General features: G+C 70.3%; 45 protein-coding genes, 1 tRNA gene and 1 pseudogene (1 of these 47 only partly in view). 28 read left to right on the plus strand and 19 right to left on the minus strand.

The genetic code is table 11. The features are described 5' to 3' along the window. Positions 1-513: 513 nt before the first annotated feature. Genes ABZ833_RS16595 through ABZ833_RS16605 form a run of 3 tightly spaced genes read right to left on the minus strand, consistent with a single transcriptional unit; the run spans position 514 to position 3,670 of the window. Entirely contained in the window at positions 514-1,350 is an 837-nt protein-coding gene (locus ABZ833_RS16595) for a sugar phosphate isomerase/epimerase family protein (RefSeq protein ID WP_361046835.1), read from the minus strand. After that, positions 1,347-2,507 (minus strand): dihydrodipicolinate synthase family protein, encoded by a 1,161-nt coding sequence (locus ABZ833_RS16600; RefSeq protein WP_361046837.1) that lies wholly within the window; start codon positions 2,505-2,507, stop codon positions 1,347-1,349. Before ABZ833_RS16600 ends, ABZ833_RS16595 begins: the two co-directional genes overlap by 4 nt. After that, on the minus strand, positions 2,504-3,670 hold the full coding sequence (locus ABZ833_RS16605; protein ID WP_361046840.1) for a Gfo/Idh/MocA family oxidoreductase: 1,167 nt from the start codon (positions 3,668-3,670) through the stop codon (positions 2,504-2,506). The genes ABZ833_RS16600 and ABZ833_RS16605 overlap by 4 nt, the downstream gene beginning before the upstream one ends. A gap of 121 nt (positions 3,671-3,791) precedes the next feature. Between ABZ833_RS16605 and ABZ833_RS16610 the strand changes: the two genes are divergently transcribed. The 3 genes and pseudogenes from ABZ833_RS16610 to ABZ833_RS16620 all read left to right on the plus strand — a co-directional run. Beyond that, entirely contained in the window at positions 3,792-4,877 is a 1,086-nt protein-coding gene (locus tag ABZ833_RS16610; RefSeq protein ID WP_361046842.1) for a LacI family DNA-binding transcriptional regulator, read from the plus strand. 174 nt (positions 4,878-5,051) lie between these two features. Next, a complete protein-coding gene (locus tag ABZ833_RS16615; protein WP_361046844.1) occupies positions 5,052-6,002 on the plus strand; it encodes a bifunctional helix-turn-helix transcriptional regulator/GNAT family N-acetyltransferase in 951 nt (316 codons plus the stop codon). Next, positions 5,999-6,715 (plus strand): annotated as a pseudogene (locus ABZ833_RS16620) (sugar phosphate isomerase/epimerase family protein); the annotation flags it as partial. The gene ABZ833_RS16615 and the pseudogene ABZ833_RS16620, both read left to right, overlap by 4 nt. On the opposite strand, the gene ABZ833_RS16625 reads toward ABZ833_RS16620, so the two are convergent. Continuing rightward, on the minus strand, positions 6,669-7,652 hold the full coding sequence (locus ABZ833_RS16625; RefSeq protein WP_361046847.1) for an EamA family transporter: 984 nt from the start codon (positions 7,650-7,652) through the stop codon (positions 6,669-6,671). The pseudogene ABZ833_RS16620 and the gene ABZ833_RS16625 sit on opposite strands and share 47 nt — an antisense overlap. A gap of 124 nt (positions 7,653-7,776) precedes the next feature. On the opposite strand from ABZ833_RS16625, the gene ABZ833_RS16630 reads away from it, so the two are divergent. The 3 genes from ABZ833_RS16630 (at position 7,777) to ABZ833_RS16640 (ending at position 11,644) form a co-directional block, all read left to right on the plus strand. Next, positions 7,777-8,694, plus strand: a complete 918-nt coding sequence (locus tag ABZ833_RS16630) for a LysR family transcriptional regulator (RefSeq protein WP_361046850.1) — start codon at positions 7,777-7,779, stop codon at positions 8,692-8,694. A 377-nt stretch (positions 8,695-9,071) separates the two neighbouring features. Continuing rightward, entirely contained in the window at positions 9,072-10,910 is a 1,839-nt protein-coding gene (locus ABZ833_RS16635) for a glycoside hydrolase family 3 protein (protein ID WP_361046852.1), read from the plus strand. A gap of 113 nt (positions 10,911-11,023) precedes the next feature. Further along, positions 11,024-11,644: a hypothetical protein gene (locus ABZ833_RS16640; protein WP_361046854.1), complete on the plus strand. Its 621-nt coding sequence runs from the start codon at positions 11,024-11,026 to the stop codon at positions 11,642-11,644. Positions 11,645-11,733: 89 nt separating this feature from the next. Here ABZ833_RS16640 and ABZ833_RS16645 read toward each other — a convergent pair whose 3' ends face one another. From ABZ833_RS16645 to ABZ833_RS16675, 7 genes are all read right to left on the minus strand, one after another. Then, positions 11,734-13,161 carry a S28 family serine protease gene (locus tag ABZ833_RS16645; protein ID WP_361046857.1) on the minus strand — a complete coding sequence of 476 codons (1,428 nt, stop codon included), beginning with the start codon at positions 13,159-13,161 and terminating at the stop codon, positions 11,734-11,736. A gap of 162 nt (positions 13,162-13,323) precedes the next feature. Beyond that, on the minus strand, positions 13,324-13,719 hold the full coding sequence (locus tag ABZ833_RS16650) for a hypothetical protein (protein ID WP_249589810.1): 396 nt from the start codon (positions 13,717-13,719) through the stop codon (positions 13,324-13,326). Between the two features lie 96 nt (positions 13,720-13,815). After that, positions 13,816-17,553 carry an ABC transporter ATP-binding protein gene (locus ABZ833_RS16655; RefSeq protein ID WP_361046860.1) on the minus strand — a complete coding sequence of 1,246 codons (3,738 nt, stop codon included), beginning with the start codon at positions 17,551-17,553 and terminating at the stop codon, positions 13,816-13,818. Between the two features lie 111 nt (positions 17,554-17,664). Beyond that, positions 17,665-18,603 carry a serine hydrolase gene (locus tag ABZ833_RS16660; RefSeq protein WP_361046863.1) on the minus strand — a complete coding sequence of 313 codons (939 nt, stop codon included), beginning with the start codon at positions 18,601-18,603 and terminating at the stop codon, positions 17,665-17,667. A gap of 258 nt (positions 18,604-18,861) precedes the next feature. Beyond that, positions 18,862-20,547 carry a thiamine pyrophosphate-binding protein gene (locus ABZ833_RS16665; protein WP_361046866.1) on the minus strand — a complete coding sequence of 562 codons (1,686 nt, stop codon included), beginning with the start codon at positions 20,545-20,547 and terminating at the stop codon, positions 18,862-18,864. Beyond that, a complete protein-coding gene (gene speB, locus ABZ833_RS16670) occupies positions 20,544-21,524 on the minus strand; it encodes an agmatinase (RefSeq protein ID WP_344528986.1) in 981 nt (326 codons plus the stop codon). Before speB ends, ABZ833_RS16665 begins: the two co-directional genes overlap by 4 nt. An 87-nt stretch (positions 21,525-21,611) precedes the next feature. Continuing rightward, a complete protein-coding gene (locus ABZ833_RS16675; protein ID WP_361046870.1) occupies positions 21,612-23,078 on the minus strand; it encodes a sodium:solute symporter in 1,467 nt (488 codons plus the stop codon). Positions 23,079-23,330: 252 nt separating this feature from the next. Here ABZ833_RS16675 and ABZ833_RS16680 point away from each other — a divergent pair, with 252 nt between their 5' ends. Together ABZ833_RS16680 and ABZ833_RS16685 are read left to right on the plus strand one after the other, a co-directional pair. Continuing rightward, the gene (locus tag ABZ833_RS16680; RefSeq protein ID WP_361047494.1) at positions 23,331-24,809 is read left to right on the plus strand and encodes a PucR family transcriptional regulator; all 1,479 of its coding nucleotides are present in this window, start codon (positions 23,331-23,333) and stop codon (positions 24,807-24,809) included. Positions 24,810-24,948: 139 nt separating this feature from the next. Then, positions 24,949-25,746, plus strand: a complete 798-nt coding sequence (locus tag ABZ833_RS16685; RefSeq protein WP_249589803.1) for a phosphatase — start codon at positions 24,949-24,951, stop codon at positions 25,744-25,746. A 1-nt stretch (position 25,747) separates the two neighbouring features. Here the strand turns inward: ABZ833_RS16685 and ABZ833_RS16690 are convergent, their stop codons facing one another. The 4 genes from ABZ833_RS16690 to ABZ833_RS16705 form a co-directional block, all read right to left on the minus strand. Continuing rightward, positions 25,748-26,716, minus strand: a complete 969-nt coding sequence (locus tag ABZ833_RS16690) for a cation diffusion facilitator family transporter (RefSeq protein WP_361046873.1) — start codon at positions 26,714-26,716, stop codon at positions 25,748-25,750. Positions 26,717-26,736: 20 nt separating this feature from the next. After that, positions 26,737-27,606 (minus strand): acyl-CoA thioesterase II, encoded by an 870-nt coding sequence (locus ABZ833_RS16695; protein WP_361046876.1) that lies wholly within the window; start codon positions 27,604-27,606, stop codon positions 26,737-26,739. Between the two features lie 55 nt (positions 27,607-27,661). After that, positions 27,662-28,819: an acyl-CoA dehydrogenase family protein gene (locus ABZ833_RS16700; protein ID WP_249589800.1), complete on the minus strand. Its 1,158-nt coding sequence runs from the start codon at positions 28,817-28,819 to the stop codon at positions 27,662-27,664. A 117-nt stretch (positions 28,820-28,936) separates the two neighbouring features. Beyond that, positions 28,937-29,527: a TetR/AcrR family transcriptional regulator gene (locus tag ABZ833_RS16705; protein WP_361046879.1), complete on the minus strand. Its 591-nt coding sequence runs from the start codon at positions 29,525-29,527 to the stop codon at positions 28,937-28,939. 87 nt (positions 29,528-29,614) lie between these two features. Between ABZ833_RS16705 and ABZ833_RS16710 the strand changes: the two genes are divergently transcribed. The 9 genes from ABZ833_RS16710 (at position 29,615) to ABZ833_RS16750 (ending at position 41,757) form a co-directional block, all read left to right on the plus strand. Further along, positions 29,615-31,231 (plus strand): carboxyl transferase domain-containing protein, encoded by a 1,617-nt coding sequence (locus tag ABZ833_RS16710; RefSeq protein ID WP_361046882.1) that lies wholly within the window; start codon positions 29,615-29,617, stop codon positions 31,229-31,231. Between the two features lie 67 nt (positions 31,232-31,298). Next, positions 31,299-33,251, plus strand: a complete 1,953-nt coding sequence (locus tag ABZ833_RS16715) for an acetyl/propionyl/methylcrotonyl-CoA carboxylase subunit alpha (protein WP_361046884.1) — start codon at positions 31,299-31,301, stop codon at positions 33,249-33,251. A gap of 41 nt (positions 33,252-33,292) precedes the next feature. Further along, positions 33,293-34,234 (plus strand): hydroxymethylglutaryl-CoA lyase, encoded by a 942-nt coding sequence (locus ABZ833_RS16720; RefSeq protein ID WP_361047498.1) that lies wholly within the window; start codon positions 33,293-33,295, stop codon positions 34,232-34,234. Positions 34,235-34,240: 6 nt separating this feature from the next. Beyond that, complete coding sequence (locus ABZ833_RS16725; RefSeq protein WP_361046887.1) at positions 34,241-35,395, plus strand: acyl-CoA dehydrogenase family protein; 1,155 nt, start codon at positions 34,241-34,243, stop codon at positions 35,393-35,395. Positions 35,396-35,518: 123 nt separating this feature from the next. Beyond that, a complete protein-coding gene (locus tag ABZ833_RS16730) occupies positions 35,519-36,556 on the plus strand; it encodes an ABC transporter substrate-binding protein (protein WP_361046890.1) in 1,038 nt (345 codons plus the stop codon). Between the two features lie 165 nt (positions 36,557-36,721). After that, positions 36,722-38,170 carry an aspartate aminotransferase family protein gene (locus tag ABZ833_RS16735; RefSeq protein WP_361046892.1) on the plus strand — a complete coding sequence of 483 codons (1,449 nt, stop codon included), beginning with the start codon at positions 36,722-36,724 and terminating at the stop codon, positions 38,168-38,170. Positions 38,171-38,210: 40 nt separating this feature from the next. Further along, the gene (locus ABZ833_RS16740) at positions 38,211-39,446 is read left to right on the plus strand and encodes a SidA/IucD/PvdA family monooxygenase (RefSeq protein WP_361047501.1); all 1,236 of its coding nucleotides are present in this window, start codon (positions 38,211-38,213) and stop codon (positions 39,444-39,446) included. Then, a complete protein-coding gene (locus tag ABZ833_RS16745; RefSeq protein WP_361046895.1) occupies positions 39,443-39,994 on the plus strand; it encodes a GNAT family N-acetyltransferase in 552 nt (183 codons plus the stop codon). Before ABZ833_RS16740 ends, ABZ833_RS16745 begins: the two co-directional genes overlap by 4 nt. After that, the gene (locus tag ABZ833_RS16750) at positions 39,991-41,757 is read left to right on the plus strand and encodes an IucA/IucC family siderophore biosynthesis protein (protein WP_361046898.1); all 1,767 of its coding nucleotides are present in this window, start codon (positions 39,991-39,993) and stop codon (positions 41,755-41,757) included. Before ABZ833_RS16745 ends, ABZ833_RS16750 begins: the two co-directional genes overlap by 4 nt. 73 nt (positions 41,758-41,830) lie before the next feature. Here ABZ833_RS16750 and ABZ833_RS16755 read toward each other — a convergent pair whose 3' ends face one another. Further along, complete coding sequence (locus tag ABZ833_RS16755) at positions 41,831-43,453, minus strand: beta-N-acetylhexosaminidase (protein ID WP_361046901.1); 1,623 nt, start codon at positions 43,451-43,453, stop codon at positions 41,831-41,833. Positions 43,454-43,583: 130 nt separating this feature from the next. Here ABZ833_RS16755 and ABZ833_RS16760 point away from each other — a divergent pair, with 130 nt between their 5' ends. The 3 genes from ABZ833_RS16760 to glmS all read left to right on the plus strand — a co-directional run bounded on the left by ABZ833_RS16760 (position 43,584) and on the right by glmS (position 46,647). Then, the gene (locus ABZ833_RS16760) at positions 43,584-44,474 is read left to right on the plus strand and encodes a DUF4429 domain-containing protein (protein WP_361046904.1); all 891 of its coding nucleotides are present in this window, start codon (positions 43,584-43,586) and stop codon (positions 44,472-44,474) included. 87 nt (positions 44,475-44,561) lie between these two features. Further along, entirely contained in the window at positions 44,562-44,819 is a 258-nt protein-coding gene (locus tag ABZ833_RS16765; RefSeq protein ID WP_249589789.1) for a hypothetical protein, read from the plus strand. 10 nt (positions 44,820-44,829) lie between these two features. Beyond that, the gene (gene glmS / locus ABZ833_RS16770) at positions 44,830-46,647 is read left to right on the plus strand and encodes a glutamine--fructose-6-phosphate transaminase (isomerizing) (RefSeq protein WP_361046907.1); all 1,818 of its coding nucleotides are present in this window, start codon (positions 44,830-44,832) and stop codon (positions 46,645-46,647) included. 121 nt (positions 46,648-46,768) lie between these two features. Here glmS and ABZ833_RS16775 read toward each other — a convergent pair whose 3' ends face one another. Continuing rightward, on the minus strand, positions 46,769-47,338 hold the full coding sequence (locus tag ABZ833_RS16775) for a GPR1/FUN34/YaaH family transporter (protein WP_361046909.1): 570 nt from the start codon (positions 47,336-47,338) through the stop codon (positions 46,769-46,771). A gap of 153 nt (positions 47,339-47,491) precedes the next feature. After that, positions 47,492-48,016, minus strand: coding sequence for a universal stress protein (locus tag ABZ833_RS16780; RefSeq protein ID WP_135333169.1), 525 nt, complete (start codon positions 48,014-48,016; stop codon positions 47,492-47,494). A 408-nt stretch (positions 48,017-48,424) separates the two neighbouring features. Between ABZ833_RS16780 and ABZ833_RS16785 the strand changes: the two genes are divergently transcribed. The 4 genes from ABZ833_RS16785 to ABZ833_RS16800 all read left to right on the plus strand — a co-directional run bounded on the left by ABZ833_RS16785 (position 48,425) and on the right by ABZ833_RS16800 (position 51,321). After that, positions 48,425-48,838, plus strand: a complete 414-nt coding sequence (locus ABZ833_RS16785; protein WP_361046912.1) for a hypothetical protein — start codon at positions 48,425-48,427, stop codon at positions 48,836-48,838. Between the two features lie 450 nt (positions 48,839-49,288). Beyond that, positions 49,289-50,524: a helix-turn-helix domain-containing protein gene (locus tag ABZ833_RS16790; protein ID WP_361046915.1), complete on the plus strand. Its 1,236-nt coding sequence runs from the start codon at positions 49,289-49,291 to the stop codon at positions 50,522-50,524. 10 nt (positions 50,525-50,534) lie between these two features. After that, entirely contained in the window at positions 50,535-51,137 is a 603-nt protein-coding gene (orn, locus tag ABZ833_RS16795) for an oligoribonuclease (protein WP_249589784.1), read from the plus strand. A gap of 111 nt (positions 51,138-51,248) precedes the next feature. Next, a tRNA-His gene (locus tag ABZ833_RS16800) sits at positions 51,249-51,321 on the plus strand. 242 nt (positions 51,322-51,563) lie between these two features. On the opposite strand, the gene ABZ833_RS16805 is transcribed toward ABZ833_RS16800, so the two are convergent. Continuing rightward, positions 51,564-52,619 (minus strand): LacI family DNA-binding transcriptional regulator, encoded by a 1,056-nt coding sequence (locus ABZ833_RS16805; RefSeq protein WP_361046918.1) that lies wholly within the window; start codon positions 52,617-52,619, stop codon positions 51,564-51,566. Positions 52,620-52,956: 337 nt separating this feature from the next. On the opposite strand from ABZ833_RS16805, the gene ABZ833_RS16810 reads away from it, so the two are divergent. The 4 genes from ABZ833_RS16810 to ABZ833_RS16825 form a co-directional block, all read left to right on the plus strand. Further along, complete coding sequence (locus ABZ833_RS16810) at positions 52,957-54,270, plus strand: extracellular solute-binding protein (protein ID WP_361046921.1); 1,314 nt, start codon at positions 52,957-52,959, stop codon at positions 54,268-54,270. 5 nt (positions 54,271-54,275) lie between these two features. After that, the gene (locus ABZ833_RS16815; RefSeq protein ID WP_249589781.1) at positions 54,276-55,280 is read left to right on the plus strand and encodes a sugar ABC transporter permease; all 1,005 of its coding nucleotides are present in this window, start codon (positions 54,276-54,278) and stop codon (positions 55,278-55,280) included. A gap of 11 nt (positions 55,281-55,291) precedes the next feature. After that, positions 55,292-56,176 carry a carbohydrate ABC transporter permease gene (locus ABZ833_RS16820; protein ID WP_361047503.1) on the plus strand — a complete coding sequence of 295 codons (885 nt, stop codon included), beginning with the start codon at positions 55,292-55,294 and terminating at the stop codon, positions 56,174-56,176. A 123-nt stretch (positions 56,177-56,299) separates the two neighbouring features. Continuing rightward, on the plus strand, positions 56,300-57,671 hold the 5' portion of the coding sequence (locus tag ABZ833_RS16825) for a GH1 family beta-glucosidase (RefSeq protein WP_361046925.1). The gene runs 50 nt beyond the window's last position; only the first 1,372 of its 1,422 coding nucleotides appear in the window; its start codon is at positions 56,300-56,302; the stop codon falls past the right edge of the window.

The raw sequence follows: 57,671 nt of genomic DNA on the forward strand, positions 1-57,671 counted from the left end.
CGTGCTGCGGCGCCACTTGGCCTTGGGGGCGGGGCCGCGCCGGTATGTCCGTCCTCGCTATCGTCCGGTGGCCGCGATTGCTGCTTCGCTGCCGGAGCGCCGCGAACCGTGCTCCGGGCGGACATACCGGCACGTCCCCTCACGAGCGCTGCCGACTGCGGGTGCGTGAGGGCCGACCTGTCCGGCCGGGGCCCGGCCCGTCCTTGACGACGCTCCCCCGCCCCCACCTGTGCGAACCACCCACGCCAGTAACCCGGGTTGCAATACATCCACACCCAGCCCCACAGCACAGATCCCCCCCCCCGCCCGCAATCCACTGCACCGCCCACCCGCGCAGATCACCCACCCACCCCTGCTACTTCAACGCGCCCCCCTTGCCACCCCGGGGCAATCGGGCGGGTGGGCGGGAAAGGCCTGTTCGGCGCGGGGGCGATGCGGGGTTATGGGCGGGTGCGTGGGGAAGGCCTGCAAGAGAGGGGCCGGCAGCCTCCCCTGCCGAGGGGAGGCGTTAAGTCACGCGTGCCGTACGTAGCTTTGGGCCGTGGTTGACAGGAGGGCCCTGCCGTCCCCCGACCACAGGGCCTCGTTGAAGAGTTCCACCTCTATCGGGCCCCCGTAGCCCGCCTCCTCCACCAAGGCGCGCCACGACCGCAGGTCGATCGAGCCCTCCCCCAGCTGGCCCCTCCCGTTCAGGACGCCCTCCGGCAACGGAGTGATCCAGTCCGCCAGTTGGAAGGCGTGCAGGCGTCCGCCCCGGCCCGCGCGGGCGATCTGCGCGGGCGCCTGGTCGTCCCACCACACGTGGTACGTGTCCACGCAGACCCCGACCTCAGAGGAGGGAAAGCGCTCCGCCAGGTCCAGGGCCTGGGTCAGCGTGGAGACCACGCAGCGGTCCGAGGCGAACATGGGGTGGAGGGGTTCGATGGCCAGGCGGATGCCCCGGGACGCCGCGTAAGGAGCGAGCTCCGCGAGCCCCTCGGCGATCCGGGAGCGTGCGCCCTGCAAGTCCTTGCTGCCGGGAGGCAGGCCGCCGGACACCAGGACCAGCGTGTCCGTGCCCAGCGCCGCCGCCTCGTCGATCGCCGCCTTGTTGTCGTCGATGGCCCGCACGCGCGCGTGCGGGTCGATCGCCGTGAGGAAGCCGCCCCGGCAGAGCGTGGTGACCGTCAGGCCCGCGTCGCGCATCAGCTTGGCGGTCCGCTCCAGGCCGTAGGACTGGACCGGCTCCCGCCACAGGCCGACCCCCGTGATGCCCAACTTCACGCACTCCGAAGCCAGTTCGGGCAGCGACAGCTGCTTCACCGTCATCTGGTTGATGGAGAAGCGCGCCAGGGCCTCGCTCTCGCTCATTGGTCCACTCCGTACGTGGCGAGAAGGGATTTCATGCGGGTCTCCGCCAGGATCGGGTCCGGGAACAGGCCGAGGCCGTCCGCCAGTTCGTAGGCGCGGGCCAAGTGCGGCAGCGAACGCGCCGACTGGAGACCCCCCACCATGGTGAAGTGCGTTTGGTGGCCTGCCAGCCAGGCCAGGAAGACCACACCCGTCTTGTAGAAGCGGGTGGGGGGCTGGAACAGGTGGCGGGAGAGTTCGACCGTCGGGTCGAGGCAGGCGCGGAACGCCTTGGTGTCGCCGGTGTCCAGCGCGCGCACCGCCTCGGCCGCCAGCGGAGCCAGCGGGTCGAAGATGCCCAGGAGTGCGTGGCTGAAGCCCTGGTCGTCGCCCGCGATCAGCTCGGGGTAGTTGAAGTCGTCGCCCGTGTAGCAGCGGACGCCGTCCGGGAGGCGGCGGCGCAGCGCGATCTCGCGCCCCGGGTCGAGGAGGGAGATCTTGATGCCGTCGACCTTGTCCGGGTGCGCGGTGATGACCTCCAGGAAGGTCTCGGTCGCCGCGTCCAGGTCCTCGCTCCCCCAGTAGCCGGTGAGCGCCGGGTCGAACATCGGGCCGAGCCAGTGCAGGATCACCGGCTCGCTCGCCTGGCGCAGGAGGTGTCCGTACGTCTCCAGGTAGTCGTCCGGCGACTTCGCCGCCGAGGCGAGCGCCCTGGACGCCATCAGGATCACCTGTGCGCCGCTCGACTCGACCAGGGTCAGCTGCTCCTCGTACGCGGAGCGGACCATCGCCAGGTCGGCGGGTTCCGTCAGCTGGTCCGTGCCCGCGCCGCAGGCGATCGTGCCGCCCACCGACCTCGCCTCCGCGGCGGAACGCGTGATCAGCTCCGCCGCGCCCTTCCAGTCCAGGCCCATTCCGCGCTGCGCCGTGTCCATCGCCTCGGCCACGCCAAGGCCCTGCGCCCACAGGTGGCGGCGGAAGGCGAGGGTGGCGTCCCAGTCGACGGCCGCCGGGTAGTCCGGGGAGACGTCGGCGTACGGGTCGGCCACCACATGTGCCGCCGAGAAGACCGTGCGGGAGGTGAGGGGGGAGCTGCCCCCGGGTGCCACTCGCGAGGGCGCCCGGTGGGGCTCGTATGCGCGCGTGGTGCCGTCCGCGCGCGGCAGCAGGAGCGTCACTGGGCGATCTCCGGCACCTCGATGCGGCGGCCCTCGGCCGATGACTTCAGGCCCAGTTCCGCGAGCTGCACGCCGCGTGCGCCCGCGTGCAGGTCCCAGTGGTAGGGCGCGTCCGCGTACACGTGCCGCAGGAACAGCTCCCACTGGGCCTTGAAGCCGTTGTCGAAGTCCTGGTTGTCGGGGATCTCCTGCCACTGGTCACGGAAGGAGTGGGTGACGGGCAGGTCAGGGTTCCAGACCGGCTTGGGCGTGGAACTGCGGTGCTGGACACGGCAGTTGCGCAGCCCCGCGACCGCGGAGCCTTCCGTGCCGTCCACCTGGAACTCGACCAGCTCGTCGCGGTTCACGCGGACCGTCCAGGAGGAGTTGATCTGCGCGATCGCGCCGCCCTCGAGCTCGAAGATGCCGTACGCGGCGTCGTCCGCCGTCGCGTCGTAGGGCTTGCTCTGCTCGTCCCAGCGCTGCGGTACGTGCGTCGCGGCCAGCGCCTGGACGCTGCGTACGCGGCCGAACAGCTCGTGCAGGACGTACTCCCAGTGCGGGAACATGTCGACCACGATGCCGCCGCCGTCCTCCGCGCGGTAGTTCCAGGAGGGGCGCTGGGCGTCCTGCCAGTCGCCCTCGAAGACCCAGTAGCCGAACTCGCCCCTGATGGAGAGGATCTTGCCGAAGAAGCCGCCTTCGATCAGGCGCTTCAGCTTCAGGAGCCCCGGCAGAAAGAGCTTGTCCTGGACCACGCCGTGCTTGATGCCGGCCGCCTTGGCCAGGCTCGCCAGTTCCAGGGCTCCCGCGAGGCCTGTCGCGGACGGCTTCTCCGTGTAGATGTGCTTGCCCGCCGCGATGGCCCGCTTGAGGGCCTCCTCGCGCGCGGACGTGACCTGGGCGTCGAAGTAGATGTCGATCGTGGGGTCCGCGAGGACCGCGTCCAGGTCGGTCGAGACGTTCTTCTCGGCGTCGAGTCCGTGGCGCTCCGCGATCTCACGCAGGGCGTTCTCTCTGCGGCCCACCAGGACCGGCTCGGGCCACAGCACCGTGCCTTCGGCGTCGCCCAGGGCCAGTCCGCCCTGCTCGCGCAGGGCCAGCAGTGAGCGGACGAGGTGCTGTCGGTAGCCCATCCGTCCCGTCACACCGTTCATGGCGATGCGAACCGTCTTGCGAGTCACAGGGGTCCCTCCGTACGCAGGTAAGCGTATAGCAAGCGCTTTCTATCCAAGAAGAAGCTAGCCTGCCGCACAAGGTTCGGACAAGAGCTTCGGACCAGAGCCGTGACCGGAGGACGACGAGATGACCGTGACCCTGGCGGACGTGGCGGCACGCGCCCAGGTCTCCCCCGCTACCGTCTCCCGCGTACTGAACGGCAACTACCCCGTCGCCGCCGCCACCCGGGAGCGCGTCCTGCGGGCCGTGGACGACCTCGACTACGTGCTCAACGGGCCCGCGAGCTCGCTCGCCGCGGCCACGTCCGATCTGGTCGGCATCCTCGTGAACGACATCGCCGACCCCTTCTTCGGGATCATGGCGGGCGCCGTCCAGTCCGAGATCGGCGGCCCCGGCGGGCGTGCCGGCGGCGAGCGGATGGCCGTGGTCTGCAACACGGGCGGCTCCCCGGAGCGCGAGCTCACCTATCTGACCCTGCTCCAGCGGCAGCGCGCCGCCGCGGTCGTCCTGACCGGCGGCGCCCTGGAGGACCCCGCCCACGCCGCCGCGATGTCCGCGAAGCTGGCACGCCTGGCGGACGCGGGCACCCGGATCGTGCTCTGCGGTCGGCCGCCCCTGGAGGACTCGGACGCGGCGGTGGCCACGCTCACCTTCGACAACCGCAACGGCGGGCGGCGGCTCACGGAGCATCTCCTGACGCTGGGGCACCGCAGGATCGGGTACGTGGCGGGCCCGCTGGAGCGGACCACCACCCGGCACCGCCTTGAAGGACACCGGGACGCGCTCGCCGCCTCCGGCGCCGGGAACCCCGGGAACGGCGGGAACGCCGGGAACGGCGACCAGGACGAACTGACCGTCCACGGCCCCTACACCCGCCGCTCCGGCTACGAGGCCACGCTCGAACTCCTGCGCCGCGCACCGGACTTGACGGCCATCGTGGCCGCCAACGACACGGTGGCCCTGGGCGCGTCCGCCGCCCTGCGCGAGCGCGGTCTGCGCATCCCCGAGGACATCTCGGTGGCGGGCTTCGACGACCTGCCGTTCTCGGTGGACGCCGTCCCCGCCCTGACGACCGTACGACTGCCGCTGTACGAGGCGGGCGCCCGCGCGGGCCGCCTGGCCACGGGCGCGGAGGAGGCACCGCCCGGGGGCGTGGCGACGATCGGGGCGGAGCTGATGGTGCGGGGGTCGACGGCGCCGCCGCGCGGCTGAGCGCCGGATACCGCCGCCGTCACGGCTGACGGCATTCCGAAGGCCGGGGATCCGGGCTGAGCCTGACGGATCCCACGCGGCGGGGATGGCGGTGGGAGGCGACCCGGGCTTACCCTTGACTCAGTCAACGGTAATCGGACCCGGCCCGATGACCGCCGAAGTGAGTGATCCGCGATGCCGCACTCTCCCGATACGCCCGTCCAAGAGATCCGCGCCTTCAACCGCTTCTACACGAACCTCATCGGCGCCCTCGACTACAGCCGCCAGCTCTACGTCCCGTACACCCTCACCGAGGCCCGCGTCCTGTACGAGCTCGCGCATGCCTCGCATCTCGACGCCGCCGATCTGCGCTCCGAACTCTCCCTCGACGCCGGGTACTTGAGCCGTCTGCTCGGCAAGTTCGAGAAGGGCGGGATCGTCGAGCGCGCGCCGTCCGAGCGCGATCCACGGCGTCAGCGCATCACGCTCACCGCGCGGGGGCGCGAGACCGCCGGGCTGCTGGACGAGCGGTCAAGCGAGGCCGTCGGCTCGCTGCTCTCGGCCGTCCCTGCCACCGAGCGGCCACGCCTCGCGACCGCGATGCGCACCGTGCGGGAGATCCTGAGCGACGGCAGGGAAGGGGCTGCCGCCTCGCGGCCCGTCCTCCGTGAGCCCGGTCCGGGTGATCTCGGGTGGATCGTGCAGCGCAACGCCGCCCTGTACGCGGCCGAGTTCGGGTTCAACGCCGACTACGAAGGCCTGGTCGCCCGCATCGTCGCCGACTTCGCGGAGGATCACGATCCGCACTTGGAGCGGGTGTGGATCGCCGAGCTCGACGGGCGGCCCGTGGGGTGCGTGATGTGCGTGCGCGACGAGGCACCCGGGACCGCACGGCTGCGGCTCCTGCTCGTCGAGCCGGACGCCCGGGGGCACGGCATCGGCGATCAACTGGTCGGCGCCTGCGTCGAGTTCGCGCGCGGCGTCGGCTACCGCGAGATGGTTCTGTGGACCAACGACATCCTCGGCGCCGCCCGCGCCATCTACCTCCGGCACGGATTCGTCCTGGTCGACGAGAAGCCGCACCGTTCGTTCGGCGTCGACCTGCTGGGGCAGGACTGGCAACTGCACCTAGGGTCTGCGTCATGAAACTCGCCTTCTCCACCCTCGGCGTCCCCGGACTCCCCATCGCCGACGTGCTGAACCTGGCCACCACCCACGGCTTTCACGGCATCGAACTGCGCGCGCACCCCGAGGAGCCGGTCCACCCGGGGATCGACCTCACCGAACGGGCCGATGTGGCGGCCCAGTTCAAGACCGCGGGCATCGAGATCCTCGGCATCTCCGGGTACGCGCGCGTGGCCGCACCCGGCGACGACGAGCCCGTGCTCGACGACATACGGTCCCTGCTCACGCTCGCCCGCGACCTGGGCGCCCCCTTCATCCGCGTCTTCCCCGGCGGCGGCACCGAACAGAGCGCGGAGGAGGCCGACGCGACGGCCGCACGACGGCTCGGCACCGCGGCCGAGTACGCCGCGGACTTCGGCGTACGCATCCTCCTGGAGACCCACGACTCGCACCGCACGGGCGCCGCGGCGACCCGCGTGCTCGGCGCGGTCGGCCACCGTCACGCGGGCGCCCTGTGGGACGTGATGCACACCTGGCTCGGCGGCGAGTCCCCCGCCGAGAGCCTCGCGGCGCTCTCCCCGTACCTCGGCTACGTCCAGGTGAAGGACATCGCGTCGACCGAGGACACGACACCTCTCGGCCTCGGCGAGGGCGTCCTGCCGCTGGCCGAGACCGTGGACGCGCTGCTCAGCGGGGAGCACCGGGACGGCTGGCTGTGCTGGGAGTACGAGAAGCGGTGGTACGAGGGAGCGGCGCCGCTACCTGAACTCCTTGGCCCGGGGCGGGACTTCCTGTCCCGGCTCCTGAACCGCCACGCCTGACCCCGGCCAGGGAGGTCAGGGCCACCCCGCCGACCAGGAGCGCCGCCGCGCACCAGCCCAGGGCGCTCACCGACTCGTCGAGGACGAGCCCGGCCGCGGACATCCCGAACACCGGGACCAGGAGCGAGAAGGGCGCCACGGTCGACGCGGGGTGGCGGCGCAGGAGATAGCCCCAGGCGCCGAAGCCGAAGACCGTCGTGATCCACGCGACGTAGACGATGATGCCCGCGCCCTGCCAGTCCAGTGAGGCCAGGGCGGCTCGGCCCGCCGAAGGGCCCTCGAAGAGGAGCGAGAGCGCCAGGAGCGGCAGGACCGGGACCGTGCTCACCCACACCATGAAGTTCAGCGCGTCGGGCGGGGACGCCTTGCGGGTCAGGACGTTCGACGCGCCCCAGCAGGCCGCGGCGCCGATCAGCAGCGCGAAGGCCGTGAGCGGACCCGCCTCTCCCTCGTCGACTGCCGCGACGCCGATGCCCGCGAGGGCGATCAGCATGCCCAGAAGGCGTACGCGGCCGGGGCGTTCACCGAGGGCCACGAAGGCGAACAGGGCCGTGAACACGGCCTGGATCTGGAGGACGAGAGAGGACATCCCGGCCGGCATCCCCGCGTCCATGCCGATGAAGAGCAGGCCGAACTTGGCGACCCCCAGGACGAGTCCGACCCCCACGATCCACTTCCAGGCGACCTTCGGCGGCCCCACGAAGAAGACCGCGGGCAGCGCCGCGACCAGGAAGCGCAGGGCGGAGAAGAGCAGCGGCGGGAAGTGGTCGAGGCCCACCTCGATGACGACGAAATTGACGCCCCATACGGCGGCGACGAGGACGGCCAGAAGGACATGTGCGGGTCGCATGCGTCGAGGATCACCCGCCGCGACCATGTAGGACCAGCGCGGATCTCTGCATGATGGAATGAAGCAACGCTTACGGATCGGGCGACGCCGACCGGTGTCGCCGACCACAAGGGGAGGGCTCTTCGTGCTCGATCTCGCTCGGCTCCGCGCCCTGCACGCCGTCTCCGTGCACGGCACCGTCGGCGCAGCCGCCACCGCGCTCGGCTACACCCCGTCCGCCGTGTCCCAGCAGATAGCCAAGCTGGAGCGCGAGACCCGCACCACCCTCCTCGAACGGCAGGGCAGGGGCGTCGCGCTCACCGAGGAGGCCCGCCATCTCGCCTCCACGGCACAGGAGTTGATGGCGATCGTGGAGCGCGCGGAGACCGAGCTTGAGGAGCGGCGCGGGCTGCCCGCCGGGCGCCTGACCATCGCCGCGTTCGCCTCGGCGGCGCGCGGCCTGCTGCCCGGCGCCCTCGCGGACCTCGCCGTGCGGCACCCCGCGCTCGACGCCCGGATGTCGGAGATCGACCCGCATCTGTCCGTGGGCCTGGTGGCCAAGGGCGCGGTGGACATGGCGGTCGTGCACGACTGGGACATCGCGCCGCTGCCGACACCGCCCGGCGTCGAGCAGGCCGTCATCGGCGACGACTACTGCGACCTCGTGGTGCCCGCGGGCCACCGGCTCGCGGGGCGCGGCTCCGTGCGCCGCGAGGACCTGAAGGGCGAGCGGTGGATCACCCAGCCGCCGGGGCTCGTCTGCCACGAGTGGCTGGTGCGCACCCTGCGCGAGGCGGGCTGCGAGCCGGACATCGCGCACACGGCGGAGGAGAACCCCACCCTGGTCGCGCTGGTCGCGGCGGGGCTCGGCATCGCCCTGATCCCTCGCCTGGGCCGCGGCCCCGTCCCGGACGGCGCGGTCACGGTGCGGCTCGATCCGCTGCCGGTGCGGCGGCTGTACGCGCTGTGGCGGGAGGGGGCGTCGCGGCGCCCCGCGATCGCGGAGACGGTACGCACCTTGCAGGGACACTGGCCCGGGGTGGCTCCCGACACCGCCCCCTGAAGCTCATTGCTCCCGCCCGCACCACTTTCCGGAAAACACCCTCTGCCGGGAACCCACGCGAAGGCGCCACCGTCCAACTGCCGTGCTGCCGGGTGAGTCTCCGCGCGGCGGTGTCGGCATCGCTGCTGGCTGCGAACGCTGACCACCCTCTCTGCCGCCCGCGGCCGGCAGCATGCCGTCACCGGTGCGCCCCTCCAACAGCGCCGGTGACGGCCCCTCTCCTCCACGGCGGCTGCCGACTTCGGCTGCCGACGCCCTTGACCGGCAGAAATCTTCGGGATATCCGTGACTCTCGGAAAGTTTCCTTCAGCCGGTTTCCCCAGCCCGGCACCCGGTCCGGCTTCCGTCCCCCGAAGGACGTCCCCGAAGGAGCGCACATGTCCCACCGCAACGCCTCCAGACGCACCCTGCTCACCGCCACGGCCGTCGCCGCGACGGCCCTCGCCGCGCCCTCCGCCGCCCACGCGGCGGGCAGCGGCGACCGAGGCCGCGACCGGAAGCTGCGGGAGCTCATCTCCCGCATGAGCCTCGAGGAGAAGGTCGGCCAGCTCTTCGTGATGCATGTGTACGGCCACTCCGCCACCGAGCCCGACCAGGCGGACATCGACTCCAACCTCAAGGAGCTCGGCGTCCGCACCGCCGCGGAGGCGGTCGCCAAGTACCACCTCGGCGGCATCATCTACTTCGGCTGGGCCCACAACACCCGTGCCCCGCACCAGATCGCCGACCTCTCGAACGGCATCCAGCGCGCGGCCCTCACCCCTGACGCCCCGGAGCAGTCCCCCACCGCCCGCATCCCGCTGCTCATCTCCACCGACCAGGAGCACGGCGCCGTGGCCCGCGTGGGCATCCCCGCCACGCTCCTGCCCGGCGCGATGGCCCTGGGCGCGGCGGGCTCCCGCTCCACCGCGCGCAAGGCGGCCCGCATCGCGGGCACCGAGCTCCGCGCGCTCGGCATCCGGCAGAACTACGCGCCGGTCGCCGACGTGAACGTCAATCCCGCCAACCCCGTCATCGCCGTGCGCTCCTTCGGCTCGGACCCCGAGGCCGTCGCAGATCTGGTCGCCGCCCAGGTGAAGGGCTACCAGGGAGCGGACATCGCGTCGACGTCCAAGCATTTCCCCGGGCACGGCGACACGAAGGACGACAGCCACTCGAAGCTGCCGTACATCCACCACACCCGTGAGCAGTGGGAGACCCTGGACGCCCCGCCGTTCCGGGCGGCGGTGGAAGCGGGCATCGACTCGATCATGACCGCGCACATCGTGGTCCCCGCCCTGGATCCGGCGGAGGACCCGGCCACGCTCTCGCGCCCCATCCTCACCGGCATCCTGCGCGAGGAACTGGGCTACGACGGCGTCGTGGTGACGGACTCGCTCGGCATGCAGGGCGTCCGCACGAAGTACGGCGACGACCGCGTGCCGGTGCTCGCCCTGAAGGCGGGCGTCGACCAGCTCCTGAACCCGCCGAAGCCGGAGATCGCCTGGAACGCGGTGCTCCAGGCGGTGCGGGAGGGCGAGTTGACCGAGGAACGCCTCGATGAATCGATCCTTCGCGTCCTGCGTCTGAAGTCGAAGCTCGACCTGTTCTCCGACCCGTACGTCTCCTCGCGCGGCGTCGACCGTGCGGTCGGTACGCGCGCGCATCTCGCCGCCGCCGACCGGATCGCCGACGAGACGACGACGCTGCTGCTCAACAAGGACGGCCTGCTTCCGCTGTCGCGGCGCACGCAGCGGAAGGTGCTCGTGGTGGGCGCGGACCCGGCGTCGCCCTCGGGGACGACGGGGCCGCCGACGACCGTGCTCGGGCGCGAGCTGACGGACCTCGGCTTCTCGCCGACGGTCCTGCCGACGGGCACGGCCCCCTCCGCCGCGAAGATCGCCGAGGCGGTGGCGGCGGCAGCGGGCCAGGACGCGGTGCTCGTGGGCACGTACAACGTGGGGGCCGGGAGCGCCCAGATCGCGCTGGTGGAGGCGCTGGTGGCGACGGGCGTCCCGGTCGTCGCCGTGGCGATCCGCAATCCGTACGACGTGGCGCGGCTGCCGTCCGTGGGCGCTTCGCTGGCCGCGTACTGCTGGACGGACGTCGAACTGCGCGCCGCGGCACGGGTGGTGGCAGGGCGCGTCGAGCCGCGGGGGAAGCTGCCCGTGCCGGTGCAGCGGGCGGATGATCCGGGGCAGGTGCTGTATCCGGTCGGGTACGGCCTGACGTACTGATCCGTACGCCGCGCCACCGGCGCACCACCTCCACCTGGCCCAAAGAACCCCACGCACCTGGCGTGCGCCCGCCCGCGCGGGTCACGCTGGGTGCACATATCGGGGGGATTGCCATGTTTGCCTTGCTTGGCTGGAGGTGCGCGGGGGCGCTGCTGGTGGTGTTCGCCGGCGTGACCGGCTGTCAGAAGTCCTCGGACCCGGAATCGGAGTCGTCGGGGCGGCAGCCGTCCTCGTCGGTGCCGTCCGGGCACGGGGCCGTCTTCCTTGCCGTGGACGAGTGCAGTTCGCGGGGGCGCGAGACCTTCACGGAGGTGTCGTGCACGAGTGAGCGGGCTGCGGCGCGGGTCATCGCCCGCTACGACGGCAAGGTCGCGGAGGGCCCCTCATGCCCCGCCCGCACGGACTTCGTGCTCCACATCAGCGAGGACCGGCCGTCGGTGGACGAGGACGGGAACGGGGAGGTTCCGCGGGGCTACGCCTGCATGCGGAACCTCGAGGAACCGCATCCCGGGGATCCCGGAGGCGGGGGCGGACCTCGGACCGTGGTGGGCGACTGCGTCTACAGCGCCCGGGAGAGGGAGGTCAGGGAGACGGCGTGCGACGGTTCCGGGCCGAAGGCCCCGGAGTACCGGGTGACGGTGGCCGTCTCGCAGCGGTCCCTGTGCCCCGCCGCGACGGAGCTCTATGTGTCGCTGGGGGGCGGGAAGCCGGTGGGGTGTGCGGTGCGGTTGTGAGCGGTCGCGAACGCCGGACGGGCTGAGTATTCAGCCCGTCCGGCGTTCGAGGACAAACTCGGCGGAGCCGGTGATCGACGGTGCGATCACTACGGGCGCAGAGTCAGCTCCTTCTGCTGGTCCTTGCGGTCCAGCTTCGCGTCATACGGAGCCAGCGGCTTCGCGGCGGCCGGTGTGGAGACCCCGGCCCACGCCTGGATCCGCTCCGTCGCCTTCGCCTTCTCCGCGGGGACGAGGCCGGCCACGTTCGCGCCGTGGTTGGCGCCCGGCGCGGTGAAGACGTGCGAGTCGTGCTTCGCGCCCTTGGCGGGGCGGAACGGCTCGGCGCCCCACGGGTCGTTCTCGCCGTAGACGTACATCATCCGCGTCGCGTTGTGCCGCACCCAGCGGTCCACGTCCTTCATGGCGCCCGACTGGAACTTCATCGGGATGTCACGCGGCACGAAGTTCCGCGGCGGCTGGTAGCCGTAGCGGCTCAGGTCGCCGAGCCAGGGCTGGGAGATGTCGGGCGAGCCCAGCTGCGTACCGGCCTGGTAGTAGTACGGCGTGTACGGGGTCAGGCCCTGGTCCGTGTAGGAGGTCCAGCCGCCCACCGCGTCGACGTAGTCGAAGATCACCTGGTCCGAAGCGGTCGACGCGTCGGGGACGTCCGCGCACGCGGACTCCGGCTGGTACTGCCAGAAGCCCCACACCAGGTCGAGGACGACTGCCTCGTACGCCTTGTCCAGGTTCCCGACCGTCTTGAAGGTGTAGTTGCCCTCAGCGGCGAACGCGGCGTACTTCTTCTCCAGCGGCTCGCGGCGCACGAGCGCCTCGCGCTGCACGGCCTCCAGCTTGGCCCGGCACTCCTTGGTGCCGACCGTCTCGAAGAACTCGTCGTAGCGCGAGTCCTCCTTGTTCACCACGTCGTTCGGGGCGACGTACGCGACGACGCCGTCCATGTCACGCGGGTAGAAGCGCTCGTAGTACGTGGCGGTCATGCCGCCCTTCGAGCCGCCGGTGGCCACCCACTTCTTGTCGTAGATGGGCTTGAGCGCCTTGAAGATGCGGTGCTGGTCGCTCGCGGCCTGCCAGATGTCCAGCTTGGACCAGTCGGCCGGCTGGGGGCGGGACGGCGTGAAGAAGCGGTACTCCAGCGAGATCTGGTTGCCGTCGATGATCCGCGTCGGCTCGCTGCGGCTGGGGGTCGTCGAGACGCCGTAGCCGCTGGTGAAGAAGGCCGTGGGGCGGGCGGTGTCCTTGTGCAGGACCGTCAGGCGCTGCTTGAAGGTGCCCTTGGAGGGGTGCCGGTGGTCAATCGGCTGGGTGTAGTTGAGGACGAAGTAGCGGTAGCCGGTGTACGGCTTCTCCTCGATCAGGCTCATGCCCGGTATCGCGAGGAGCCGGTCCTTTATGTCCGTAGCCTGTGTGTCGATGGCCCGCGGCTCGGCGGCGGTGGCCGCCCCTGCCGCGCTCGCTGTGCCGACGGTGCCTATGAGCACCACTAGCGACAGAAGCCATCTGAGCGCCTTGCGCATGCACTCTCCCCTAAGTTCACGGTTGCGTCCGCCGGAACTTATCGGAGCAACTCGCTCACTACTAGGGGCTCTTGCGTCACACCAGGACGCAGTACGTCACAAAGGCGACATCACTCTCGGGGCAGGGTTCAGATCACTCTCGGCGCAGGGTTCAGATCACCCTCAGCACAGGATCCAGCCCGAGCTGACACTCCCCCCGCCCACCTTCCCCTTCACCCACACACACCGATGTCCCGCGTGCACCGTCACCGGGCCCGCGTGATGCGTGTAGCTGCCCTTGTCCCTGGCCGGGCGGTTGCCGCGGGCCTGGACGCTCACCAGCATCGTCTTGCGGGCGCCGGGGCGCTTGGCGATGGTGACCGCGCAGACGAAGCCGCGCTTCTTGTAGACGACGACCTTGCCCGTGCTGAAGGAGAGGGTGCGCACCTTGTGCCCGGCGCAACGTCCGGCCGACGCCTGTGCCTGCGCCGCGCCGGCGCCCGCGACACCGAGCAGGACGGCTGCCGCGAGGACGACGGCACCGAGCGCAAGGCTCCGCCGTATTCGACCACTGCTCACCAGTTTCCCTCCCGACACTTCCGCATCAGCGTACTGGTGTACGGACGCGGACCGCGGGGCCCGCGGTTGCGCCGCCGCCCCGATTCGTTCGGCGGGCTACGCGGCCGACGGCTCGGCCTCCCCCACGAACGTCCGCCACAGCGTCGCGTACCGCCCGTCAAGGGCGAGCAGCTCCTCGTGCGTGCCGTCCTCCGCGACCCGGCCGTGGTCCATGAGGATCACGCGGTCCGCGCGGGCCGCCGTGGTCAGGCGGTGGGCGACCACCAGTGTGGTGCGCTTGCCCGCGATGCGGTCGGTGGCCTGGTTGACCTGCGCTTCCGTGGCGAGGTCGAGGGCGGCGGTCGCCTCGTCGAGGAGCAGGATGTCCGGGTCGACCAGCTCCGCGCGGGCCAGGGCGATCAGCTGGCGCTGCCCGGCGGAGAGGTTGCGGCCGCGCTCGGAGACCTCGTGGAGGTAGCCGCCGTCCAGGGTGGCGATCATGTCGTGCGCGCCGACCGCGCGGGCCGCGGCCTCCACCTGGGCGTCCGTGGAGTCGGGCCGCCCGTAGGCGATCGCGTCGCGCACGGTGCCCGCGAAGAGGTAGGCCTCCTGCGGGACGACGCCGAGGCGGTGGCGGTACGAGGTGAGGTCCAGGGACCGCAGGTCCGTGCCGTCCACCGTCACGCGGCCGCCGGTCGGGTCGTAGAACCGGGCGACGAGCTTGACCAGCGTCGACTTGCCCGCGCCGGTCTCGCCGACGAAGGCGACCGTCTGGCCCTCGGGGATGCGCAGGCGCACACCGCTGAGGGCTTCCTCCGGTTCGCCGTCGGAGCCGTACGCGAAGTCCACGTCCTCGAAGGCGATCTCCCCGCGCAGGGACAGGACGTCGAGCGGCTCGTCCGCGGCCTTGGTCGAGGTCGGCTCCTGGAGCAGTTCCTGGATGCGGCCCAGCGAGACGGTGGCCTGCTGGTAGCCGTCGAAGACCTGGGAGAGCTGCTGGACGGGCGCGAAGAACAGGTCGATGTAGAGGAGGTAGGCGACCAGCGCGCCGGTCGTCAGCGTCCCCGCCTCCACGCGTCCCGCGCCGACCATCAGGACCGCGGCCGCCGCGACCGCCGAGAGCAGCTGCACGAACGGGAAGTAGATGGAGATCAGCCACTGCCCGCGGATGCGCGCGCTGCGGTAGTCGTCGCTGGCCTGCGCGAACTTCTTGCCGCCCGAGCGCTCGCGCCGGAAGGCCTGCACGATGCGGAGCCCGGCGACGGACTCCTGGAGGTCGGCGTTGACCACCGAGACGCGCTCGCGCGCCAGCTCGTACGCCTTGACGCTGGAGCGGCGGAAGAAGAACGTGCCGATGATCAGCGGCGGCAGCGTCGCGAAGACGACGAGTGCGAGCTGCACGTCGATGACGAGGAGCGCGCCCATGATGCCGAAGAAGGTGACGACGGAGACGAAGGCGGTGACCAGACCCGTCTGCAGGAAGGTGGAGAGCGCGTCCACGTCCGTCGTCATCCGGGTCATGATGCGCCCGGTCAACTCCCGCTCGTAGTAGTCGAGTCCGAGCCGCTGGAGCTGGGCGAAGATCTTCAGACGGAGGGAGTAGAGCACCCGCTCGCCCGTCCGTCCCGTCATCCGCGTCTCGCCGATCTGCGCCGTCCACTGGACGAGCACGGTGAGCAGGCCGAGCCCGGAGGCCGCCCACACGGCGCCGAGCGCGAGCTGCGAGACGCCCTCGTCGATGCCGTGCCGGATCAGCACGGGAAGCAGCAGGCCCATGCCCGCGTCGATGGCGACGAGGAGCAGGGCGAGCAGCAGGGGCTTGCCGAACCCGGCGAGGAGGCGGCGCAGCCCGTACGACTCCTCCGTGCTCACCGCGCGCGCCTCGTCGATGCCGGGGGTGTCGGTGGCGGGGGGCAACGCGTCGACCTGCGCGAGGAGTTCGGGTGTCGCGGGCATCCCGGACATCGCGGTGTCCTTGGGCTCGCGGTCGCCGACCCAGAGCTGCGGGGTGATGCCGCGCTCGGCGTCGAACTCGGCGTCGAGCTCCTCGCGCAGGGAGGTGTCCTCGGGGAACTCGACCGGGACCGCGTGGCCGGGCGAGACGCCGCCGAGCTCGTCGGGGTCGGTCAACAGGCGCCTGTAGAGCGCCGATCGCTCGGTCAGCTCCTCGTGCGTACCGATCGCGGCGAGCTTTCCGCCGTCGAGCACGGCGATGCGGTCGGCGAGGTTCAGGGTGGAGCGGCGGTGCGCGATGAGGAGGGTCGTGCGGCCCGCCATGACGCCGCGCAGGGCCTCGTGGATCTCGTGCTCGACGCGCGCGTCCACCGCCGACGTCGCGTCGTCGAGGACGAGCAGGCGGGGGTCGGTGAGGATGGCGCGGGCGAGGGCCACGCGCTGGCGCTGACCGCCGGAGAGGGTGAGTCCGTGCTCGCCGACGGTGGTGTCGTAGCCGTCGGGCAGCTCGGATATGAAGCGGTCGGCCTGGGCGGCGCGGGCCGCGGTCTCGATCTCTTCCTGGGTGGCGTCCGGCTTTCCGTACGCGATGTTGGCGCGGATGGTGTCGGAGAAGAGGAAGGAGTCCTCGGGCACGAGCCCTATGGCGGCCCGCAGCGAGTCGGTGGTCAGCTCGCGCACGTCGTGCCCGCCGATGAGGACGGCGCCGTGCGTCACGTCGTAGAAGCGGGGCATCAGCAGCGAGACGGTGGACTTGCCGCTGCCCGATGTGCCGACGACGGCGAGGGTCTCGCCGGGCCGGATCTCGAAGGAGAGCCCGTCGAGGACGGGGCGGTTGTCCTCGTACGCGAAGGAGACGTCGTCGAACTCGACGGTGGCCGGGGCGTCGGCGGGCAGCTCCTTCGTGCCGTCCTTCAGGGTCGGCTCGGTGTCGATGAGCTCCAGGACGCGCTCGGCGCCCGCGCGGGCCTGCTGGCCGACGGTGAGGACCATGGCGAGCATGCGCACGGGCCCGACGAGCTGGGCGAGATAGCTGGAGAAGGCGACGAACGTGCCGAGCGTGATCTGCCCGCGCACCGCGAGCCAGCCGCCGAGCGCGAGCATCGCGACCTGCCCGAGCGCGGGCACGGCCTGCAGGGCGGGCGTGTACTTGGAGTTGAGCCGGATGGTCCGCAGGCGCCCCGCGAAGAGCTTGCGGCTGACCTCCCTGATCTTCCCGGTCTCCTGCTCCTCCTGGCCGAACCCCTTCACGACGCGTACGCCGGAGACGGAGCCGTCCACGACTCCGGCGACGGCGGCGGCCTGGGCCTGCGCGTACCAGGTGGAGGGGTGCAGGCGGCCCCGGCTGCGCTTGGCGATGAACCAGAGGGCGGGGGCGACGGCGAGCGCGACGAGGGTCAGCGGGACGGAGAGCCACGCCATGATCACGAGGGACATGACGAAGAGCAGGATGTTGCCGATGGTCATCGGCAGCATGAAGAGCAGGCCCTGGATGAGCTGGAGGTCGCTGGTGGCGCGTCCGACGACCTGACCGGTGGACAGCTCGTCCTGCCGCCGGCCGTCGAGCTTCGTGATCGTGCCGTACATCTCGGTCCGCAGGTCGTGCTGGACGTCGAGGGCGAGGCGGCCGCCGTAGTAGCGGCGGACGTAGGTGAAGGCGTAGACGAGGATGGCGGCGCCGATGAGGGCGCCGACCCAGGGCCCCATGGACCGGGTCTTGTCCCCGATGACGTCGTCGATGATCACCTTGGTGATGAGCGGGACGAGCGCCATGACGGCCATGCCGCCGAGCGAGGCCCCGAGCGCGAGCACGACGTCCTTCGGGTACCGCCACGCGTACCCGGTCAGCCGCTTCGCCCAGCCGGATTTCTCCGTCTCGGCCCCACCCCGTTGCTCCACCACGTGCTGCCTCATCCCGTCGACCCGTCGACCTGACCTGCCGAGAGGCCCAACGCGGCGGGATGCGGATTTCATCCCGCCGCAACAAAGAGGGGTCTGAGGTCCTAGGACCCGTCAGCTGCCGGGGACCGCCACGAACGCCTCTCGCGGTGTGTCCGTCGGCGTGTAGCGCTGGGACGCGGCGGTCCTGGGCGTCAGGTCCTTGTGGATGGCCTTGGCCACGCCCTGGATGGTGGCGACGCCGTAGTTCATGGTGCTGTTGCCGTGGGTGAGCACGGAGATCGTGTAGTCGTGGCCGCCGCCCTTGAACGCGCCGATGCTGTGCACCCGCCAGCCGTGCGTGGACCGCTGCAGCCAGCCGTTCTTGACGTGGATCGCGACGCCGGACGGCGCGCCCGCCGGGGTGCCCCAGCGCTGTGAGGAGACGACCTTGCCCATGAGCTTGAGGATGTAGGCGCGCGCGTTGTCGCTCAGGACGGAGTTCTTGGCGGTGATCAGGGCGAGGAGCTTCTGCTCGTCGGCCGCGTTGATTTGGGTCAGGCCCCAGTAGCCGCCGGATCCCGGCACCGTCTTCGTCATCTTGGCGGCCCTGAGGAAGCCCTTCACCTTGGCCGTGCCGAGCTGGCTCCAGAGTTTGCTGGTCGCCGCGTTGTCCGACTTGGTGATCATGGCGTACGCGAGGTCCGACTCACGGGCCGACAGCTTCCGGTCGGTCTTCTTCGCGTCCCACAGCAGCGTCGCGAGGACGGTCGTCTTGACGACGCTCGCCGAGTCGAACGAGGTGGTCGGGCGCAGGGTGCAGGTGGTCTTGGTGGTGCGGTCGTGGAGGCCGACCGCGACCGTGCCCTTGCGGTTCTTCAGCGCCGCCGTGATGTCCTTCGTCAGCTTGGCGGCCAGGCCGGCCTGCGCGGAGGTGCAGGTCACCTGCGGTGCCGCCGCGGCGACGGCGGGCGTGGCGGTCACTGCGGTGCCGAGCGGCACGAGCACTCCGGCGGCGAGGCCCGCCGAGAGCACGCGGGCACGCCTGGATATCCCGGATACCGGGTGCGTCATGGAATTTCCCCATCCCCTTGGGTTCGTACAAACCCCTCGGGGCCCGTACGAGCGCGCCCCCCGGCGCACTCACCCCGCATGACTCGCCGGTACCGGTCGAGGTTGTATGACTTTGGAACAGATGACCGATCCGTGACACGCCCGTGTCCAAACGATCACCGTGCGCGCCCTGATGCGAGAAGTCCCGGTGTCACCCGCCCTTCGCGGTGTGACGCCGGGACTCCGCTGCGATCAGCGTCGGCTCAGATGTGCGTCGGCTCAGATGTGCGTCGGCTCGAACATCCGCAGGACCGCCGGGAGCACGACCACCGACGGGCCGGGCTCCGCGAACGCCTTGGCGAGGTCGTCCTTCAGGGTCTCCGGCGTCGTCCGGACGCCCGGTACGCCGAAGGACTCCGCGAGCGCGACGAAGTCGGGCCGGGAGAGCTCCGTCGCCGTGGGCTCGCCGAAGGCGTCGGACATGTACTCCCGGAGGATTCCGTAGCCCCCGTCGTCCACGATCAGCCAGGTGACCGGCAGGTCGTGCTGCTTGGCCGACGCCAGCTCCGCGATGGAGTACATCGCGCCGCCGTCGCCCGAGACGGCGAGGACCGGCTTCGAGGGATCGGCGGCAGCCGCGCCGATCGCGGCCGGGAAGCCGTACCCGAGGCCGCCCGCGCCCTGGGCGGAGTGCATCGTGTTCGGGCGCCGCGCGTCGAAGGCGGACCAGGCCCAGTACGCCAGGATCGTCATGTCCCAGAAGGACGGCGAGGCGTCCGGCAGGGCCTCGCGCACCGACGCCAGGACCTGCTGCTCCAGGGTGAGCTCCTGGGCGGCGATGCGGTCCTTGACCTTGGTGAGGACCGTCCGCACCCGCTCGGGGGCCGAGGGGTCCTCGCGCGGGGCGTCGATCGTCTCCAGGAGCGCGGAGAGCGCGAGCCGCGCGTCCGCGTGGATGCCGAGCGCCGGGTGGTTGGACTCCAGCTTTCCGGCGTCGGCCTCGATCTGGATGACCCGGCCGCGCGGCTTGAACGTGTGGTAGTTCGACGAGAGCTCGCCGAGGCCGGAGCCGACCACCAGGAGGACGTCCGCGTCCTCCAGGAAGTCCGTGGTGTACCGGTCCTCCAGCCACGACTGGAGCGACAGCGGGTGCTCCCAGGGGAACGCCCCCTTGCCGCCGAAGGTCGTGACGACGGGCGCGCTCACCAGCTCGGCGAGAGCGAGCAGCTTGCCGGAGGCATCGGAGCGTACGACTCCGCCACCCGCGATGATCGCCGGGCGCTCGGCCCGGGACAACAGGTCGGCCGCCACCGCGGTCAGCTCGGGGCGCGGGACGACGTCGTCCGGGGTCGCGTCCATGGCCGTGACCACGGGCAGCGTCGTCTCCGCCAGCAGCACGTCCTGCGGGATCTCCACCCAGACCGGGCCGTGCGGGGCGGTCAGCGCCGACTCCCAGGCCGCCGCGATCGCGGAGGGGATCTGCGAGGCCGTGCGCACCGTGTGCACGGACTTCACGATGTCGCGGAAGGAGGCCTGCTGGTCGCGCAGCTCGTGGAGGTAGCCGTGCCGGCCGCCGCCGAGCCCCGCCACCGGGATCTGGCTGCCGATCGCGAGCACGGGCGAGGAACCGGCCGCCGCCTCCTGGAGCGCGGCGAGCGAGGTCAGCGCGCCGGGTCCGGTGGAGAGCAGCAGCGGGGCCACCTCGCCGGTGATCCGGCCGTACGCGTCCGCCGCGAAGCCCGTGTTGTTCTCGACGCGGAGCCCCACGTACGACAGGGACGAGCGCCGCAGGGCGTCGAACATGCCGAGCGCGTGCTGGCCGGGGAGGCCGAAGACCGTCGTCGCGCCGAGGCCCTGGAGGGTCTCGACGACGAGGTCGCCGCCGTTGCGCCCGGCGGGCGGGTTCAGGGCCGCGGTCGTCTGCGCGTCCGTGGGCCGCAGGACTACGTCGTGGTCGTGCGTCACTTGGCCGCCCGCCCCTCCGCGATCTGGCGGGACATGATCGTCGTCAGCTCGTACGCGGTGTGCGAGGCGGCGACGGCCGTGATCTCCGCGTGGTCGTAGGCGGGGGCGACCTCGACGACGTCCGCCGAGACGAGGTTGCAGGAGGAGAGCCCCCGCAGGATCTCCAGGAGCTCGCGCGACGTCATGCCGCCCGCCTCCGGGGTGCCGGTGCCGGGCGCGTGGGCCGGGTCCAGGCAGTCGATGTCGATGGAGATGTACAGCGGACGGTCGCCGATGCGCTGGCGCAGCTGGTCGGCGACCTCGTCGGCGCCGCGGCGGTAGATGTCCGCCGACGTGACGATGCCGAAGCCCATCTTCTCGTCGTCGGTGAGGTCCTGCTTGCCGTACAGCGGGCCGCGCGTGCCGACGTGGGAGAGCGCCTCGGTGTCGAGGATGCCCTCCTCGACGGCACGGCGGAACGGCGTGCCGTGGGTGTACTCGGCGCCGAAGTACGTGTCCCAGGTGTCCAGGTGCGCGTCGAAGTGCAGCAGGGCGACCGGGCCGTGCTTCTTGGCGACCGAACGGAGGAGCGGCAGGGCGATGGTGTGGTCGCCGCCGAGCGTCATCATGCGGGCGCCGGAGCCGAGGAGGTCGTCCGCGGCGGCCTCGATCGTCTCGACCGCTTCGTTGATGTTGAAGGGGTTGGCCGCTATGTCACCCGCGTCCGCGACCTGCGCGAGCGCGAAGGGCGACGCGTCCTGCGCGGGGTTGTACGGACGGAGCAGCCGCGAGGCCTCGCGGATCGCGTTGCCGCCGAAGCGGGCGCCGGGGCGGTACGAGACACCGGTGTCGAAGGGCACGCCGACCACGGCGATGTCCGTCTTGCCGCCCACCTCGTCGAGGCGGGGCAGCCGGGCGTAGGTCGCCGGGCCCGCGTACCGGGGGACGCGGGAGGAATCGACCGGGCCGCGGGGGGTCGGGGTCTCGGCGCTGCTCATGGTCGGTTTCCTCCTGCTGGTACGAGTGCTGCGTTGCTGCTGGGACAAGTGTCGCGCGGCCCACCGACAGTGGGCCGCGCGGAGAAACTAGACGGCCACCGGAGCCTGCGGCTCCGCCTCCTCGGACCCCCGGCCCGCGAGCCGCTCGCGCCAGGCCGCGAGGACCTTCGCGTCGGTGGGCTTCGTGGCGAGGGAGACGACGACGTACACGCCGAGCGAGATCAGCAGGCCGTAGTAGATGGGCTCGTTGGCGAGGATTCCGTACCCCCACATGAGCCCGATGACGGAGAGACCACCGGCGACGATGGCCGCGAGCGCGCCCTCGGCGGTGCCGCGCTTCCACAGGAGCCCGCCGAGGATCGGCACGAGGAGCCCGGCGACGAGGAGGTTGTAGGCGACGGTGAGCGCCTGGACCACGTCGTTGAGGGCGATGGCGATGCAGACGACCCCGATGCCCATGATCAGGATGAAGAGGCGGTTGCCCTTCACCTCGTCGTGCGCCTCGCCCTCCGCCTTCGGCGCGACAGCGCCGCGAAGGCGCGACCAGATGTCGTTGTTGGCGACGGTCGCGCAGGCGATGAGCGCCCCGGAGGACGTGGACATCACGGCGGCGAGCGCCGCGGCGAGCACGAGACCCCGTACGCCCATGGGCAGTTCGTCCTTGACCATGGTCGCGAAGGCCGCGTCGGCGCTCGGCAGCTTCGGGTACATGACCTTGGCGGCCGTACCGATGACGGCGCCCGCGAGCGCGTAGACCAGGCAGTACGTACCGGCGACGGTGCCGCCGTAGCGGGCGACCTTGTCGCTGCGCGCGGTGAAGACGCGCTGCCAGATGTCCTGCCCGATGAGCATGCCGAACGTATAGATCAGGACGTACGTGAAGATCGTCTCGCCGCCGATGCCCAGCGGGTCGAAGTACTCGGTGGGCAGCTTGGCCTTCATCTCGCTGAAGCCGCCCGCCTTGACGACCGCGATGGGCAGCAGCAGGAGCAGCACGCCGATGGTCTTCACCACGAACTGCACCATGTCGGTGAGCGTGATGGACCACATGCCGCCCAGCGTCGAGTACGCGACGACGATCGAGCCGCCGAGGATGATCGCCAGGGTGCGGTTCATGTCGAAGATGACGTCGAAGATCGTGGCGTACGCGATGGTCGACGTGACCGCGAGCATCAGCGTGTACGCCCACATGACGACTCCGGAGATGACGCCCGCGCGCCCGCCGTAGCGGAGGTCGAGCATCTCGGAGACGGTGTAGACCTTCAGGCGGGCGATGCGCGCCGAGAAGAAGACGCTCAGCGCGAGCAGGCCGAGACCGATCGTGAAGACCATCCAGGCGCCGGAGAGCCCGTACTGGTAGCCGAGGCCGACGCCGCCGATGGTGGACGCGCCGCCGAGGACGATGGCGGCCATGGTCCCGGAGTACATCCACGGTCCGAGGCGGCGTCCCGCGACCAGGAACTCAGCTTTGGACTTGGCGCGGCGCATGCCCCACCAGCCCATGGCGAGCATGCCGGCGAGATAGACGACGATCACTGTGTAGTCGACGGCCATAGGGCCCTCCTTCGCGCACCTCGGTGGCGTGTCGTGCAGATGGGGGTGGGGGGGGTGGCAACCAGCCGCGGGGACATCCGCCCGTACCCGCGGCCTGGGGTCGGCACGACCTTAGGTGGCCGGAAAGCAACGCTGAAGTGTACGTTTCATCCACTCTTCACGACCAAGATGGATGGAACGTCCACCGTGCCGGACCCTGCTGCCTCATCTGCCTCCTCGTCCGCGGCCTCATCCGCCTCACCTGGCTCTCCCATCACTCCCCCCACTCCGCCGGTTCCTCTCACCGCGCTCCTCGCCCGGGAGGATCTGGGCCTGCGCCAGATCGCGGGCCCCGACGCCGGGGAGAGCGGGGCCGCCGTCCAGTGGGTGCACACCTCGGAGATGGCGGACCCCTATCCGTACCTCCTGGGCGGCGAGCTCCTGCTGACGGCGGGCGTGCACATCACGGATCCGGTGGGCGCGGGCGTCTACCTCGACGACTACGTGGCGCGCATCGTCGAGGCGGGCGGCGCGGCCCTCGGCTTCGGCGTCGCGCCCGTGCACGACACGGTGCCGCGCGCCCTGGTGACGGCCTGCGACCACTACGGGCTTCCGCTCCTGGAGGTGCCGCCGCGTACGACGTTCAGCGGGGTCGCCCGCGCGGTGTGGCAGTTGGTGGCGGAGGCCAGGCACGCGGAGCTGCGGCGCGTGACGGAGGCCCAGCAGGGCCTCGCCACGGCCGCCGCGCGCCCGGACCCGGTGCCCGCGGTCCTCCGCCAGCTCGCGGCGCGCCTGAGCGGCTGGGCGGCGCTCTACGCACCGGACGGCGCGGTGCTCCACACCGCGGGGACGGTTCCGGGAGCAGGGGTGCGCCAGGCGGTGCACGACCTCTCCGAAGTCGTGCGCCCGTCGGGACGGCCCGGCCCCGCCCCCGCATCGGCCACCGACTCCGTGGGCGGCGCCCACCTCGCCGCGTACGCCCTCGGCGGCGGACAGGGGTTCGCGCTCGGGCTCGCCGCCGAGCAGCGCGAGCCCGGGGACCACACCATCACCGGGGTCGCGGTCGTCCTGCTCTCGCTCCTGACCGGCAAGCACCAGGGCGCCGCCGACTCCGTGCGGTCGGCGGCGCTCGTGCGGCTGCTCCTGGGCTCGGCGGTGGACGATGTCGCGCCTCTCCTGGGGGCCGATCAGTGGACCGTGGTGCACGCGCGCGGGGATGCCGGTGACGACCCGGTGGCCCACGCGGTCGCCGCCTCCGCGCTGGCCGCGGCGCTGGGCAGCGGCATGGTGGACACAGACCCCGGCCAGGGCCTCGTGCGCCTCCTGCTCCCGGCCGACCGCGAGCTCACCGGTCAGCCCGGCTGGACCCTCGGCGTCTCCGCCCCCGCGCCCCCCGGCGACCTGCCGGCCGCCGACGCCCAGGCGGACCGCGCCCTGCGCCGCGCCGAGGCCACCCGAGCGCCGCTCGTCCGGCACCGCGAGGCGGGCATCGCCGCTCTGGTCGCGCCCGCCGAGGCCGCCGCCCACGCGCGCGTGCTGCTCGCCCCGCTCGGCGGCAGCGAGGCGCTCACCAAGACCCTGCGCACCTGGCTCTCCCTGCACGGCAGTTGGGACCGCACGGCAACGGCACTGGGGGTGCACCGCAACACGGTCCGGCAGCGGATCACCCGGTGCGCGACGCTCCTGGGCGCGGACCTGGACGACCCGGACGTACGAATGGAGCTGTGGTTCGCGCTGAACCGGGCCCCGTAAGGGGCGCGGGGAGCTGCGCGCCCAGCCACATGCGGCCCGCAGACGAAGAGACAACCCACCCCCGCTCAAGCCAAACGCAGTGCACCTCACAGGCCCATGCTTCGAAACGCCCCGGCCCCGCGGCCCGAGCGACGGCACAATGGGAGCCATGCCGATACCCAGTCGTCCCGCCCTTGTCGACCACCTCGTACGCTCCCGCATCGCCGGCGACGTCGCCACGCCCCGCGAGAACAACCTCAGCCACTACAGGAAGCTCGCGAACGGCGACCGCCACTACTGGCTCGGCCTGGAGCTCGGCGACCGCTGGACCGACGAGCAGGACGTCCTCGCGGTGATGGCCGAGCGGTGCGGCGTGATCGACGACGCCGAGTTCCGCCACGGGCAGGACACCATCGACCCGGAGCTGACGGTCGACGCCCTGGAGCGGATGGCGGCGCGGCTCCGCAAGGCGGCGGCCGGCAAGGAGAGGGTCCTTTTCGCCACCGGCCACCCCGGAGGCCTGCTCGACGTGCACCGCGCGACGGCGGCCGCCCTGCGCTCCGCTGGCTGCGAGATCGTCGTGATCCCGGAGGGCCTGACCGCCGACGAGGGCATGGTCTTCCAGTTCGCGGACGTGGCGATGCTGGAGCGCGGCGCGACCCTGTGGCACACGCACTCCCCCGAGCCGATGAACGCGATCCTGGACGGCCTCGAGCGCGAGGGCCGTCCGCTGCCGGACCTGGTCGTCGCGGACCACGGCTGGGCCGGACGGGCGGGCCAGCGCGGCATCGACTCCATCGGGTACGCGGACTGCAACGACCCCGCGCTGTTCATCGGCGAGGCCGAGGGCACCCTCCAGGTGACGATCCCGCTGGACGACCACGTCACCAGCCCGCGCTTCTACGACCCGATGACGGCCTACCTCCTGGACGCCGCGGGCCTCACGCCGGAGGCCTGAGTCACGGCCACGGGTTGAGCCCTTCCGCGCGCCGCTGGGAGAACCCCGGCGTGGGGTCCAGATAGACCCGTCGTACGCCGGGGAACCGCTCCCGAAGGCGCCGCTCGGCCTGTTCGCAGGCCCACTCGATCTGTGCCGCCGTGGAGGCGTCACGGAAGTCGACCTTGGCGGCGACCAGCGCCTCGCGCGGCCCCTGGAGCAGCGTCGTCAGTTCGAGCACGGCCTCGATGTGCTCGGAGGCGAGCAGCTCGTCGCGGATCTCCTGGCGCATCGGCTTCGGCAGCGGCCGGCCGATGAGGAGCTGGGCGTTGCTGCGGCCGAGCACCCAGGCGACGTACAGAAGAAGCGCGCCGATGCAGAGCGAGGCCACGCCGTCCCACACGCCCGACCCGGTGAGCTGCCCGCCGAGCAGTCCGCCGGCGGCGAGCACGAGGCCGGCCAGCGCGGCGGAGTCCTCCAGGACGACGGCCTTCACGGCGGTGTCGGGCGTGTAGCGCAGATAGCGCCCGAACGACGCCCCGAAGCGCGCCGCCTCACCACGCGCCTGCTTGACCCCTGTGCGCAGCGAGTAGCCCTCCAGGAGGAAGGCGACGGCGAGCACGATGTACGAGATGAGCGGGTCGCCCAGCTCCTCGCCCGCCACCAGCGTGTGGATGCCGTCGTAGATCGAGAAGACGGCGCCGCCGACGAAGGTGGCGACGGCCGCGAGCATCGCCCAGATGTAGCGCTCGGGCCCGTAGCCAAGGGGGTGGTCCTCGTCGGCGGGCTTCTCGCTCCGCTTCAGGGCGGTGAGGAGCAGGACCTCGGTGACGGTGTCGGCCAGGGAGTGGGCCGCTTCGGAGAGCATCGCGCTCGACCCGCTGATGACACCGGCGACGGCCTTGGCGACGGCGATCCCGAGGTTGGCGACGGCGGCGACGATGACGGTGAAGGTGCTCTCGCCGCCACCTTCTGACGGTTGCTCACTCATGTATCGGACGGTATGTCCGATCAGCGGGGAACGCGAACGACGCCTTCCTGGATGACCGTCACCGCGAGCTGCCCGTCCTGCGTCCAGATCCGGGCCTGGCCGAGGCCGCGCCCGCCGGACGCCGACGGCGACTCCTGGTCGTACAGGAGCCATTCGTCGGCCCTGAAGGGGCGGTGGAACCACATGGCGTGGTCGAGCGAGGCGCCGACGACGTCACCGACCGCCCAGCCGCCCCGGCCGTGCGCGAGCAGCACCGAGTCGAGGAGCGTCATGTCGGAGACGTACGTGGCGAGGCAGACGTGCAGCAAGGAGGCGTCGATACCGCCGTCGAGCTTGCCGTTCGTGCGGAACCACACCTGCGAGCGCGGCTCGCGGGGCTGTCCGACGGAGGCCCAGGGCGGTGCGTCCACGTAGCGCAGGTCGACGGCCGCGCGGGCCTCGATCAGCCGCTCGGCGACGTGTGCGGGCAGGTGCTGCGGCAGCATCTCCGCGGCCGTCGGCAGCGTCTCGGGGTCCGGCGCGGACGGCATCCCCGTCTGGTGCTCCAGGCCCTCCTCGTCCGTCTGGAAGGACGCGGAGAGGTGGAATATCGGCTGCCCGTGCTGGACGGCGACGACCCGGCGCGTGGTGAAGGAGCGGCCGTCGCGGATGCGGTCGACGGTGTAGACGATGGGCGCGCCCGGGTCCCCGGCGCGCAGGAAGTACGCGTGCAGGGAGTGGGCGGGCCGGTCGGCGGGGACCGTGCGGCCCGCCGCCACCAGCGCCTGGGCGGCCACCTGGCCGCCGAAGACGCGCGGGACGAGCGCCGAGCGGCTCACGCCCCGGAATATGTCCTCCTCGATCTGCTCCAGGTCGAGCAGATCGAGGAGTGACTCAAGTGCCTTGTTCATGGATCCAGTTCTACAGGGCGGTCTTTACAGCCCATGTCCTTACGGGCCGCTGTCTTTACAGGCCCATGTTCTTGGCGATGATCATCTTCATGACCTCGCTGGTGCCGCCGTAGATGCGGTTGACGCGGTTGTCCGCGTACAGGCGGGCGATGGGGTACTCGTTCATGAAGCCGTAGCCGCCGTGCAGCTGGAGGCACTTGTCGATGACGCGGTGCGCGACCTCGGTGTTGAACAGCTTCGCGGACGCGGCCTCGGCCGCGGTCAGCTCGCCCGCGTCCAGGGCCTCCAGGGCGCGGTCGGCGACGGCCTCCGCGGCGTCCACCTCGGCCTGGCAGGCGGCCAGCTCGAACTTGGTGTTCTGGAAGGAGGCGACCGTCTTGCCGAAGACCGTGCGGTCCTGGACGTACTCCTTGGCGAACCGGACGGCGGCCTTGGCCTGCGCGTACGCGCCGTAGGCGATGCCCCAGCGCTCGGAGGGGAGGTTGCTTCCGAGGTAGTAGAAGCCCTTGTTCTCCTCGCCGAGGAGGTCCTCGACGGGGACCTTGACGTCGACGAACGCCAGCTCGGCGGTGTCGGAGGTCTTCAGGCCGAGCTTGTCGAGCTTGCGGCCGATGGAGTAGCCCTCGGACTTGGTGTCGACCGCGAAGAGCGAGATGCCGAAGCGGCGGTCCTCGGCGGTGGGCGCGGAGGTGCGGGCGCAGACGATCACGCGGTCGGCGTGCACGCCGCCGGTGATGAAGGTCTTGGAGCCGTTGAGGACGTAGTGCGTGCCGTCCTCGGAGAGCTTGGCCGTGGTCTTCATGCCCGCGAGGTCGGAGCCGGTGCCCGGCTCGGTCATCGCGAGGGCCCACATCTCCTCGGCGGAGACGAACTTCTCGAGGTAGCGCTTCTTCTGCTCGTCGGTGCCGAGCGCCTTGATGTACGGCAGGGCGAGCAGCACGTGCACACCGGAGCCGCCGAAGCTGACGCCCGCGCGGGCCGTCTCCTCGTACTGGATGGCCTCGAACTTGTGCGAGTCGATGCCCGCGCCGCCGAACTCCTCGGGGACGCTGATGCCGAAGAGACCGAGCTCGGCGAGCTTGTAGTAGAACTCGCGCGGCACCTGGCCCGCGGCGAACCACTCCTCGTGGACCGGGACGACCTCGGCCTCGATGAAGGCGCGCAGGGTCTCCCGGAACGCCTCGTGGTCCTCATTGAAAACGGTACGGCGCACGGAGAACTCCTTCGATACGGCACCAGGCTCGGCCAAGCGCACACGACTAAGCGCTTGCTCAGAGAGACGTTACCCGCCGGTCACCGGACCGTCCAGAGAGAAGCCCTGTCGCTCCCGTCACGCCGCCGTCGCCGCGAACGCCCCGCGCGCGAGGCTGTGCAGCAGCTGGGCCATGGCGCTGCGGCTGGGCAGCGCGTCGCGGCGGCTGAGGTGCGGCGTGGAGTTGAGCAGCCCGAAGACCGCGTGCACGGAGACGCGGGCCGCGTTCTCGGCGAGGTCCGGATAGACCTTGCGCACGACGTCCACCCAGATCTCCACGTACTGCCGCTGGAGCTGGCGGACCAGCTTGCGGTCGGTGTCCCGCAGCCGGTCGAGCTCGCGGTCGTGCAGCGTGATCAGGGAACGGTCGTCGAGGGCGAAGTCGATGTGCCCCTCGATGAGCGCGTCGAGCGTCTGCTCCGGCGACCCGTCCGCCTCGGCCACACACCGCTTGCCGCCGGTCAGGAGCTGCCCGCTGATGCCGACGAGCAGCTCGGCGAGCATCGCGTCCTTGCCCGGGAAGTGGCGGTAGAGACCGGGCCCGCTGATACCGACGGCCGCTCCTATCTCGTCCACTCCTACGCCGTGGAAGCCGCGCTCGGCGAAGAGCCGGGCGGCTTCCTTGAGGATCTGCTCGCGACGGGTGGGGGCGTCGGTTCTGGTGGCCATGGAATCAATTCTAGACAGGGCGGTTAGCGCTCGTTAACCTGATGGAAACGCGTTAACGCTCATTAACCGAGCAAGGGGGCTCGACTGATGCTGCAGGCACCAGTGCTGGGGACCGCGGCTGATCCCGCGTCCGAGGCATGGCGGACGAACGAGGAGGCGCACCGCGCCCTCGTCGACGACCTGCGGGCCCGGCTCGCGGCGGCCAGGCTCGGCGGCGGCGAGCGGTCCCGGGCCCGCCATGTCGCGCGCGGCAAGCTGCTGCCCCGCGACCGCGTGGACGCCCTGCTCGACCCCGGCTCGCCCTTCCTGGAGCTGGCACCACTCGCGGCCGACGGGCTGTACGGCGGGGACGCACCGGCGGCCGGAGTCATCGCGGGCATCGGCCGGGTCTCCGGGCGCACCTGCGTGATCGTCGCCAATGACGCCACCGTCAAGGGCGGCACGTATTACCCCATGACGGTGAAGAAGCACCTGCGCGCCCAGGAGGTCGCGCTGGAGAACCGCCTCCCCTGTCTGTATCTCGTGGACTCGGGCGGCGCCTTCCTGCCCATGCAGGACGACGTCTTCCCGGACCGCGAGCACTTCGGGCGGATCTTCTACAACCAGGCGCGGATGTCCGGAGCGGGCGTCCCGCAGATCGCGGCCGTGCTCGGCTCGTGCACGGCCGGAGGGGCGTACGTCCCCGCGATGAGCGACGAGGCGGTGATCGTCCGCAATCAGGGGACGATCTTCCTCGGCGGCCCGCCCCTGGTGAAGGCCGCGACCGGCGAGGTCGTGACGGCCGAGGAGCTGGGCGGCGGCGAGGTCCACTCCCGGGTCTCCGGAGTGACGGACCACCTCGCCGAGGACGACGCGCACGCGCTGCGGATCGTCCGGACGATCGTCTCCACCCTCCCCGACCGTGCCGAACTCCCCTGGTCCGTGCGCCCGGTCGAGGAGCCGAAGGTCGATCCTGCCGGGCTCTATGGAGCGGTGCCGACGGACTCCCGCACCCCCTATGACGTCCGCGAGGTCATCGCGCGCGTGGTCGACGGCTCCCGCTTCGCCGAGTTCAAGGCGGAGTACGGCCAGACGCTGATCACGGGCTTCGCCCACCTCCACGGCCACCCGGTCGGCATCATCGCGAACAACGGCATCCTGTTCTCCGAGTCCGCCCAGAAGGGCGCCCACTTCATCGAGCTGTGCGACCAGCGCGGCATCCCCCTTGTCTTCCTGCAGAACATCTCCGGCTTCATGGTCGGCCGGGACTATGAGGCGGGCGGCATCGCCAAGCACGGCGCCAAGATGGTCACGGCGGTGGCCTGCACGCGCGTGCCGAAGCTGACGGTCGTGATCGGCGGTTCGTACGGCGCGGGGAACTACTCGATGTGCGGCCGTGCCTACTCCCCCCGCTTCCTGTGGATGTGGCCGAACGCCAAGATCTCCGTGATGGGCGGCGAGCAGGCCGCATCGGTCCTGGCGACCGTCAAGCGCGACCAGCTGGAGGCGCGCGGCGAGGAGTGGTCGGAGGCGGACGAGCAGGCCTTCAAGGACCCGGTCCGCGCCCAGTACGAAGCGCAGGGCAACGCCTATTACGCCACCGCGCGGCTGTGGGACGACGGCGTGATCGACCCCATGGAGACCCGGCAGGTCCTCGGCCTCGCCCTGACCGCGTGCGCCGAGGCCCCGCTGGGCGAGCCCGGCTTCGGCGTCTTCCGGATGTGAGGCGGCCATGACCGGGTCCAGGAGTGCCACGAATTCCAGGAGTTCAAGCAGTTCCAGGAGAGGGACGATGTTCGACACGGTGCTGGTCGCCAACAGGGGCGAGATCGCGGTCCGCGTCATCCGGACGCTGCGGGCGCTCGGCGTGCGCTCGGTCGCCGTGTTCAGCGACGCGGACGCGGACGCCCGGCATGTGCGGGAGGCGGACACGGCCGTGCGCCTGGGCCCCGCACCGGCCTCCGAGAGCTATCTCTCGGCCGAGCGGCTGCTCGAGGCGGCGGCCCGCAGCGGCGCCCAGGCCGTCCACCCGGGGTATGGCTTCCTCGCGGAGAACGCCGAGTTCGCGCGGGCCTGCGCGGAGGCCGGCCTGGTCTTCATCGGGCCGCCCGCATCGGCCATCGACCTGATGGGCGACAAGATCCGCGCCAAGGAGACGGTCCAGGCGGCCGGGGTCCCGGTGGTCCCCGGATCGTCGGGCAGCGGCCTGACCGACGCCCAACTGGCCGACGCCGCCCGCGAGATCGGCATGCCGGTGCTGCTCAAGCCCTCTGCGGGCGGCGGCGGCAAGGGCATGCGCCTGGTGCGGGACGCGGCGCTGCTCGCGGACGAGATCGCCGCCGCGCGGCGCGAGGCGCGGTCCTCCTTCGGTGACGACACGCTGCTGGTGGAGCGGTGGATCGACCGCCCCCGGCACATCGAGATCCAGGTCCTCGCGGACGGCCACGGGAACGTGATCCACCTCGGTGAGCGCGAGTGCTCGCTCCAGCGCCGCCACCAGAAGATCATCGAGGAGGCCCCGAGCGTCCTGCTCGACGAGGCCACGCGCGCGTCGATGGGCGAGGCCGCGGTCCAGGCCGCGCGCTCCTGCGGGTATGCGGGCGCGGGCACGGTGGAGTTCATCGTGCCGGGCAAGGACCCGGCTTCGTACTACTTCATGGAGATGAACACCCGGCTCCAGGTCGAGCACCCGGTCACGGAGCTCATCACCGGCATCGACCTGGTGGAGTGGCAGCTGCGGGTCGCCGCCGGCGAGGAACTGCCGTACGGCCAGCAGGACATCACGCTCACGGGCCACGCGATCGAGGCCCGCGTCTGCGCGGAGGACCCGTCCCGCGGGTTCCTGCCGTCCGGCGGGACCGTCCTCGCCCTGCACGAGCCGCAGGGCGACGGCGTGCGGACCGACTCCGGCCTGAGCGAGGGCACGGAGGTCGGCAGTCTGTACGACCCGATGCTGTCGAAGGTCATCGCGTACGGCCCGGACCGCCCCACCGCACTGCGCAAGCTGCGGGCCGCCCTCGCGGAGACGGTCACGCTGGGGGTGCCGACGAACGCGGGGTTCCTGCGGCGGCTGCTCGCCCACCCGGCGGTGGTCTCCGGGGAGTTGGACACGGGCCTCGTGGAGCGCGAGGCGCAGGACCTGGTCCCGCAGGGCGTACCCGACGAGGTGTACGAAGCCGCAGCGGCCCTGCGCGCCGCCGCCCTCGAACCCACCGGTGACGGCTGGCGGGACCCGTTCTCGGTGCCGAGGGGCTGGCGCCTGGGCGGCACCCCTGCCCCGCTGACGCACCATCTGCGCGTGCCGGGACACGACCCTGTCGCGCACGTCGCGGGCGAGGGCCCGCGCACGGTGGAGCCCGGCAGCGTCACGGTCCACGTGGACGGCCTCACCCACACCTTCCACCGCGCGGCCGACTGGCTCGGCAGGGACGGCGACGCCTGGCATGTCCAGGACTTCGACCCCGTGGCGGCGAGCCTCACCGGCGCCGCCCACAGCGGTGCGGACGCCCTCACCGCCCCCATGCCCGGCACCGTCACGGTCGTCAAGGTGTCCACCGGCGACCGCGTGGCCCAGGGGCAGAGCCTCCTCGTGGTGGAGGCCATGAAGATGGAGCACGTCATCTCCGCCCCGCACGCGGGCACCGTCAGCGAACTCGACGTCTCGGCGGGCTCGACCGTCGCCATGGACCAGGTCCTGGCCGTGGTGATCCCCGACGAGACCCCCGAAGCGGAGGGCGAGAAATGACCACCGAAGCGACAACCGGCGCGCAGCCCGGCCCCCTCCCCATGGTCGTCCCCACCCAGGCCCTCCCGCCCCGCGTCCGTATCCACGAAGTGGGCGCACGGGACGGCCTGCAGAACGAGAAGGCGGTCGTCCCCACGGAGATCAAGGCGGAGTTCATCCACCGCCTGGCCGCCGCGGGCCTCACGACCGTCGAGGCGACGAGCTTCGTGCACCCCAAGTGGGTGCCCCAACTGGCCGACTCCGAGCAGCTGTTCCCCCTCGTGCGGGACCTCGCACAGGACGGGAGGGCCAAGCTCCCCGTCCTGGTGCCGAACGACCGGGGCCTGGACCGCGCCCTGGCGCTCGGCGCCCGCAGCATCGCCGTCTTCGTCAGTGCCACGGAGTCCTTCGCCAAGGCCAACCTCAACCGCACGATGGACGAGGCCCTCGCGATGTCGGAGCCGGTCGTGGCCCGCGCCCGCGAGCAGAAGGTGCAGGTGCGGGGCTATCTCTCCATGTGCTTCGGCGACCCGTGGGAGGGCCCCGTGCCCATCGCCCAGGTCGTCCGCACCGCGAAGTCCCTCCTGGACATGGGCTGCGAGGAGCTGAGCCTCGGCGACACCATCGGCGTGGCCACGCCGGGCCATGTCCTGGCCCTCCTGGCCGAGTTGAACGAAGAGGGCGTGCCGACGGACCGCATCGGCGTGCACTTCCACGACACGTACGGCCAGGCGCTCGCCAACACCCTCGCCGCCCTGCAGCACGGAGTCAGCACGGTCGACGCCTCGGCGGGCGGCCTCGGCGGCTGTCCGTACGCGAAGAGCGCCACCGGCAACCTCGCCACCGAAGACCTCGTATGGATGCTCGACGGCCTCGGCATCGAGACCGGCGTCGACCTCGGCCGCCTCACCGCCACCAGCGCGTGGATGGCCGAACAACTGGGCCGACCCAGCCCCTCCCGCACCGTCCGTGCCCTGACGGGCACCTCCCACCAGGAGCAGTGAAGAACGATGGACCACCGTCTGTCCCCCGAGCACGAAGAACTCCGCCGCACGGTCGAGGAGTTCGCGCACGACGTCGTCGCCCCCAAGATCGGCGACCTGTACGAACGGCACGAGTTCCCGTACGAGATCGTGCGCGAGATGGGCCGCATGGGCCTGTTCGGCCTGCCCTTCCCCGAGGAGCACGGCGGCATGGGCGGCGACTATCTCGCCCTCGGCATCGCGCTCGAAGAGCTGGCGCGGGTCGACTCCTCGGTGGCGATCACCCTGGAGGCGGGCGTCTCGCTCGGTGCGATGCCGATCCACCTCTTCGGCACGGACGAGCAGAAGCGCGAGTGGCTGCCCCGGCTCTGCTCCGGTGAACTCCTGGGCGCCTTCGGCCTGACCGAGCCGGACGGCGGCTCGGACGCGGGCGGCACCCGCACGACCGCGGTGCGGGACGGCGACGAGTGGGTGATCAACGGCTCCAAGTGCTTCATCACCAACTCCGGCACGGACATCACGGGCCTGGTCACGGTCACCGCCGTCACCGGCCGCAAGGAGGACGGCCGCCCGCTGATCTCCTCGATCATCGTGCCGTCCGGGACACCGGGATTCACGGTCGCGGCTCCGTACTCGAAGGTCGGCTGGAACGCCTCGGACACCCGTGAGCTGGCCTTCTCGGACGTGCGGGTCCCGGTGGCGAACCTCCTGGGCGAAGAGGGCCGCGGCTATGCCCAGTTCCTGCGGATCCTGGACGAGGGCCGGGTCGCGATCTCCGCGCTCGCCACGGGCCTGGCGCAGGGCTGCGTCGACGAGTCCGTGAAGTACGCCAAGGAACGGCACGCCTTCGGCAAGCCGATCGGGGCGAATCAGGCGATCCAGTTCAAGATCGCCGACATGGAGATGCGGGCGCACATGGCCCGGGTCGGCTGGCGGGACGCGGCGTCGCGCCTCGTCGGCGGGGAGCCCTTCAAGAAGGAGGCGGCGATCGCGAAGCTCTACTCCTCCACGGTCGCCGTCGACAACGCCCGCGAGGCCACCCAGATCCACGGCGGGTACGGCTTCATGAACGAGTATCCCGTGGCACGCATGTGGCGGGACTCCAAGATCCTGGAGATCGGCGAGGGCACCAGCGAGGTGCAGCGCATGCTGATCGCCAGGGAGCTGGGATTCGCGGGATAACCACCCGCACCCCGGGGAAGGCGACCGCGGGGGCCACTGGACTTCACATTAGGTTAGGTTAACCTAAGCGCTAGTTCCGGCCAGTGGCCCCGCCGCCGTCCTCACGAAAGCAGAGACCCTCATATGTCCCACGCCCGCTTCCCTCAGCCCTCCCGCCGCGGCATTCTCGCCGCCGGCGGCGCCCTCGGCCTCACGGCCCTGCTGGCAGCCTGCGGTGACGAGAAGAAGAGCGGCTCGGGCAAGGCGGACGCCGGCGACTCCGGCCCCTGGAGCTTCAAGGACGACCGCGGCAAGACCGCGAAGCAGGACTCGACCCCGAAGAACATCGTCGCCTTCACCGGCGTCGCCGCCGCCCTCTTCGACTACGGCATCGAGGTCAAGGGCGTCTTCGGCCCGACCAAGGCCAAGGGCGGCAAGGCCGATGTCCAGGCCGGTGACATGGACATCAGCAAGCTGACGATCCTGGGCAACGAATGGGGGAAGTTCAACATCGAGAAGTACGCGAGTCTCGCCCCCGACCTCCTCGTCTCCACGATGTTCGACGACGCGGGCACCCTCTGGTCCGTCCCCGAGGACAGCAAGGACAAGATCCTCAAGCTCGCCCCGAGCGTCGGCGTCAGCGTCTACGACCGCCAGATGACCGAGCCCCTCCAGCGCCTCCTGGCGCTCGCCGAGTCGCTCGGCGCGGACGTGAAGGCCGACAAGGTCGTCAAGGCGAAGAAGCGCTTCGAGGCCGCCGCCGAGCGACTGCGCAAGGTCGCCAAGGCGAACAAGGACATCAAGGTCCTCGTCGGCTCGGCGAGCCAGGACATCTTCTACGTCTCCGGCACGAACCTCTCCGCCGACCTGGAGTACTTCAAGGCCCTCGGCGTGAACTTCGTCGAGCCGTCCGAGAGCGCCAAGAAGGCGAGCGGCGGCTGGTTCGAGAACCTGAGCTGGGAGAACGTCAACAAGCACGCCGCGGACGTCATCATGATGGACAACCGCACCGCCACGATCCAGCCCGCCGACATCGAGAAGCCGACCTGGGCGAAGCTGCCCGCGGTCAAGGCCGGGCAGGTCATCCCCCGTGTCACCGAGCCCATTTACTCGTACGACAAGTGCGCCCCGATCCTCGAGGACCTCGCCGACGCGATCGAGAAGGCCAAGAAGGTCAGCTGACCCTCTCCCCGAAGGCCTCACAGCACAGCCCTCTCCGCATTCCGGAGAGGGCTGTTCCGTTTTTGTGCCTCCTGGTGACCACAGGGACCCCCTGGGTTTAACCCGGGAGGGAGTTAGGTTAGGCTTACCTCACTTCCCCCAAGTCCCCTCACCCAGAGGAAGTTCATGCGCTCGCACCTGCTCAACGACACCACCGCGGAGCGTTACCGCAGTTCCGTGACCGAAGGAGTCGAGCGGGTGGCGGCCAGGATCGCCACCACCTCCCGTCCTTTCACCGGCATATCCGTCGACGACCTCGCGCCCCGCATCGAGGCCGTCGACCTGGACGAGCCCCTGCACGACACCATCGCCGCCCTGGACGAGCTCGACGAGCTCTACCTGCGCGACGCCGTGTACTTCCACCATCCCCGCTACCTCGCGCACCTCAACTGCCCGGTCGTCATTCCGGCCGTGCTCGGCGAGGCCGTGCTCTCCGCGGTCAACTCTTCCCTCGACACGTGGGATCAGTCCGCCGGCGGCACACTGATCGAGCGCCGTCTCATCGACTGGACGGCCGACCGCATCGGGCTCGGCCCGGCCGCCGACGGCGTGTTCACCAGCGGCGGCTCGCAGTCCAACCTCCAGGCCATGCTGCTCGCCCGCGAGGAGGCCGCCAAGGCGGGAAAGCCGGCCACCGAGCTGCGCATCTTCGCCTCCGAGGTCGGCCACTTCAGCATCCAGAAGGCCGCGACGCTGCTCGGCCTCGGCGAGGACGCCGTGATCGTCATCCCCACCGATCACAACAAGCGCATGCAGACCGTGGCACTCGCCCGTGAGCTGGAGCGCTGCCGCGACAACGACCTCACCCCCATGGCGGTCGTCGCCACGGCGGGCACCACCGACTTCGGCTCCATCGACCCGCTGCCCGAGATCGCCGAACTGTGCGAGCAGTACGGCACCTGGATGCACGTCGACGCGGCGTACGGCTGCGGTCTGCTCGCCTCGCTCAAGAACCGTCACCTCATCGACGGCATCGAGCGCGCCGACTCCGTCACCGTCGACTACCACAAGTCCTTCTTCCAGCCGGTGAGTTCCTCCGCTGTCCTGGTCCGTGACCGCTCCACGCTGAGCCACGCGACGTACCACGCGGAGTACCTCAACCCGCGCCGCATGGTGCAGGAGCGCATCCCCAACCAGGTCGACAAGTCCCTCCAGACGACGCGGCGCTTCGACGCCCTCAAGCTGTGGATGACCCTGCGCGTGATGGGCGCCGACGCCATCGGCGAGCTCTTCGACTCCGTCTGCGACATGGCGGACGACGGCTGGCGGCTGCTGGCCGCCGACCCCCGCTACGACGTCGTCGTGGAGCCGCAGCTCTCGACGCTCGTCTTCCGCTACATCCCCGAGTCGATCTGCGACCCGACCGCGATCGACCGCGCCAACCTGTACGCCCGCAAGGCCCTGTTCGCCTCCGGTGACGCCGTCGTCGCGGGCACCAAGGTCGGCGAGCGCCAGTACCTCAAGTTCACCCTGCTCAACCCCGAGACCACGGTCGCCGACATCACGGCCGTCCTCGATCTGATCGCCGGCCACGCCGAGCAGTACCTGGGAGAGACCCTTGACCGCGCTTCCTGATCACAGCGAATCAGTGGAACCACTGGAGCCGCTGGACTTCATCGGTATCGGCCTTGGCCCCTTCAACCTCGGCCTCGCCTGTCTGACCGAACCCATCGACGAGCTCAGCGGCCTCTTCCTGGAGTCCAAGCCGGACTTCGAGTGGCACTCGGGCATGTTCCTGGAGGGCGCTCACCTCCAGACCCCGTTCATGTCCGACCTCGTCACCCTCGCGGACCCGACGTCCCCCTACTCCTTCCTCAACTACCTGAAGGAATCAGGGCGGCTCTACTCGTTCTACATCCGCGAGAACTTCTATCCCCTGCGCACCGAGTACAACGACTACTGCCGCTGGGCCGCCGCGAAGCTCTCCTCCATCCGCTTCAGCACGACGGTGACCGAGGTGACGTACGCGGATGATCTGTACGTCGTCCACACCACCACCGGCGACACCTTCCGCGCCCGCCACCTCGTCCTGGGGACCGGCACTCCGCCGCACATCCCCGAGTCGTGCGCGGACCTCGGCGGGGACTTCATCCACAACTCCCGCTATCTCCAGTCCAAGCAGGAGCTCCAGAAGAAGGAGTCGATCACGCTCGTCGGCAGCGGCCAGTCCGCCGCCGAGATCTACTACGACCTCCTGAGCGAGATCGACGTCCACGGCTACAAGCTCAACTGGGTCACGCGCTCCCCGCGCTTCTTCCCCCTTGAGTACACGAAGCTGACGCTGGAGATGACCTCCCCGGAGTACGTCGACTACTTCCACGCGCTGCCGGAAGCGACCCGCTACCGCCTTCAGGATCAGCAGAAGACGCTCTTCAAGGGCATCGACGGCGACCTGATCAACGAGATCTTCGACCTGCTCTACCAGAAGAACCTCGGCGGCCCGGTCCCCACGCGGCTGCTCACCAACTCCTCGCTGCAGAGCGCGCGTCACGAGAACGGCAGCTACACCCTGGGCCTGCGCCAGGACGAGCAGGGCAAGGACTTCGAGCTCAGCTCCGAGGGCCTGATCCTGGCCACCGGCTACCAGTACGTCACGCCCGACTTCCTGGAGCCGGTCCGCGACCGCATCCGCTGGGACGGCCGCGGCCGCTTCGAGGTCGCCCGCAACTACTCGATCGACACAACGGGACGCGGCATCTTCCTGCAGAACGGCGCCGTGCACACCCACTCCCTGACCAGCCCCGACCTGGGCATGGGCCCGTACCGCAACGCGTACATCATCGGTGAGCTGCTCGGCTCCGAGTACTACCCCGTCGAGAAGTCCATCGCGTTCCAGGAGTTCGCCGTATGAGCAACACCGCAGACCTGACCCTGCGCCCCCTCGACCCCCTGAGGGACTCCGAGCTCCTGCACGGCTGGGTCACCCACCCCAAGGCCTCGTTCTGGATGATGCAGGACGCGACGCTGCCGGACGTCGAGCGCGAGTACATGGCGATCGCCGCCCACGAGCACCACGACGCGTTCATCGGCCTGCACAAAGGCGTCCCCGCCTTCCTGATGGAGCGCTACGACCCCCGGTACGTCGAGCTCGTCGGCCTCTACGAGCCGCAGCCCGGCGACGTGGGCATGCACTTCCTCACGGCGCCGTCCGACGTCCGCATCCCCGGCTTCACCCGTGACGTGATCACCAAGGTCATGGAGACGCTCTTCGCCGACCCGGCGACCGAGCGCGTGGTGGTCGAGCCCGACGTCGACAACACGGCCGTGCACGCCCTCAACGAAGCCGTCGGGTTCCGTGCGGCCGAAGTCATCCAGAAGCCGGAGAAGAAGGCTCTGCTGAGCTTCTGCACCCGCGAACAGTTCGACACAGCAGTACGCGAAAGGGAATCGGCGATATGACCCTGTCCGACGCCACGGCGCACCTCTCCCCCGAGCGCTGGGAGCAGGCCAACCGCCTCCTCATCCGCAAGGCCATCGCCGAGTTCGCCCACGAGCGGCTCTTCACCCCGGAGCCACTGGGCGACGACAAATACGTCATCCGCAGCGACGACGCCCTGACCCGCTACCGCTTCACCGCCAAGCGGCTGCGGCTCGACCACTGGCAGGTCGACGCCGACTCGATCTCCCGGCACCGCGACGGCACCGAACTCCCGCTCAACGCGCTCGACTTCTTCATCGAGCTGCGTACGGCGCTCGGCCTGAGCGACGAGATCCTGCCGGTCTACCTGGAGGAGATCTCCTCCACCCTCTCGGGCACCTGCTACAAACTCACCAAGCCCGCGATCCCCTCCGCCGAGCTCTCCCGCTCCGGCTTCCAGGAGATCGAGACGGGCATGACCGAGGGCCACCCCTGCTTCGTCGCCAACAATGGCCGACTCGGCTTCGGCGTGCACGAGTACCTCTCGTACGCCCCCGAGACCGCGAGCCCCGTACGGCTCGTGTGGCTGGCGGCCAGCAAGGAGCGCGCCGCGTTCACCGCGGGCGCCGGAATCGACTACGAGTCGTTCTTCCGGGCCGAGCTGGGCCAGGAGACCCTGGACCGCTTCGACCGCAAACTCCGCGACCAGGGCCTGGACCCGGACGACTACCTCCTGATCCCGGCCCACCCCTGGCAGTGGTGGAACAAGCTGTCGGTGACCTTCGCGGCCGAGGTCGCCCAGCGGCACCTGGTCTGCCTGGGCGAGGGCGACGACGAGTACCTGGCCCAGCAGTCGATCCGTACGTTCTTCAACACGAGCGACCCGGCCAAGCACTACGTCAAAACGGCCCTCTCGGTCATCAACATGGGCTTCATGCGCGGGCTTTCGGCCGCGTACATGGAGGCGACCCCGGCGATCAACGACTGGCTCGCGAACCTCATCGACACCGACGAGACCCTGAAGTCGACCGGCCTGACGATCATCCGCGAGCGCGCGGCCGTCGGCTATCGCCACCTGGAGTACGAGGCCGCGACCGACCGCTACTCCCCGTACCGCAAAATGCTCGCGGCCCTGTGGCGCGAGAGCCCCGTCCCGTCCCTGGCGGAGGGCGAGCAGCTGGCCACGATGGCCTCGCTCCTGCACACCGACCTCGACGGCGCGTCCTTCGCGGGCGCCCTCATCGAGCGCTCGGGGCTCACCCCCGCCGAGTGGCTGCGCGGCTACCTGCACGCGTACCTGACGCCGCTGCTGCACAGCTTCTACATGTACGACCTCGTCTTCATGCCGCACGGCGAGAACGTCATCCTGGTGCTCAAGGACGGCGTCGTACAGCGGGCGATCTTCAAGGACATCGCCGAGGAGATCGCGGTCATGGACCCGGACGCGGTGCTCCCGCCGACGGTGGAGCGGCTGCGGGTCGAGGTCCCCGACGACCAGAAGCTCCTGTCCATCTTCACGGACGTCTTCGACTGCTTCTTCCGCTTCCTGTCCGCGAACCTCGTCACCGAGGGCCTGGTGGACGAGGAGACGTTCTGGGGCGCCGTCGCCGAGTGCGTCACCGCCTACCAGGAGGCAACGCCCCAACTGGCCGACAAGTTCAAGCAGTTCGACATGTTCGCCCCCGAGTTCGCGCGCTCCTGCCTGAACAGGCTCCAGCTGCGGGACAACGAACAGATGGTGGACCTCGCCGATCCGGCGGGCGCGCTCCAGCTGGTCGGGACGCTGAAGAACCCGATCGCGTAGGGCCCACGAACCAGGTGGGGCTCGGGAGACGGTCCTCCCGAGCCCCACCTTCGTATGCGTGCTCAGCCGTGCACTACTTCGACGGCCAGGGCACCTCAGGCGACTTGTAGTAGCCGATGCCCAACGCGTCCCAGCGCGGGCCCTGTTCGGCGAGCCGCGTCTTGTACGTGTCCCAGTCGTGCGTCGACGCGGGCGACCAGCCGAGCTCGGCGATGCCGGGCAGGCGCGGGAACGCCATGTACTCGATGTGCGCGGAGGTCGAGAGCGTCTCCGACCACAGCTCCGCCTCGACACCCTGGACCGAGTCCGCGGGCGCGCCCGCCAGATACGTCCCCGGGTCCCAGTCGTAGCTGCGCTGCACCGAGACGTAGCCCGCCCAGGACAGGCCGAGCGGGGTGTCCTTGTCGTACTTCATGTCGAGGTAGGAGCGGTCGGCAGGCGAGAGGACCAGCTTGGTGCCCTTCTTCGCCGCGTTCACGACCTGCTCGCGCTCGGCGGCGCTGGTGGCGTCGTAGCCCCAGTACTGCGCGAGAGCGCCCTTGGCGGGCGTGGCGCCGGTCAGCTGGTGCCAGCCGATCACGGTCTTGCCGTACTTGGCGACCACCGGCTGCACCTTGTTCATGAACGCCACATAGTCCTCGTGGCTGGTGGAGTGCGCCTCGTCACCGCCGATGTGGATGTACTTGCCGGGCGTCATGGCGGCGATCTCGCGGATGACGTCGTCCACGAAGTCGTACGTGATGTCCTTCTTCACGCACAGCGAGCTGAAGCCGACCTCGGTGCCGGTGTAGAGCGGGGGCGCGACGCCGTCGCAGTTCAGGTCGGCGTACGAGGCGAGCGCGGCGTTCGTGTGGCCCGGCATGTCGATCTCGGGGATCACCTCGAGCTGCCGCGATGCCGCGTACTGGACGATGTCCTTGTACTGGGCCTTGGTGTAGTAGCCGCCCTTGCCGCCGCCGACCTGCGTGGAGCCGCCGTACGTGGCGAGCTTGGGCCAGGAGTCGATGGCGATGCGCCAGCCCTGGTCGTCGCTCAGGTGCAGGTGCAGCTTGTTGACCTTGTAGAGCGACATCTGGTCGATGTAGCGCTTGACCTTGTCGACCGAGAAGAAGTGGCGCGACACGTCGAGCATGGCGCCGCGGTGCTCGTAGCGGGGCGAGTCCTTGATGGTGCCGCCCGCGACCAGCCAGGGGCCCTTCTGCTTGCTCGTCTTCTCGGCGGCCGCGGGCAGTTGCTGCCGCAGCGTCTGGACGCCGTAGAAGAGCCCTGCTGCCTTGCGGGCCGTGATGGTGACGGAACCGCGCTTCGACTCCAGGCGGTAGCCCTCGCTGCCCAGGGACTTGTCCTTGGAGTCAAGACGCAGCCGGATGCCGTCACGGCCCTCGTCGTCGGTGACCTTCAGGGCGTAGCCGGTGGAGGGGCGCAGGACGCCCGCCAGATAGCTGCCGATCCTGTGCGCGTCGCGCGAGTCGTCGACCCGGATGCGGGTCTTGGAGTTGATCTCGTACGGGGATCCGCCCGGGACGGCGGACGCGGGGGCCGGGATCACCCGGCCGAGCGGGGTCGGGGTGGTGGCCGTGGCTGCCTCCTTGGCTCCGCCGGCGCCGCCCGGCACTGCGGCCACGGACGAGAGTCCGGCCGCGGCCACGAGCAGCAACGAACCGAACAGGCGGGTCGATCTGTGGTGCTGTCTCACGAGCGGGTCCCTTCGACGGGCCATCACTGTGGTGCATCTCAATCGAACGCTCACCATGGGACCCTCGCACCCCGTGGCGGGTCAAGGGTGTAGACCACTTCGGCCGCCCGCCGATGGAAGAATCGCCCCCATGGCGGAAATCATCCAGCGCGACGGAACCTGGACCTTCGACGGAGAGACGCTGCGCCTTGTGCCGGGACGCGACAAGAACGTGTCTCTGCTGCGCAAGTCGCTGGGGGAACTGGCCGTGCCGCTGGGCGCGTTGGCCGGAATCGCCTTCGAGCAGGGCAAGAAGTCGGGGCGGCTGAGGCTGCGGCTGCGGGACGGCGCGGATCCGTTGCTGCAGGCCGCCGGGGGCAAGCTCGGGGACGCCGCGGATCCGTACCAACTGACGGTGGAGTCGGACCGCTACGGGGTGGCGGAGTACGTCGTGGACGAGGTCCGCAACGCACTCCTCATCGAGCAGGTGCCGGCCGCTTCCTGCGACAGCTATCTGCTGCCGGGCCCTTCGGTGCCGCTCTCGGTGTCGGCGGGGGACGGCACGGCGAGCTTCGACGGCGAGCACATCCGCCTGGAGTGGAACTGGAAGACGGAGGAGGCGAAGTCCGCGTCCGGTACGCGGTCGCTGGCGCTCGCGGATGTGGCCGCGGTGGAGTGGCAGCCCGCCGTGGGCCTGGAGAACGGCTACCTCCGCTTCACCGTGCGGCACTCCCCCACCAAGGCCCCTCCGAAGTACGACCCGAACTCGGTCGAGCTGTGGGGGTTCAAGAAGGATCCGCTGATGGCGCTGGTCGCTGCCGCTGTGCAGGTGCGGTTGCCTCATCCGGCGGAGGCGCCGGGCCTCGCGGAGTCCCCGCGGGCTCCGGGCCCCCTGCCTGCGGCTGTCGCGCCCGCCCCGGCGGAGGACGATCACGACGCCTTGCTGCGGCGGCTGCGGGAGCTCGGGGAGCTTCACCAGTCCGGGATACTCACCGATGAGGAGTTCGCCGCCGCCAAGCAGGCCGTACTGAAGCGACTCTAGGCTCATCGGGGCCGGTTTTCGCCACGCCCCTGCCCGATTCCGGGCAGGATTGTTGCACGCAGAGGGCTATTCCTCCAGGATCAACGAATGCACGACGACCTGGTGGACCACCTGACCCGCAGCACCCCGCTCCAGCGGGGCGAAGCTCTGCGGGTCATCCAGGACGTGCTCGCCTACTTCGACGAGACGACCGAGGAATTCGTCCGTCGCCGCCACCGCGAACTGCAAGGTCAGGGCCTGCTGAACGCGGCGATCTTCGAACAGATCTCGGCGGATCTCCATTACCGCGCGGTCGCGCCGCCCGAACTCACCCTTCGGCAGCTGCGCCGCATCATCTACGGCTAGGACACCCTCTATGTGTGGAATCGTCGGTTATATCGGCAAGCGTGACGTCGCCCCGCTGCTCCTCGAAGGCCTCCAGCGCCTGGAGTACCGCGGCTACGACTCCGCGGGCGTCGTCATCACCAGCCCCAAGGCCACGGGCCTGAAGATGGTCAAGGCGAAGGGCCGCGTCCGCGACCTGGAGGCCAAGGTGCCCGCCCGCTTCAAGGGCACCACCGGCATCGCCCACACCCGCTGGGCCACCCACGGCGCCCCGTCCGACGAGAACGCGCACCCGCACATGTCGGGCGACAACAAGGTCGCCGTCGTCCACAACGGCATCATCGACAACGCGTCCGAGCTGCGCGCCAAGCTCACCGCCGACGGCATCGAGTTCCTCTCCGAGACGGACACCGAGGTCCTCACCCACCTCATCGCCCGCGCCCAGGCCGACACCCTGGAGGAGAAGGTCCGCGAGGCCCTGCGCCACGTCGAGGGCACGTACGGCATCGCCGTCCTGCACGCCGACTTCAACGACCGCATCGTCGTCGCCCGCAACGGCTCGCCCGTCGTCCTCGGCATCGGCGAGAAGGAGATGTTCGTCGCCTCGGACGTCGCCGCGCTCGTCTCGCACACCCGCCAGGTCGTCACCCTCGACGACGGCGAGATGGCCACCCTCAAGGCCGACGACTACCGCACCTACACGACCGAGGGCTCGCGCACGACCGCCTCGCCGACCACCGTGGAGTGGGAGGCCGAGTCGTACGACATGGGCGGCCACGACACGTACATGCACAAGGAGATCTTCGAGCAGCCCGACGCCGTGGACCGCGTCCTGCGCGGCCGCATCGACGACCGCTTCTCCACCGTGCACCTCGGCGGCCTGAACCTCGACGCGCACGACGCCCGCAAGGTGCGCCGCGTCAAGATCCTCGGCTGCGGCACCTCGTACCACGCGGGCATGATCGGCGCCCAGATGATCGAGGAGCTGGCCCGCATCCCCGCGGACGCGGAGCCGGCGTCCGAGTTCCGCTACCGCAACGCGGTCGTGGACCCCGACACCCTCTACATCGCCGTCTCCCAGTCCGGCGAGACGTACGACGTGCTGGCCGCCGTCCAGGAGCTGAAGCGCAAGGGCGCCCGCGTCCTGGGCGTCGTGAACGTCGTCGGCTCCGCCATCGCCCGTGAGGCGGACGCGGGCGTGTACGTCCACGCGGGCCCCGAGGTCTGCGTCGTGTCGACCAAGTGCTTCACGAACACCACGGTCGCCTTCGGCCTGCTCGCCCTGCACCTGGGCCGCATCCGTGACCTGTCGGTCTCCGACGGCAAGCGGATCATCGAGGGCCTGCGCAAGCTGCCCGGCCAGATCTCGGAGATCCTCAAGCAGGAGGACGAGATCAAGAAGATCGCCAGGGAGTACGCGGAGGCCCGCTCGATGCTCTTCATCGGGCGCGTGCGCGGCTACCCCGTGGCCCGTGAGGCCTCCCTGAAGCTCAAGGAGGTCTCGTACATCCACGCCGAGGCCTACCCCGCCTCCGAGCTCAAGCACGGCCCGCTCGCGCTCATCGAGCCCGCGCTTCCGACGGTCGCGATCGTCCCGGACGACGACCTCCTGGAGAAGAACCGCGCCGCCCTGGAGGAGATCAAGGCCCGCAGCGGCAAGATCCTCGCGGTCGCGCACCAGGAGCAGGAGAAGGCCGACCAGACCATCCTGGTCCCGAAGAACGAGAACGAGCTGGACCCGATCCTGATGGGCATCCCGCTCCAACTCCTCGCCTACCACACGGCGTTGGCCCTGGGCCGCGACATCGACAAGCCGCGCAACCTCGCCAAGTCGGTGACGGTGGAGTAGAGGCACCCCCCGTAAGGGGCGCGGAGCAGACAAACGGAACGGGCCCCATGCGTGCCACCAAGCGCAGGGGGCCCGTTCCCAGAAGGGCCGGGGGCGCCCATTCCCCCGACCCGCGCCTGCCTCAGCCGGTGGCCGTCACTCCCCGGCCGGCAGGGCGCCCGGGGAGGGCCGTGGGCCAGTGGGCCAGGGCTGCCGTGGCTCCGTACCAGGCGAGCAGGCCCGCGACCGCGGCGAACCAGCCGCCCGCCTTCGCGAGCCCGGCGCTGTCGCCGAACAGCGCGACGGCGATCAGGACGAGGGACACGAAGAGCAGTCCGTACGTCCCCCGCGCGAGCGCACTGCCGCCGGACGCCCCCAGGGCGAGGCTGAGCGTGACGAGCGCGAACAGGAGCAGGAAGAGACCCGCCGCGTTGGCCGAGACCTGCGCATCGGCCGAGACGCCCCAGGTGAACCAGAGCGCGCCGAGCGCGGTGAACGCCGTGCCGGTGAACGCGTCGCTGTCGCGGAACGCGAAGAGACCGGCGACGAACAGGGCGACGCCTCCCAGATACGTCGCGAGGGTGACGGCATCCGCCGCCGTCACTCCGTCGATCACTTCGGTGTGACCGATCCCGAAGGCCAACAGCGTGAGCCCCAGGGCGAGATGGCCGAGAGTCGAGGTGGTGCTTCCCGCAGAGACTTCTTTGTCCACGGCGGGCTCCCTTCATGTGCGGTGTGCAGTTGTTGCGCCACCAGTACGTACCCTTCACAAGGGCACAAACCACCTCTACGCGCGAGTAGATTTATCTACACGGGAAGGAAGTTGACTCCGGAACGCCCTCATCCCACCTGGGACGAAGGGGCGTTACGGAATGACGACGACGGGGCGTTGCGCACGGCGCGCGAGCCGGCCCGCGACCGAGCCGAAGATGCGCCCCACGATCCCGTGCGTCGACCCGACGACGATCGCGTCCGCCGAGTACTCCCTGCCGACCTCTTCGAGTTCGTGGCAGATGTCGCCGCCGCGCTCGACGAGGATCCAGGGCACTTCGGCCAGATAGTCCGCACAGGCAAGCTCGAGGCCGAGCACTTCCGTGCGGTGGTCCGGCACGTCGACGAAGACCGGGGGCTCGCAGCCCGCCCACACCGTGGTGGGGAGTCTGTTGGCGACGTGCACGATGATCAGGCCGGAGCCCGAGCGATGGGCCATCCCGATCGCGTACGAGAGAGCGCGCTCACTCGAGGTCGAGCCGTCGAAACCGACGACGACCCCGTGCCGGAAGGCCGGATCGCAGGAATGACGTGGTTCTTCCGCCGCCTGGGGGGTCGCCGTGGGATCGGCGACCTGCCGCTTGCGGTCCGCTGGTTCGGAGAATTCGTGACCGGCCATGGGTGTCTCGGCGAAGGAGTCCTCTGTGGGAGGGTCGGTTTTGTTCGGGTCGTACGGCGCAGTATGGAGCAGAACGGACAGGATCGGGCAGGGACGAGGAGGAGCGGCGACCACCGGAGCTGTGTCCGGGAATCATCTTCCCAACCCCATACCCCCAAGGGTACGGCGACACTCCTCTCCTGCCCAGAGCTTGTTTCCGGCCCTGCGGGAGCCTCACGGCGTTCACCGGAGCATGCATGAGCAGCGCCCGTATGGCAATGGTTGCTGCCCCGTACAGGCGGTTTGGGCACCCACCCGCGTGGGCTGCGATCGGCCACACGGTTCACGCCAGTGACCGGCCGAGCGACCACGCGTTGAACTTCGGTACGCCACCGCCACAGGGAGCCCGCCGTGCCTGGACCGCCGTCCGTGTCCTCACAAGTCACGACGTCCTCACGAGTCACGACGCAGAGCCGCCGACGCCCACCGCAGGGGGCGCACGAGCGCCCGCGCGGCGGTGTCCCGGCACCGCGCGCCGAGGAGACGCCGCCCGCCCCCGCGCAGGACTCGGCGAGCGATGTCGTCCGCTGGGCCGCGTTCAGCTGCGTCCTGGTTCCCGTCGTCCTCGTGGGGTACGGGACATCGCTGGCGGGAGCCGCGGGGTCGGCCCTCGGACTCGTGGCCGTCACCGGGGTCTGCCGGCTGCTCCTGCGGCAGTCCGAGCGGGGCGCGGCGCGGCTGGTCGAGGAGCAGAGCCGCGAGCGCCGCGGGCGGCACGGAAGGACGGGCGCGGGGGCGCACCGGGGCGGTCGGCATGCTGGTGGGTCAGCGCCGGAGGACTGACCGATTCGCGCGCACTCCACCGTGTCTTTTCAGCCAACTTCCTATGGCCATGCATTCCTTGGCCGAAGGGGTACTCAACCCCGGTCCCACCAGGGCTGAAAGGCATGCGGAGGCCGCCTGAACCCTACGGGGACCGGCCACGGAGCTGAGGCGCACTTCCCAGCAACGCCCGTGAGTGCAACGCTTCGTGATCGACTGCTTCACGCCAAGTTGCCATGTCGACATAGTGCCGGGTCCTTAACTGGTCACCCCGGCGGCACGGGACGCAGTAGATTCGATCATGACTGTATTACGGCGGGGGACTGGTGGAGGACCGAGGGGAAACGTGCAGGAGCGACAGGTCCGACAGGAACGCCAAGAGCGCCGGGAACACAGAGACCGCAGAAAACACAGAGAAATCAGGCCTGGCCAAGCACAGGGAGCCGCGACGACCGAGGGGGGCTTAGCACCATGAGCCACGACTCCACTGCCGTGCAAGAAGCCGCGTCGCGGAAGCTTTCCGGACGCCGCCGCAGGGAGATTGTCGCGGTGCTGCTGTTCAGCGGTGGCCCCATCTTCGAGAGCTCCATACCGCTCTCCGTGTTCGGGATCGATCGGCAGGACGCCGGGGTCCCCCGTTACCGGTTGCTGGTGTGCGCCGGTGAAGATGGTCCGCTGCGTACGACCGGGGGGCTCGAACTCACCGCGCCACATGGCCTGGAGGCCATAGGGCGTGCGGGCACCGTCGTGGTGCCGGCCTGGCGGTCGATCACATCACCGCCGCCGCCGGAGGCACTCGACGCGCTGCGCCGCGCGCACGAAGAGGGTGCCCGCATCGTGGGCCTGTGCACCGGGGCGTTCGTGCTCGCGGCCGCCGGCCTGCTGGACGGCCGTCCGGCGACCACGCACTGGATGTACGCACCGACGCTGGCCAAGCGGTATCCGTCCGTCCATGTGGACCCGCGTGAGCTGTTCGTGGACGACGGCGACGTGCTCACGAGCGCGGGGACCGCGGCCGGAATTGATCTGTGCCTGCACATCGTGCGCACCGACCACGGCAACGAGGCGGCGGGCGCGCTCGCCCGCAGGCTCGTCGTGCCTCCGCGCAGGGCCGGCGGCCAGGAGCGCTATCTCGACAGGTCTTTACCGGAGGAGATCGGCGCCGACCCGCTCGCCGAGGTCGTCGCCTGGGCCCTGGAACATCTCCACGAGCAGTTCGACGTGGAGACCCTGGCCGCGCGCGCCTACATGAGCAGGCGGACCTTCGACCGCAGGTTCCGCTCGCTCACCGGGAGCGCTCCCCTGCAGTGGCTGATCACTCAGCGCGTACTGCAGGCGCAGCGTCTGCTCGAGACCTCCGACTACTCCGTCGACGAGGTCGCGGGCCGTTGCGGCTTCCGCTCGCCCGTGGCCCTGCGCGGCCACTTCCGCCGTCAGCTGGGTTCCTCGCCCGCTGCCTACCGGGCCGCTTACCGCGCCCGCAGGCCGCAGGGGGGTGAGCGGGCCATGCTGGAATCCGCGGCGCCCGTTCCCAGCACGCCGACGGTGAACACGGAGAGCGGCCCTGTTCCGTCCCAGACACGGCGTACGGCTGCCGCGAGCGCCTTCGGCCCGTCGGCGTCGCTGTCCGCGGATCCGGGAAAGCCGAGCTCGGATGTGTACGCGCCAGGCCGTCCGCCACTGCCCGGCCAGAGGAGCGCGCCGTAGGGTAAGACGCATGAACGATCGCATGGTGTGGATCGACTGCGAGATGACCGGGCTCTCGCTGACGGATGACGCACTTATCGAGGTGGCCGCACTGGTCACCGACTCGGAACTGAACGTGCTCGGCGAAGGTGTGGACATCGTGATCCGCCCGCCGGACGCGGCGCTGGAGACCATGCCCGAGGTGGTGCGCAAAATGCACACCACCTCGGGGCTCCTCGACGAACTGGCCTCGGGCACGACCCTGGCCGACGCCGAGGAGCAGGTCCTGGCGTACGTACGTGAGCACGTCAAGGAGCCGCGCAAGGCTCCGCTCTGCGGGAACTCGGTCGGCACCGACCGCGGCTTCCTGCTGCGCGACATGCGGACACTGGAGGAGTTTCTCCACTACCGCATCGTCGACGTCTCCTCCATCAAGGAACTCGCCCGGCGGTGGTACCCCCGGGCGTACTTCAACAGCCCGGACAAGAACGGCAACCACCGGGCGCTTGCCGACATCCGCGAGTCCATCGCCGAGCTGCGCTACTACCGCGAGGCGGTCTTCGTGCCGCAGCCCGGACCGGACTCGGACACCGCGAAAACCATCGCGGCGAAGTACGTGCTGCCTGCGGAGTAGCCTCCGCGGAACCCTTCTGTACGGGGTCCGGAAAACGCGTGCGCGAGCACCCCTTCGGACCCTGTACACTTTTTCTCGGCCGGTCGGAAGAAAGAAAAACGACCGGACATGGTGGGTGTAGCTCAGTTGGTAGAGCACCTGGTTGTGGTCCAGGTGGCCGCGGGTTCAAGTCCCGTCACTCACCCTGAATGAAGAAGGCCCGATCCGCGAAAGCGGATCGGGCCTTCTTCATGTTCGCGACGGTTCGGCTTTCACGCTCTCACACGGGGCGCGAACGCCGCCCTCATGGTCTGCCCGCGCACACCCTTCCCTCTCGCGCGGGGCAGGTGCAGAGTGCGTGTGGCGCTTCGTGCGGCCCGTGTCGGTACGGGACGCCGGGGCGCAAGGGCCGTCGGTTGCCTCCCGCGTCGGCGGCCCGCAGAAGCCTCAGGACGACTCCCGCTCCACCAGTTCCGTCGGCAGCACCAGTTGGCGGTGTTCGAGGCGCCGGGCGGATGCCGGGCGGTCGTCCGCGATCTCGGCGAGCAGCAGGTCGATCATCGCCCGGCCCATCTCCTCGATCGGCTGGCGCACGCTCGTCAGCGGCGGGTCCATGTGCCGGGCGATGGCCGAGTCGTCGAAGCCGACGAGGGCCACGTCGTCGGGTATCCGGCGCCCGGCCTCCCGGAGGACCTGGCGCGCGCCCGCGGCCATCACGTCCGAACCCGCGAACACCGCGTCGATGCCGGGGCAGGCCTCCAGAAGCTCCGCCATCGCCCGGCGGCCACCCTCCTCCGTGAAGTCGCCGGGCGCGATCAGGCGCTCGTCCGCGGGGCGGCCCGCGTCCGACAGTGCGGCGCGGTAGCCGTCCAGGCGGCGCTGGGCGCCGTAGACGTCCAGGCGGCCGGTGATGGTGGCTATGGACGTGCGGCCGCGCGCCAGGAGGTGCTCCACCGCCGAGTGCGCGCCCGCGAAGTTGTCGGAGTCCACCGAGGGCAGCGCCTCGTCGGCCGAGCGGCGGCCGCTGATCACCGCGGGGATCTCCAGCTGGGCGAGGAGGTCCGGCAAGGGGTCGTCGGCGTGGACGGAGACCAGTAGGACCCCGTCGACGCGGTGGGCCGCCAGGTACTGCGCCAGGCGCTGACGCCTGCGGTCGTTCCCGGCGAAGATCAGCAGGAGCTGCATCTCCGTCTCGCCGAGCTCCGCCCCGACACCGCGCAGGACGTCGGAGAAGTACGGCTCGGCGAAGAAGCGGGTCTCGGGCTCGGGCACGACCAGGGCGATGGCGTCCGTGCGGTTGGCGGCCAGGGCACGGGCCGCCGTGTTCGGGACGTAACCGAGCTCCGCGACGGCGGCCTCGACGGCCGTCCTGGTCGCCTCGCTCACCCGCGGCGAGCCGTTGATCACCCGGGAGACCGTCCCGCGGCCCACCCCTGCCCTCGCGGCGACCTCCTCCAGGGTCGGTCGCCCGCCACTGCGGCTGCGCGCACCGTGAGCTGCCATTGTCCGCCTCCCGTCGCACTTCCCCCGGCGAGGAATGTAGAGGAATGTAACAGCCTGATCATCACCGGGCGGCTGGGCCGAACGCGCGAGCACCCTCACGGCGCCCCGAGTGTCGGCCCGAGTAACAGCCCGATAACTGAAGACATATCTCTATGTCCGGTCCCTTGACACCCCCGCCCCCAGCCACGACTCTTCAACTCATCACTTGTGGGAGCGCTCCCACACTACCTGACACGTACACAACCCGCACGTTCCCCGCCCGAGCCGAAGAGTCAAACAACGGGGCAAGAAGCGCAGTTGGCCGGGGGGTCGGCACGTCAGGCAACAGGAGGACGCAATGAGCACGAGTTCCCGCCGACCACACCGTCTGGTGGCTTTCGCGGCCGTGGCCGCGCTGGCCACGAGCCTGCTGGCCGGTTGTTCCAGCGACGACGACAGCGGCTCGGAGGGCGGTGACGGCAAGGTCACGCTCAATGTGGGCACGTTCGGCGTCCTTGGCCTGAAGCAGGCAGGTCTCTACGCCGAGTACGAGAAGTCGCACCCGAACATCAAGATCAAAGAGAACGTCATCGAGCGGAACGACGCCTACTACCCGAAGCTCCTGACCCAGCTCCAGTCGGGCGCCGGCGTGAACGACGTCGCGGCCATAGAGGTCAGCAACATCACCGAGGTCGTGCAGACCCAGGGCGCCAAGTTCGAGGACCTGAGCAAGGCGGAGGGCGTGGACAAGGCCACGTATCTCGACTGGAAGTGGAAGCAGGCCACGACCGACGACGGCAAGACGGTCGGCCTCGGCGTCGACATCGGCCCGACGGCGCTCTGTTACCGCAAGGACCTCTTCAAGAAGGCCGGTCTGCCCACCGACCGCGAGGAGCTCGCCAAGGAGTGGGCCGGCGACTGGGACAAGTACGTCGCGCTCGGCGAGAAGTACATGAAGAAGGCCCCCGGCGAGACCAAGTTCGTCGACTCCGCCTCCAGTGTCTACAACGCCGTCTTCGCCGGTGCGAAGGAGCGGTACTACGACAAGGGCGGCAAGGAGATCTACGAGGACAGCCAGGGCCGCAAGGACGCCTGGGACGCGGCGATGAAGGTCGCGAAGGGCGACATGTCGTCCAAGCTCAAGCAGTTCGACCCGACGTGGGACCAGGGCTTCGCCAACGCCAAGTTCGCCACCGTGGCCTGCCCCGCGTGGATGGCCGGCTACATCCAGGAGAAGACGGGCCCCGAGGGCAAGGGCCAGTGGGACATGGCCAAGGCGCCCACGGACGGCAACTGGGGCGGCACGTTCCTCGGTGTGCCGAGCGCGGGCAAGCACAAGAAGGAGGCGACCGAGCTCGCCGTCTGGCTGACCCAGCCCGAGCAGCTCGCGAAGGTCTTCGCCAAGCAGGCCAGCTTCCCGTCCACCCCGTCGGCGTACGACACGCTGAAGCCGTCGCCGGCCACCAAGGCGTACTTCAATGACGCGCCCATCACGCAGATCTTCGCCGACATCGCGGAGAACACCCCGGCGGCCGTCTACGGCGTCAAGGACGCCCAGATCGGCCAGTCCATCACGGACATCGGTGTCCTCCAGGTGGAGCAACAGGGCAAGTCTCCGGCGCAGGGCTGGAAGGCCGCCCAGGAGGAGATCAAGGATGTTCTGGGACAGTGACGCGCATGTCCGAGACCGCTGAGTACGCCGAGACCGCGTCCCCCGGTGAGGGGGACGCGGCCCCGGCCGCGTCCGGGAGCCGCAAAGGCTCCCCCACGTCCTCGTGGCGCAGTCGCCTGTACCGCTGGGACATAAAGGCGTCGCCGTACGTCTTCGTCGCCCCGTTCTTCCTCTTCTTCGGCGCCTTCGGCCTGTTCCCGCTGCTCTACACCGGCTGGGCATCGCTGCACCGCCTGGAGCTGACCAACCTCGACGACAGCACCTGGCTCGGCCTGGAGAACTACACCAACCTGCTGCAGAGCGACTACTTCTGGAACGCGCTCGGCAACACCTTCACCATCGGCATCATCTCCACCGTCCCCCAGCTCGCCGTCGCGCTCGGCATCGCGCATCTGCTCAACTACAAGCTGCGCGGCTCCACCCTGTGGCGCGTGGCGATGCTCGCTCCGTACGCCACCTCGGTGGCGAGCGCGTCGCTGGTCTTCACGCTGCTGTTCGCCTGGGACGGCGGCATGGTCAACTGGGTGATCGGGTCCGTCGGCATCGACCCCGTCAACTGGCGTGAATCGTCCTGGGGTTCGCAGTTCGCGGTGTCGTCGATCGTCATCTGGCGGTGGACCGGCTACAACGCGCTGATCTATCTGGCGGCGATGCAGGCCGTGCCGCACGACCTGTACGAGTCGGCCTCGCTCGACGGCGCATCGCGCTGGCAGCAGTTCCGGCACGTGACGATCCCGATGCTGCGTCCGACGATCCTGTTCACGGTCGTCGTCTCGACCATCGGGGCGACCCAACTCTTCGGTGAGCCGCTGCTGTTCGGCGGCACGGCCGGGTCCAAGGGCGGCGCGGACCACCAGTTCCAGACGCTGGGTCTCTATCTGTACGACCAGGGCTGGATCAACGGCCATCTGGGGCGCGCCTCGGCCGTCGCCTGGCTGATGCTCGTGATCCTGCTGCTCATCGCCGCGGTCAATCTGCTGATCGCCCGACGTCTGAGGAAGGCCCAATGAAGTCCGGCACCATGGCCCCCGAGGACCGGCGTCCCGTGGCCCCCAAGGCCGGGCGTCCCCTGGGTCTGAAGGCCGGCCGCACGATGCACGCGGGGCCCGTGACCTACGTCGTCCTCGCGCTGTTCACGGCCGTCTCGCTCGCGCCGCTGATCTGGACGGCGATCGCGGCCTCGCGCACGAGCGGGCGGCTCGCCCAGACCCCGCCGCCGCTGTGGTTCGGCGGCAATCTGTTCAAGAACCTCGAACGGGCGTGGACCGAGGCGAGCCTGGGCGACGCGATGCTCAACACCACGATCGTGGCGGGCAGCATCACGATCGGCACGGTCCTGTTCTCCACGATCGCCGGATTCGCCTTCGCCAAGCTGAAGTTCAAGTTCAGCGGGCTGCTGCTCCTGCTGACCATCGGCACGATGATGGTGCCGCCGCAGCTCAGCGTCGTACCGCTGTATCTGTGGATCGCGGACCTGCAGTGGACCAACCAGCTCCAGGCGGTGATCCTGCCGACGTTCGTGAGCGCCTTCGGGGTGTTCTTCATGCGGCAGTACCTCCTCCAGGCGCTGCCGAGCGAGCTCATCGAGGCGGCCCGGATGGACGGGGCCAGCAGCCTGCGGATCATCTGGCACGTGGTGTTCCCGGCGGCGCGGCCCGCGATGGCGGTCCTCGGTCTCCTTACGTTCGTCATGGCCTGGAACGACTTCCTCTGGCCGATCATCGCGCTGAACCAGTCGAACCCCACCGTGCAGGTGGCGCTCAACTCGCTCGGCACGGGCTACATCCCGGACCGGGCGGTGATCATGGCGGGCGCCCTGCTCGGCACGCTGCCGCTGCTCCTGGCGTTCATCATCTTCGGCAAGCAGATCGTGAGCGGCATCATGCAGGGCGCGGTCAAGGGCTGAGCCCCCCTTCCGCCTGCCGTACTTCTCTCCCGCCAGGGCCGAGCCGCCGCCACCTCGGCCCTGGTGACCCGCCCCACCCTCGCTCTTCCCTGTCCTCTTCCCTCCTCCCATGGGAGCGCTTCCATGCCTGAATCCCTCACCTTTCCGGCCGACTTCCTCTGGGGCGCGGCCACGTCCGCGTACCAGATCGAGGGCGCCGTACGCGAAGACGGCCGCACCCCCTCCATCTGGGACACCTTCAGCCACACGCCCGGCAGGACGGCCGACGGCGACACCGGTGACGTGGCCGTCGAGCACTACCACCGCTACCGCGACGACGTGGCGCTCATGGCGGACCTCGGTCTGAACGCCTACCGGTTCTCCGTCTCCTGGTCGCGGGTGCAGCCCACCGGACGCGGCCCCGCCGTCCAGCGAGGCCTCGACTTCTACCGGCGGCTCGTCGACGAGCTGCTCGGCAAGGGCATCAAGCCCGCCCTGACCCTCTACCACTGGGACCTGCCGCAGGAGTTGGAGGACGCGGGCGGCTGGCCCGCGCGGGAGACCGCCTACCGGTTCGCCGAGTACGCGGGCTTCGTCGCCGAGGCGCTCGGTGACCGCGTCGAGTCGTGGATCACGCTCAACGAGCCGTGGTGCAGCGCCTTTCTGGGCTACGGCTCCGGCGTGCACGCCCCCGGCCGCACCGACCCGGCGGCCGCGCTGCAGGCGGCGCACCACCTCAACCTCGCGCACGGCCTGGGCACACAGGCGCTGCGCGCGGCTCTCCCGGCCCGTGCCCGCGTTGCGGTGAGCCTCAACTCCTCGGTGGTCAGGGCGGTTTCGGAGAGCCCCGCGGACCTGGACGCCCGCCGCCGCATCGACAACCTCGCCAACGGCGTCTTCCACGGCCCGATGCTGCACGGCGCCTATCCCGCGGACCTGCTCACCGACACGGCCCGGGTCACCGACTGGTCCTTCGTGCAGGACGGCGACCTGGCCGCGGCCCACCAGCCGCTGGACGCCCTCGGCCTGAACTACTACACGCCCGCGCTGGTCTCGGCCGCGCACGACGACCCGGGCAGCGCGCGCGCCGACGGGCACGGCGCGAGCGAGCACTCCCCGTGGCCGGGCTCCGACGACGTGGCCTTCCACCAGACGCCGGGCGACCGCACCGAGATGGGCTGGACCATCGACCCGACGGGGCTGCACGAGCTGATCATGCGCTACACCCGGGAGGCGCCCGGCCTTCCGCTGTACGTCACCGAGAACGGCGCGGCCTACGACGACAAGCCCGACGCGGAAGGCCGCGTCCACGACCCGGAGCGCATCGCCTACCTCCACGGCCACCTGGCCGCCGTGCGCCGGGCCATCACGGACGGGGCCGACGTCCGCGGCTACTACCTCTGGTCCCTGATGGACAACTTCGAATGGTCGTACGGCTACAGCAAGCGCTTCGGCGCGGTGTACGTCGACTACGAGACGCAGGCCCGCGTCCCCAAGTCCAGCGCCCACTGGTACG

Source organism: Streptomyces sp. NPDC047525 (genome assembly GCF_040643025.1).
Classification (GTDB): domain Bacteria; phylum Actinomycetota; class Actinomycetes; order Streptomycetales; family Streptomycetaceae; genus Streptomyces; species Streptomyces durmitorensis.

What these genes read in the sequence shown, in the direction of transcription:
- ABZ833_RS16595 (WP_361046835.1), bottom strand. Translation starts at nt 1,350, where the DNA reads ATGAGCGAGAGCGAGGCCCTGGCGCGCTTCTCCATCAACCAGATGACG.
- ABZ833_RS16610 (WP_361046842.1), top strand. Translation starts at nt 3,792, where the DNA reads ATGACCGTGACCCTGGCGGACGTGGCGGCACGCGCCCAGGTCTCCCCC.
- ABZ833_RS16615 (WP_361046844.1), top strand. Translation starts at nt 5,052, where the DNA reads ATGCCGCACTCTCCCGATACGCCCGTCCAAGAGATCCGCGCCTTCAAC.
- ABZ833_RS16625 (WP_361046847.1), bottom strand. Translation starts at nt 7,652, where the DNA reads ATGCGACCCGCACATGTCCTTCTGGCCGTCCTCGTCGCCGCCGTATGG.
- ABZ833_RS16635 (WP_361046852.1), top strand. Translation starts at nt 9,072, where the DNA reads ATGTCCCACCGCAACGCCTCCAGACGCACCCTGCTCACCGCCACGGCC.
- ABZ833_RS16640 (WP_361046854.1), top strand. Translation starts at nt 11,024, where the DNA reads ATGTTTGCCTTGCTTGGCTGGAGGTGCGCGGGGGCGCTGCTGGTGGTG.
- ABZ833_RS16645 (WP_361046857.1), bottom strand. Translation starts at nt 13,161, where the DNA reads ATGCGCAAGGCGCTCAGATGGCTTCTGTCGCTAGTGGTGCTCATAGGC.
- ABZ833_RS16660 (WP_361046863.1), bottom strand. Translation starts at nt 18,603, where the DNA reads ATGACGCACCCGGTATCCGGGATATCCAGGCGTGCCCGCGTGCTCTCG.
- speB (WP_344528986.1), bottom strand. Translation starts at nt 21,524, where the DNA reads ATGAGCAGCGCCGAGACCCCGACCCCCCGCGGCCCGGTCGATTCCTCC.
- ABZ833_RS16675 (WP_361046870.1), bottom strand. Translation starts at nt 23,078, where the DNA reads ATGGCCGTCGACTACACAGTGATCGTCGTCTATCTCGCCGGCATGCTC.
- ABZ833_RS16685 (WP_249589803.1), top strand. Translation starts at nt 24,949, where the DNA reads ATGGGAGCCATGCCGATACCCAGTCGTCCCGCCCTTGTCGACCACCTC.
- ABZ833_RS16690 (WP_361046873.1), bottom strand. Translation starts at nt 26,716, where the DNA reads ATGAGTGAGCAACCGTCAGAAGGTGGCGGCGAGAGCACCTTCACCGTC.
- ABZ833_RS16695 (WP_361046876.1), bottom strand. Translation starts at nt 27,606, where the DNA reads ATGAACAAGGCACTTGAGTCACTCCTCGATCTGCTCGACCTGGAGCAG.
- ABZ833_RS16705 (WP_361046879.1), bottom strand. Translation starts at nt 29,527, where the DNA reads ATGGCCACCAGAACCGACGCCCCCACCCGTCGCGAGCAGATCCTCAAG.
- ABZ833_RS16710 (WP_361046882.1), top strand. Translation starts at nt 29,615, where the DNA reads ATGCTGCAGGCACCAGTGCTGGGGACCGCGGCTGATCCCGCGTCCGAG.
- ABZ833_RS16715 (WP_361046884.1), top strand. Translation starts at nt 31,299, where the DNA reads ATGTTCGACACGGTGCTGGTCGCCAACAGGGGCGAGATCGCGGTCCGC.
- ABZ833_RS16720 (WP_361047498.1), top strand. Translation starts at nt 33,293, where the DNA reads ATGGTCGTCCCCACCCAGGCCCTCCCGCCCCGCGTCCGTATCCACGAA.
- ABZ833_RS16725 (WP_361046887.1), top strand. Translation starts at nt 34,241, where the DNA reads ATGGACCACCGTCTGTCCCCCGAGCACGAAGAACTCCGCCGCACGGTC.
- ABZ833_RS16730 (WP_361046890.1), top strand. Translation starts at nt 35,519, where the DNA reads ATGTCCCACGCCCGCTTCCCTCAGCCCTCCCGCCGCGGCATTCTCGCC.
- ABZ833_RS16735 (WP_361046892.1), top strand. Translation starts at nt 36,722, where the DNA reads ATGCGCTCGCACCTGCTCAACGACACCACCGCGGAGCGTTACCGCAGT.
- ABZ833_RS16745 (WP_361046895.1), top strand. Translation starts at nt 39,443, where the DNA reads ATGAGCAACACCGCAGACCTGACCCTGCGCCCCCTCGACCCCCTGAGG.
- ABZ833_RS16750 (WP_361046898.1), top strand. Translation starts at nt 39,991, where the DNA reads ATGACCCTGTCCGACGCCACGGCGCACCTCTCCCCCGAGCGCTGGGAG.
- ABZ833_RS16760 (WP_361046904.1), top strand. Translation starts at nt 43,584, where the DNA reads ATGGCGGAAATCATCCAGCGCGACGGAACCTGGACCTTCGACGGAGAG.
- ABZ833_RS16765 (WP_249589789.1), top strand. Translation starts at nt 44,562, where the DNA reads ATGCACGACGACCTGGTGGACCACCTGACCCGCAGCACCCCGCTCCAG.
- glmS (WP_361046907.1), top strand. Translation starts at nt 44,830, where the DNA reads ATGTGTGGAATCGTCGGTTATATCGGCAAGCGTGACGTCGCCCCGCTG.
- ABZ833_RS16780 (WP_135333169.1), bottom strand. Translation starts at nt 48,016, where the DNA reads ATGGCCGGTCACGAATTCTCCGAACCAGCGGACCGCAAGCGGCAGGTC.
- ABZ833_RS16790 (WP_361046915.1), top strand. Translation starts at nt 49,289, where the DNA reads ATGAGCCACGACTCCACTGCCGTGCAAGAAGCCGCGTCGCGGAAGCTT.
- orn (WP_249589784.1), top strand. Translation starts at nt 50,535, where the DNA reads ATGAACGATCGCATGGTGTGGATCGACTGCGAGATGACCGGGCTCTCG.
- ABZ833_RS16805 (WP_361046918.1), bottom strand. Translation starts at nt 52,619, where the DNA reads ATGGCAGCTCACGGTGCGCGCAGCCGCAGTGGCGGGCGACCGACCCTG.
- ABZ833_RS16810 (WP_361046921.1), top strand. Translation starts at nt 52,957, where the DNA reads ATGAGCACGAGTTCCCGCCGACCACACCGTCTGGTGGCTTTCGCGGCC.
- ABZ833_RS16815 (WP_249589781.1), top strand. Translation starts at nt 54,276, where the DNA reads ATGTCCGAGACCGCTGAGTACGCCGAGACCGCGTCCCCCGGTGAGGGG.
- ABZ833_RS16820 (WP_361047503.1), top strand. Translation starts at nt 55,292, where the DNA reads ATGGCCCCCGAGGACCGGCGTCCCGTGGCCCCCAAGGCCGGGCGTCCC.